This is a genomic window from Calyptranema fuscum S582, from assembly GCF_055793305.1.
Genome location: NZ_JBSLYH010000008.1, coordinates 1 through 57,671 on the forward strand (window position 1 = coordinate 1; position 57,671 = coordinate 57,671).

A 57,671-nucleotide genomic window follows, 5' to 3' on the forward strand; every position below is an offset into this window, starting at 1 on the left:
CGCGCGTCCCATTGCTATGGTCATTTCATATCCCCGTTAATATTGCGTCAAATCCTTACACTAAATTATGTAGTCAGCAATTGTTCGGTTAATACGTGAGGCTGAGTCGAAAGTAAAACTTTCATTAATGGGATCGTACAGTGAAATACGCACTTTAACGTGGTATCGTCGAATAGGTATTTTTACTCACCCATATAGCCCGTTAACGCTTAGAAATGCTGGCGATCGCAGAATGTAAGGATTCAATGTTTCTATATGATAAGGAGAGATGAAAAATTTTACAATCCGATACGTAACTTCTCAGGGTTTTGTTTTCTGCGAAATTGGGGAACTGGCTATATCTAATCAGCCTTAGAGCGACAATTTTGCCTTAAAAAGTTGTGCAATCTGGTCTGCTAAAGATGAGATGCCTCGATCTGAGCAACCTGTTTACGAATTTCTAATTTTGCCACAGAAAATTGGTTAAGCCTTAACTGGTAACTGATTTCCAGGCTTGTCAACTCATGTCTGGCATTTTGTAAGAGTTGCTCAATTTGAAGATATTCATCAGAATTCATCAGCTCAAATCGTTTTGCTTTACGCTGAAGGTCATTTTTGAGTTCGACATCAAAGGCGATCGCATAGTCAATTTGCCCCAGTAAATGGCTTAATTCAGCTTGCAAGTTAGAAATTTCTTTTTCTTGTTGCAGCATCAGGTATCGGGCATTGGCGATCGCCTCGGGATATTCATGCAATTCCATACAGGCTGTCGGTAAGGATCACACATTAATTAAAACTCGGAAGTTTATTTTTGGAAGCGCGGCTCTGCCGCGCTTCCAAAAATAAATCTTCGGTTTTATGAAATCCACATCCTGAGCATTAACAGTTGAATTAGATTCGGTTGAGTCTCGAATGTGCTGGTAATGGGTTCCCAACCCATACTCTCCCGGCTCCAGGTGCATAGCACTATAGCCTAGTCCCTCCGGTTTTCGCCCAAAAATCATAGGGGCGTACCTCGATTCTCTATATTCACTGGGTAGGCATCTTACTGAGGATCGGGGATTCAATCCAAACCAAATTCTTTTGAGACGGATGGCGATCGCCCCCATCTATCGCCTACCCAGAGTGGCTATACCAACGATCCAATTCGTAACGGGGATCAAATTTTTCAAAAAATGCAGAATCTCTCAGTTTTTCTGCGTCTAACCCCTTGCAAACGGATACCTACAGTCGGACACTGGATGTGGGAGTAATTGGCTAGTTAAAGAAGCAGTTAAGAGGTCATTGTGAAAAGAGTATTAGCGATTATTTTGGGTGGGGGTGCTGGCACCCGTCTTTATCCCTTGACCAAGCTCCGTGCTAAGCCTGCTGTGCCACTAGCCGGGAAGTATCGACTCATTGATATTCCAGTGAGTAATTGTATTAATTCAGATATTTACAAGATTTATGTATTAACGCAGTTTAATTCTGCTTCTCTTAACCGCCACATCTCCCGCACCTATAGTTTTTCAGGATTCCACGAAGGGTTTGTCGAGATTCTAGCGGCTCAACAAACGCCGGAAAATCCCAACTGGTTTCAGGGAACTGCCGATGCTGTGCGTCAGTATGTCTGGTTGTTACAAGAATGGGATGCAGACGAGTTCTTAATCCTGTCCGGCGACCATCTCTATCGCATGGACTATAGTGATTTTATTCAACGGCACCGTGAGACCAACGCCGATATCACGATTTCCGTCATCCCTATGGATGAGAAGCGTGCTTCAGACTTTGGTTTGATGAAAATCGATGACAACGGGCGGGTAATTGATTTCAGCGAGAAACCCAAAGGGGATGCGTTGAAACAAATGCAGGTGGATACCTCGACTCTGGGGTTATCGCCAGAAGAAGCCAAGCAAAATCCCTATATCGCTTCAATGGGGATTTATGTGTTTAAGCGAGATGTCTTGATTGACTTGCTGAGAAAGCATCCAGAGCATACTGACTTTGGTAAAGAAATTATTCCTGCATCCTCTAAGGATTACAGCATTCAAGCGTATCTGTTTGATGGCTATTGGGCAGATATCGGAACCATCGAAGCATTCTATGAAGCCAACCTGGCACTGACCCAGCAGCCTCAACCGCCCTTTAGCTTTTACGACGACAAAGCGCCAATCTATACCAGAGGGCGATCGCTCCCGCCCAGCAAGATTTTGGATTGCAAAATTGCCCAAGCCATGATTGGGGAAGGCTGCATTTTAAAGAGCTGCACGATCGATCATTCGGTTTTAGGAATTCGGACTCGCATTGAATCCGGATGCACAATCCAGGATTCCTTGATCATGGGAGCCGACTATTACCAACCCTTTGTCGAACGTCGCAGTAACGCCAATATCAGCAAGATTCCCATTGGCATTGGAGAAAACACAACGATCCGGCGAGCCATCATTGATAAAAATGCCTGCATTGGTTCGGATGTCAAAATCATCAACAAAGACAATGTTGAAGAAGCCTCACGGGAAGACGAAGGCTTTTATATTCGCAATGGCATCGTGGTCGTTTTGAAAAATGCAACGATCGCAGATGGCGTAATTATCTAGAGTTTTTGAATACCTAGATCATCCATTAGACCTCTGGCGAATTAAGGTTTTGAAATTAGTTTGGGCGGGGGCTTCGCCCCCACCCAAACTAATCTGCAAGAGATCTATTAAACATAAAAGCCTAAAAGCCTAAAAGCCTATGCTGACCGCGTTGCGGTCAGCATAGGCTTTTTATGGAGTGTTTGGTTCGGGTAAGTCTTATAGCGGTGTGCAAGCTCTTGTGTGGGAGCCGCACTCCACATGACTCCCATACAATCACCGTTTCAGCTCAAAGGGTGGGAAAAAACAGGTTCAAATAAGCCGACAAAAGCGCATTGCCATAAAACGTGGCAAGCACAGCACCCAATGCTAAAAATGGACCGAAGGGCATCGGCTGCCGCCGACTCAGCAACCCCAAAGCGATCGCCCCACCTCCCACAAATGCGCCCAAAGCACAGGCTAAAAACCCTGCTAACAATAGGTTTTGCCAACCCAACCAGGCACCCATCATGGCAGCCAGTTTGGCATCGCCGCCCCCCATCGCCGTTTGTCCGAACACCAGTGAACCCAATAAGGAAATCGCATCCAATAACCAGATGCCAATCACCGCTCCTACAATTCCGGTCATCAGGTAACTGGCAACCCCCGAAAGTTGATGGCTGACCGACCATCCGGCGATCGCCTGAAACCCTAGCCCCACCACTAAACCCGACTGAGTTAGCGGATTGGGTAGCGTCATCGTATCTAAATCAATGAGCGAGAGGGCTAACAGCCAACTAAAAAATGCCCAATAGCCCACAGCCGGTAACGGCATCTGAAATGACCAGAACGCTAACACAAACAATAATCCCGTCGCCGCTTCGACTAAGGGATAGCGCACTGAAATTGGATTGCGACAAAAGCGACAACGACCCCGCAGCCACAGCCATCCTAAAACAGGGACATTGTCATAGCTTTTGAGGGGACGAAGACACTTGGGGCAACGCGAGGGTGGATACAACAGCGATAGCTTTGCCGGGAGCCGATAGATGACCACGTTCAAAAAGCTACCGATCGAGGCACCGACCAGGAAAACAACAAAGGTATTGATGGCTGAAACAAGCAGTTCCATTGCACGTTAGGGAATGCGATCGCAAAAATAGTGTCCCCTTGTTATATCCCATCCCACTAGAATTCCCGCAAGGCATTGCTTAAACCAGCGATGAAATGGGTGTGGGTGCCGCACTTCGCCCGTAGTACTGGTGAGACGGAAGATCCTATCCGTGCGCCTTGCTCTAGCCAGAAAAAATGGTGTCATCGCCTCTACTTAAGAGCTGAACTCCTTGCCTCATACACTCTGGAGCTAACACGGTTCAAAACCCATCCAAGATCGCTGTATAGTAGTAAGCTGTTTCAATAATTTCCGAGATTCTTTACTTTAGATTAAGAAATTCCAGGCTCCGAATTCGTTCTTTCCGGGTTGCTTCCTCAAGGAAGTTGAACATTTCCACACTATGGCTCTGACTTATAGTTCGCCAATTGCTCAACAAGCGACTCGCACCGTTGGGCGCAAATACCAATCCTTAATTGTCATGCTGATGGTGACATTAGCGTTAATCGGAGGGATCGGCAGTCGTCTAGCGTATCTGCAATTAGTTCAGGGTGAAAGAAATCGTCAACTTGCAGACAACAACCGAATTCGGCTGATTCCTAGACCCCCAGAGCGAGGCAAAATTCTTGACCGAGACGGCAGAATTTTAGCTGGAAACCGCCTGTCTTACGCGGTGTTCCTCTGGCCGATCGCCAACGAACAGGCAGAATGGACACCCATTGCCCAACGCCTCTCAGAAATTCTTAAAATTCCTGCCGCCGATATTCAAGCCCGTCTGGAGCAAGCAGGCTATTATTCTCCCTCTTTGGTGCGGATTGCTCGGGGGCTAAGCCCGTCTCAACTGACTGCCCTAGCAGAATTTAGCCAAGAGCTAAAAGGGGTACAAGTTCAGGCAGAAGCCGTGCGCAATTATCCCAATGGGGATCTGGCAGCGCATGTCCTTGGCTATACGGGTGAACTCAATCAAGAAGATTTGGCAGAACTGGAAGCTCAGGGCTATCGCATGGGCGATGTGGTCGGGCAAATGGGTGCAGAATCTGCGTTTGAATCACAATTGCGAGGAGAATGGGGCGGGCAACAAGTTGAAGTCGATGGCATGGGGCGAGTGCTGCGGGTCTTGGGAGAAAAGCCCTCTAAGGCAGGGCACGATATCACGTTGACCATCGATTTGGAGTTGCAAAAAGCAGCCGAACGGGCGCTAGGAAATCGCAAAGGGGCGATCGTGGCGATCGATCCGAGAAATGGGGCAGTTCTAGCGATGGCAAGCCGTCCAGCGTTTGACCCCAACTTATTTTCAACCAATATTACAGATGCCCAATGGCATCAACTCCAAAGTTTAGAGTTTCCGTTTGTCAATCGGGCACTTCAGGGGTACCCGCCTGCCAGTACGTTTAAGATTGTGACAACAACTGCGGCGATAGAATCTGGCAGTTTTTCTCCGAATACAGTGCTGCAAACCTATCCCTATGTGGATGTTGGTGGACATCAGTTTTGGGATTGGAACCGAGCTGGATTTGGACCATTAGACTTTACGGGGGCAATGGCCTGGAGCAGCGACACATTTTTCTATCAAACGGCTCTGCGCATGGGTGAGATCCCGCTGATTGAGTGGACTCGGCGCTATGGGTTTGGTAGCAAAACTGGAATCGAAATCTCGGCAGAAGAGGCGAAAGGTCTGGTGCCTGACGAAGACTGGAAAGCGACCGAGCTTGAAGAACCCTGGTATGTCGGCGATACCGTCAATATGTCGATCGGGCAGGGGTATTTGCAAACGTCACCGTTGCAAGTTGCTGTGATGTTTGCGATCGCCGCCAATGGGGGCGATCGCGTTCAACCTCATTTACTTAAAAGTAATGAGGAGGCACGCAACTGGCGACAGTCGATGAATATGCAACCCAGTACGATCGAAATTTTGCAACGAGGGTTACGCAAAGTCATCACCTCTGGCACAGGCAAATCACTCAATGTCCCCAGTTTGCCTGACATCTCAGGGAAAAGCGGCACAGCAGAAGACCCACCCCGACCCACGCATACCTGGTTTGGGGCATATGGACCGACTGATAATCCTGAAATTGTCGTCGTCGCCTTCGGTGAAAATTCTGGGGGTGGAGGTGGCTCCGTTGCTGCGCCGATGGTACGGCAAGTGCTAGAGGCTTATTTTAATGGGGTACAGCCTACAACGGAAGCCAAACCTGAGTCCGTCGTTTCAGATTAGTCCACAGGCGAACGAGAGGGTAGTGTTGCATACACGAAATCTTGCAACATGGGGGTTTGGGGGCTACGCCCCCAAGAGGGGGTAAAACCCCCTCCACCCCCTCTAAAACTTTTAAGTTGGTGTAGTAGTGGTATTTATGTAATGATTTTTTGTTGCGCGGGCGTTGCCCGCGCAACAAAAAATCATTACTTTTTTTAGGATTACTAACAAGAGAGCCGCGCAGAGCACGGCTCTCTCGCTTTAACTCGGACTCCATGCCCGTGAGAATAGTTATAAATTGGTTGAAATTGCCTGCACTGGGCAGGTGGGAATGCATTGTTCGCAAACCACACACCGCGATCGCGTAAAGGTTAACTTAAAGGTTTGTGGATCGAGACTCAACGCTTCGGTAGGGCAAATTCCGGTACATAAGCCGCAGTGAACACACACGTCCTCATCGATCAAAATTTCACGACTGGCAGTCGAAATGCCGATATCTTGCGATCGCAACCAATCGAGGGCGGCATCAAGTTGATCGATATCGCCAGACAATTCCACTACCAATGTGCCAATTTGGTTGGGCGCGACCTGTGCCCGAATAATATTAGCTGCAACATTAAAATCTTTCGCCAGGCGATACGTAACGGGCATTTGCACCGAGCGTTTGGGAAACGTGAGAGTGACGCGCTTTTTCACAAAAGTTAGGGGTGAGGGGTGAGAAGTGTGATTAGACTAGTAATCATGCACTGTATCGAAGCACTTGGGTTATACCGTTTCTGTAGGAAGATGCGTTGAGTTGAAAGGGGGGATGAAGGGGGCGTTGCCCCCTTCGTGGGGGTTTACCCCCACACCCCCTGCTAAAACGTTGCAGCTTCATATTGGATTGGTATTACATACAGGTCATTGTAGAAATATTGCCTCCCATTAAGCTAACGATTGATTATGACTGGACGTTCTCCTGACGCTAACTCTCCTATCTCAGACCCAACATCAGAAAAAACGATCGCCACTCAAGTTAGAAATTTGCTGATTGTATTGGTTGCGATCGCATTGAGCACGGCTGTCTTTTTTGGATTGCGAACTGAAGCCACAGGAGGGTCTCTACAAGCGCTTGCTGCCTCTGCAACCCCTCTGGAAATTGCCCTTAAGAATAATAAACCGTCGCTGATGGAATTTTATGCCGATTGGTGTACCTCTTGTCAGGCAATGGCAAAAGATATGACCACGTTGCAAGAAGAGTTTGGCGATCGCGTTAACTTTGTCATGCTCAACGTTGACAATTCCAAATGGCTTCCCGAACTCATGCACTATCAGGTCGATGGCATTCCTCATTTTGTCTTTCTCGACCAGACCGGAGATGCGATCGCCAGCACCCTGGGCGAACAACCCAAACTCGTCATGGCAGCCAATCTAGAAGCCCTGCTAGTCGGCGATGCTTTACCCTATGCCCAATCGAAAGGTAAGGTTTCTAACTTCGAAGCCGCTGTTGTGCCCAAAGCCAGCAACGATGATCCCCGCAGTCACGGCAGCCAGGTAGTTAATTAGGAGGTAAGGAACCTGGTTTCAGGAAGCGCACGGCGTGCGCTTCCTAAAACCAGAACGATAGTGCTTTACGACTGGATCAGTTGCGGGACTTGAGGGAGCCACGCTCAATGAGACTCTTTCAATATCCTGTACTTCACACCAGTGAGAATAGCTATAAGCCAGCCAGACCCTTAGGAATGGGAATCAAATAACTCCAATGATTTATTGTACGGGCGAACGGCCGTTCGCCCCTCCAAACGATTTAATGGTCATCTGATTTAATCCACGATCCTTACCGTTCCGGATACGTGCCGATGCGTTTCAATAGTTTTAAGACAACATCGGCATCTTGTGCCAGTGGTGCCCGCATCAAATAATTTTCTAAATCCCGACTGGCGTCCTGCCATTTCCCTAACTGATAGAGCAGCAAACCGCGATCGCGCACTTCCATCAATGTATGGGGAAACAGTAAGAGAATTCGTTCAATTGCAGCCAGCGATCGCGGTAAATCGCCTTGATTGAGATAAATAATTTTCAAATTTCCTAACATGCGTGCCAGGAAATGTTTGGGACTCACTGCCTCCAAAAACTGTGGCTCCAGAGGAACCGATCGCCCATAAATTTGGTTGAGTTTTTCCTGACAGTCTTGCAAAAACAAAACATCTCCCTGGTTAAACGGATCGACAAACACTTCCATGTCATCCTGGGCAGGGCGAATCAAAAAGTGACCCGGAAACCCGATTCCCACCATCGGAAAATCGATCCGTTGAGCAATTTCTAAATACACCAAAGAGAGTGTAATCGGAATGCCAATCCGCCGTTCAATCACTTGATTCAGGTAACTATTACGGGGGTCGTAATAGTCGTCTGTATTACCAGAAAACCCCAAATCATGATAGAGATACTGATTAATAGTATTGATCACTCGCAACGGATAATGCTCTACAGGCAAGCGTTCCATCACATCCGTCGCCATGGTATCGAGAGCGTTTAAGTATTCATCTGGATCTAACTCTGAATACTCTTCTTGGGCAAGATACAGAGCTGCTCTTGCCAGATTGATCTGGGCATCGGGCTGATGAATCTCTTGATAAAAGTGTTGCCGTGCGATAGAAAAATCCATGTTCAATGAACAGTTTTAAGGCGGCTAAGTAACCAGTCTAATCGGGCTTGAGCTAACTCTAAATTGATATTTAAATTGGGATTGAGATCATCTTCAGACTCATCTTTTGTCGCCATGTGCTGATTTTTTTCATACCCTAAACGACCGACCGTTTTTCGCAAACGATCAGACAAAAAGACAGCCAGAGACTTATAAAAATGAGAGGAAAAAGCAATATCTTGAGATAGTTTAATTGCCAATTGTGACCGAGGGATCGACCAAACGAGAGAATCTTCAACAGCCCGAACGGTTGCAGCAGGTGGACGAGAGTCAATAAAAGAAATCTCTCCAACCACTTCACCATGCCCCAAACGGGCAATTTCTGTATTGCCAACGGACTCTACGTAAACCGCCAGGGTTCCTTCCAGAATGATGTACAACGCATCAATAGGCTCCCCTTCTGAAATCAGAGCCGTGCCCGCCGAAACTTTGCTGCTTCTGCCGACATGAATCAGCCACTCAAAATCGCGATCGCTAATTTCTGCCAAAATATACAATGCTTTTTTCATAACCATACGTGTCTTCTCCTGACGATGATGAAGTTGTATTCACGTTGAAATCAGTGAATCCCAATTCCTATCAATCTGGGCAAAATCGACAGTGGCAGAAAAAAAGCTGCTATCAGATGGATTGAATTGGGATGAAATATATCTATAGCAGCCGAAGAGTTGGTCAGAACAGGGGCGCGGAGGCTATGCCCCCGGACAGGGGTTCCACCCCTGCACCCCGCCCTAATAAACCATTCAATTGCTATATCTTTAGGATCACAAATTAAATAACGCTTGGAAATTTATTTTTCTAGCGCGGCGACGCCGCGCTAGAAAAATAAAGCTTCGGTTTTATTAAATCCGCGATCATTCACGATCATTACTGGAGCACCTAGCCCAAGGTTTCTACTCCAGGTTTAAATCCGGGCTTGAATGGGTAGGGTTGACCTGCACATTCATACCTCAAACCAGCACCGCCAACCAAGATGAAGTTCCCATTATTCCTCATAATCTGCACCCGATCCATAGTGCCAAGCATCGAGCCAGCGAAATAGAAAATAACGCTGAGAGGGCGATAAACCTTTGAACCACGGTTTGAAGAACTGACCGATTGCATTAAGCACGGTGTAAACGCCTAGATTAACATAGTGAACCAGCCATTCCAAAAGCGCCGGAATGCCAACCTGAGGAATAATTTTAACGACGAGTAGAGGATACGTGATCGAGGTTTTGGCTAAAGTGATGAACAACGCCGGAAACTGAACGATGTCTTGCAGAAAGGGCTTAAGAACGGGGTCGCCCAATGTGGACATAACGTGAAAGACGCTGGAAAGTAACTGGTTGATCTGGTCGGGTGCTACGGTTTGACTAATCCCGACGCTCATCGCTCGTTGGAACAACCAGGTGACCGAAAGGTTGGGTTGGTAGGGTTGCAGCCAATATAAGGCAGTGCGATCGAGTTGATCGGTTTCCAGGGCAGCGTGGATGCCTTGCGTTAAACGGTTGAGATGGCGCAGCATCGCGCCAAAGCCGCCAAAACTCAATGGAGATTGGTTGCCACTGCTATCTCCAATCGCCAGAACCCGATCCCAGGGCGATCGCAAAGGACTGTTGCGATAACACGGGAAAAACCCAAACAAAGCGCGTTTAAACTGCAATTGCTCGATCTCAGCTCCCTGGTATTGGGGCAAGAGCTGAAAATAGTCAGCGAACAACGTTTCTAGACTGGGGCGATCGGGATGAGCATCGAGATAGGTAAACAGGTATGTGGTTCTACCCTCTCTCGCCGGAAATGCTTCCCAAAAGTATTGACATTGATTGGTTAGTGGCGTGAAAGACGCAAATAAATCCCCCGTTTCGTTAGCCGGAAATCCTTCAGCGCAGGTGCCTACCACCAGGCAAACCGCATCCGGTTTTTGTCCTTGCCGAGCTTGACGGGCGATCGCCGAAAAATGACCCATGACATCTAACACCAGTCTGGCGCTAAAGTCTTCACCGGCTTTCACGCTGACGCCATTGGGATGCACCGTCACCGACTCAAATGCTATGTTTTCAAACAGGTGTCCGCCTGCCTTAAGAAACTTAGTTTTTAACGTTTCTAACAAAAAGACCGGATCAACCCCCACATTTAAGACATCTCTGACCGAAACCTCTACGCCTTTATGAAAGCTGATGCGAGCCGGGTTGTATTCGGTGGCGATCGCCTGTTCCACCTCTGCATCTGATAGCAAATCCAGTTCGCGAAATACCCGTAGCTCTTTACGAGAAATATTCCATTCCTGCTCTCGCCCGCGTAAGGCTCCTCGTTCGATCAGGGCTACTCGCCAGCCCCGTTGTGCCAGGGCTGCGCCAATAAAAATACCCAGGGTACCTCCGCAGATCACCACATCCCATTGCACTTCTGACAATGGAGTCGGATCGTCATGCACCACAGTGGGCACCGGAACAGTGCCCTCTCGATAGGACTGCCACAGCTGATCGGCGCGGCGCAACCCCGCTAAAACATCTCCGGGAAGGGAGGAAAGAATCTGTTCAACAACCGTCATGGCGATCGCGGGGAAATAGGGGTTCTCCTTTGATCCTATTACCCGATCCTGGTTTTGCGCGCCTTTTAGTCTGGCAAAATTATGTTGATCGAGCTTCGCGCCTGGCTAGAAACAGATTATTGTTTGCAAGCCATGCAAAGCATGGCTTGCAAACAATAATCTGTACTTGACTCGATTTAATAGGACGCTCCTCGATATTTGCGAATTATGTTGGGTGGCGCGTCTGTCGGAGTGGATGGCTCACCCGCCGGGGGATGAGGGGGCGGAGGCGGTGAAGCAGATGAAAGTGTCGGTGCGATCGCCGTCGGAGGATCTGCTTTTTTAGCCAAAGTCGTAGTTTTGGGGGTTAACGGATTGGATGAAGCCCCGGTGCGATGGGTAGACAGATCGCCACTACCATTGCCATTGCCGTTGCCATTGCTATTAAAGGATGAAGCGATCGCGTCTGAATCAGGCAGGTCTTGCAGAAACACCATTGCTTTTGCCCTCCCAGTCCTATTCGCGGCAGTGTCATGGGACGAGGCGATCGCAGATTGCCCCGACCGGCGAGTTTCAAGCTCTCGTTTCATGGATAGTAAAACCGAGACCAGTGCCCCGTTGTCTAACGCATGGTCATCCAAAATCTTTAAGACAAGACTCACCCGCGAAGACACACTACTCACCAAATTGTCGAGTTGGAATCCGGGAAACAAATCCATCGCCCCCTGGTTCATCGCCCATTGTCGTTCCGGCGGCGAAATTTCTTTTTGGGCAGCATTCACCAAAATCACTTTAATACCGGGGTGATGCTCACGGCACCACCGGCAAAAAGCATAGGGATTGAAATTATTAATGCGAATATCAACCAGTAGGAGATTGGGTAGCGTTAAGCCTGCGGCTTTCAGTTGATTCAGGTTGTCAGCCAGATCGGCTTCTGGTGATTCCCAAATCACTGAAATTTGCTGCGATCGCAAAACTGCCTGCCAAATCAACCCTTGCAATCTTGTAGGTTGAATCATCAAGACCAGTTTCTGAGAGTCAGCCATCGGTCTAGAGCAACAAAGAATAGTAAGTGATTAAAGAATAGGTAGTGGCATTCATATAATGATTTTTTTGTGCTGAAGGCGTCGCCCACGCCACAACCAATCATTACTTTTTCAGAACTACCAAAACATAAAACAAAACACCCTGTCGGCGATTGGAAGATGCCCCAATCTCAAGCGAAACGTTTCTTCTACGTCCGGATTGGAGATTAGATAAGCCCCAGGTCTATTTGAGAAGAATTTAATGGCTCCGACACAAAATCCGTCAGAATCAGGTTCATCCATCTGCACGAGTTTTAGGGATGAAATTATCAGCTAAATCTTCGGTTTCACTAGCAAATTCATACCCGGATTTAGCACTGCTCAACCCAAAGGTTTAGCTTACTCAACTTTAAGAAACTAAGTTTTGCGCCCAAAGCTTTGTCAGCTAAATCTTGAGAAAAAGCACCAATTAAATTTCGCTCAAGACTAAAAATATCTGGTAGATGCTGACTTCTTATATCTCAGAATAACTCTAAATCAAACCGATGGATGTTCACTACGATCAATCACAAAATCTGGAACGTAGGATTCAGTGGCTTTTCTGATACCCATTTAAATTGAGGATGTGACGGATGCAGTAAGGATTTGGCAATGCCAAATCCCTACTGAAATTAATGTGCCTAAAAATCTATTTAATTTGATATGAGTTCAAAGAATAGTACATGAAGTACAGGTTATTGTGTGAGAGCCTCGCTCCGGGAGGCTCTGCAATAACTTGATAACTTTTTTGGAAGAGTGCACTCTTCCAAAAAAGTTGTGGGTTTTAATTCTGTAAAGATCTCAAATTTATCTCGGGATGGGGGTGGCTCACTGAGGCGAACCACTCCCATTTGCTTTTTCAGAGATTAGTCTAGAATTGAGCCGTTGGGGGCAAGTAACCCAATGCTTTTTTGACGCTTCATAGATATTTATTCCCCATGGCTGAATTCCGTTTGTTGGTGCAAAAATATCGGAAAGAATTGTTCATTGTTGGCGGTGCAGGGTTAGCCGCCTTGATGATGGGCGCAATGGTCGCGGCAGTGCGGCAAGCGTCGCCGTCGCTATGGGGGAGCAATGATGCATCTCAGCAGATTCCTTCAGAACTCAATTTGAGTGGAGATGCCACATCGGCAGTGCTGCCCCTGGTTGCCCTATCTCCCGCCGAAAGAGCGGCACAATTGCAGAGTCTTGCCAAGTCCAATCCGTCCATAGATCAGCGGCGGGCACGGTATCTATTGGCAGTTGATTTGATTCAACAAAATCGCGGGGGTTCGGCAATTCCATTGCTGGAAGGTTTAGAACAGGAGTATCCGATTCTAGCCGCTCAAATTCTTGCTAAACGGGCACAAGCCTATGCAGCTATGGGTGATACGGCAAAGGCAGACGCCACCTGGAAAATGTTGATAGAGCAGTATCCCAACAATCCTGAAACGGCTGAGGCGCTGTTCACCTTAGGGAAAACCAATCCGCAGTACTGGGATCAGGCGATCGCTCAATTTCCTGCCCATCCCCGCAGCATTGAGATTGCCCAAACCCGTTTGCAACAAGACCCCAACCAACTGTCTCTGCTCCTGGTGCTGGCGCGATATGGCTTATATTTGCCTGACATTGGTTCCGTTCTCGATCGCCTGATGAATGAGTATGGCACCCAGCTTCAACCCGACGACTGGCAAGCGATCGCCTTTGGTTATTGGGAATTGGGACGCTATGGCAGTGCCGGTTATGCCTATGGTAAAGCCCCCAAAACGCCGTTAAATCTCTATCGCACGGGTCGTGGCGCACAACTGGGCGAACGCTATACGGATGCCGTTAATGCTTATAAAGAATTAGTCCAAACCTTTCCCGAAGCCGAGGAAACATCTCTGGGACTGCTGCGGCTATCGCGACTGGTCAATTCTCCCGAAACGGCGATCGCCTATGCCGATCAGATTATCCAACGATTCCCTGAGAATGCTGGAGAAGCCTTAGTAGAACGAGCCACTCAGCTCGATAAGCTCAACAGTCCGCAATCGGCATCGCAGGCGCGGCAATCGGTTTTAACCCAATACAGCCACTCAAATGCAGCCGCGGAGTTGCGCTGGACATTGGCAGAACAACGGTTTCAAGCCGGAGATATTCAAGCCGCCTGGGAACTGGCACGCCAAATCGTCAAAGACAATCCCGATAGTGAGTTGGCTCCGGAAGCTGCCTTTTGGATTGGCAAGTGGGCAAATCAACTAGGGCAGACCCAAGCCGCCCAACAGGCGTTTGAGTATGTGTTGAGCCAATACCCGGATTCTTATTACGCATGGCGGTCTGCCGTCTACCTGGGCTGGGACGTGGGTGATTTTACAACTGTGCGGAATAAAATTCCCACTGTGCTCCAGGTCAGCGATCGCCCCCACCTGCCAGCGGGTTCAGAGACCCTGAAAGAACTCTATGTATTGGGACAAGATCGGGATGCCTGGAGTCTCTGGCAGATCGAGTTCACAACGCGAATGCAGCCGACGGTGCCAGAACAGTTTACTGATGGTGTGTTGCGGCTGGGGGTAAGCGATAATCTGGATGGCATTTTTATGCTGTCGAGTCTATCGCAACGCACCAAACCAGAAGATCTGACAGAATATGATGCTCTCAAACAACAGGTGTCCTACTGGCGATCGCTCTATCCTATGCCATATCTAGCGCAGATCGAAACCTGGTCACAACAACGGCAGATCAATCCGCTTCTGGTCACAGCACTGATCCGTCAGGAGTCTCGATTTGAACCCAAAATCGTATCGGTGGCGGGTGCAACCGGGTTAATGCAGGTTATGCCAGGAACCGCCGACTGGATTTCGCAACAATCAGACCTGACCGACTACAACCTGAATAATCCCAACGACAATATCAAGCTGGGAACCTGGTACCTCGACTATACACACTCGGAGTATGCCAACAACTCCCTATTTGCGGTCGCCAGTTACAACGCAGGTCCCGGCAATGTTGCCGACTGGATTAGCCAATATGGCTTTACCGATCCCGATGTTTTCGTCGAGCAAATTCCTTTTTCGGAAACCAAAGGCTATGTTGAGTCCGTGTTTGAAAACTATTGGAATTATCTGCGGCTATATAACCCCGACGTGTCACAACAGTTAGCCCAACATTCCGCCAAACACAGCGCCCTGGTCAGCACCACACCTTAGGGATCTGCGGTGTAATAAAATCCCAGTTTTGCTGTGGCACGGCGGAGCCGTGCCACAGCAAAACTGGGATTTTATAGGATTGCTAGTCCCTGAATGTTTAAAATCACACAGGATCACGTTTCCAACACTCCTTGAGACCTCCGAGGTTTGCAAACCTCGGGGGTCTGACGTTTCGTAGGCACACCGCTACATTTGAGTGTTAACGAAACGACCACCTTTAGGGTTTCATTCTTCAACGGGCAGGATTTCCGGTGGAATGATGGGCGGGATTTCTAGGGGAATGCTACCCAAGATGCCTTTGCGAAAATCGTTTAGCAGATGGCGAGCCGTGCGTTCGACATCGCCTTGATAAGACTGGTGCGCTAAATTTTCCAGATAGCTTTCGCCCGTCAGATCCAAGGGATCGAGGCTATAACGCGATCGCACAATCTCTAACGACACCAGCTTGGCAGATTGGTGATGCAATTGCTTCAACTGTTCGATTAAGGCAGCCGCAACGCGTTGATTATCATAGGACGCTTCCCCAATGTCATCGCAGATGGCGAGTTTGATCGCCGCGTCCTGGTCGATCAACTTAGAGGGCAGCACACCGGGGGCATCCAGCAATTCCAACTGGTCAGAAATCCGAATCCATCTGAGCTGACGAGTGATCCCGGCACGACGGGCACTATCGACCACACGACGGTTGAGCAACCGATTAATTAACGCAGACTTGCCCACGTTCGGAAACCCGATCACCACAGCTCGCACGGGACGAGGTAACATCCCGCGATCGCGACGGCGACGATTCATTGCTTCACCTGCCGCTTTAGCAGCTTCAGCCAGGGGCGTAATTCCCTTGCCGAGATTGGCATTGGTAAAAAACGGTTGGTCGCCCTGCGCCTGAAACCAGGTCGTCCATGCTGCTTGTACAGCCAGCGGGATCATGTCCATGCGGTTGAGCACCAAAATTCTTTCTTTGCTGCCAATCCACTTGGCGACCTGGGGATGATGAGTCGAAAAGGGGATGCGAGCGTCCCGCACTTCCAAAATCACATCGACTTTTTTGAGTTGTTCGACCAGCGCCTTCTCTGCTTTGGCGATGTGACCGGGATACCACTGAATTTGAGGAGTTGTCATAAAAAATTTCGGTAAGGCTTGGCGCTGGAAGGAACGATAGTTAGGATTTGGGAGCGGTGCTAGTACCGCTCCCAAATCCTGATGAGTCTTTCGAACCATTCCGAATTGCTATATACGGTAAACCACATTGGGCAGTCAAGATTTAAACTGATAGGATGAAACATTGAAATTGTATTTTTGTTAAGTCCAGTTCAATTAGGCTGCTTATGACCCCGGTACTTTCAACGGCAACGACGGCTATGGCGACTGCGTCCACTGCGCCCACAATCGCTCCAGAGAAGTCCAGTCAAACGACTCGCAAGCCCTATCCTAATTTCAAAATTATTGTCCTCAACGACGATTTCAACACATTCCAGCATGTCGCGGAATGCTTGATGAAATACATTCCCTTGATGACAAGCGATCGCGCCTGGGATTTGACTCACCAGATCCACAACGAAGGGCAGGCGATCGTCTGGATTGGTCCGCAAGAGCAGGCAGAGCTGTATCATACCCAACTTAGCCGCGCAGGGCTAACGATGGCACCTTTAGAAGCCGCATAAACGTTTTCCGTTGCCAGCAGAGATCATCCCTTCTGTTCGCAATCACCCACCCACCTTGCAAACCTATGAACCCTTCTTCAGGCAGAATCGTTTGGAATCATTCAACCCACCTTCCGGGACTCATTCCTGTGCTGGAGAAGTTGGCTCAAAAGTCAGGCATTCAGACCATTACCCCCGCCGTCATCGGGCACACTCGCGCTAATGCGCCCCACCTGAAGCTCAAGATTTCGGTGCCTGTGCGAGGTGGGTTTAAGCTCATCGCCCGCAAAGGGAAAACCTTTCAAGAAGTCTTTATCATCACCAGCTTGCCACAAGAAGAATTAGAAATGGCGATCGCCCAATTGTTGTAAGGCGATCGCATCTAACCCTAAACCCTGGTTTCGGCTCCGCTCAACCTGCTCACGCCCTGAGCGAAGTCGAAGGGCAATCAAACAGGTCAAGTCTCTGAAGGAAATCGCCTTAGCAATAGCTGATGGATGGGGCCGCGTTGCGCCCCCATCCATCAGCTATTGGAATCAAAGTAATTCCTTCTGCTCGATTCGGCGAAAATCGCGTTCCACTTCATACCACAGCGATTTGTTATGCGGATCAGTTCGCAATGCCTTCTTTAAGTACAACCGCGCTTTATCTGGCTGATTTTCGTTGACCAATTGCCGCCCCCATCGTTGATAGGTAATCGCTTGCCACTGACGCACCTCAATGTCATTGGGCATCCGCTGAGCTAACCCTTCGACAAGAGCGATCGCCCTGGGAAACCGATGATCGCGCAAAAACTGTTGCAATTGCTCGTAGGCACCCTGCTTCAGTTGCTGATCAGTCTGCGACAGATCAGGGGGGCGTGTCGGCGTTGCCGGGGAAGGAGTTGGCGATGCCGGAGGCGTCGGCTTGCGCGTCACTTTCACCCCTGGCGGCGAACCGGGCGATCGATAGGATGCCGAACTAGACGAGGATGCCGAGGGTTTCGGCTGTCTCACATCCGCTGACGGCTTCGAGGACGATGCCTCTGTTGCAGAAGAGGGCTGCACTTTAGCCATTAACTGCTTGTAGGCTTCGGTGAGCTGGATAAATTTTTCCTTTGCCCGTTGCTGATTTTCTGGGTTGACGTCGGGATGATACTCTCTCGCCAACCGACGATATGCCGTCTTAATCTCCTCGTGAGATGCTCCCGTCCTTAACCCTAGTAATCGATAGCAGTCGGCAAGATTCATTGCTGTAAAAAGATGGCAGAACTAGAACATAATCCTGCCATCAGAAAGATAGATTTAGCAAATTTACCCAAATGGAGATGACAGACAATCTCTATGGAGTAGTTTCTACCACCCGATCGATCAATCCATATTCTCTCGCTTCGTCCGCCGACATAAAATAGTCACGGTCGGTATCTTTCTCTATCTGCTCAACGGGTTTACCCGTATGCTTTGCCATCAGTTCGTTTAGTTCTTTACGAACGCGCAAAATTTGCCGAGCTTCGATTTCAATATCCGTGGCTTGCCGACGACCCGTTCCACCTAGCGGTTGGTGGATCATAATCCGTGCGTGGGGCAACGCCAGCCGTTTTCCTTTGCTGCCGGCTGCCAATAAAAAGGCACCCATTGATGCTGCCAACCCAACACAGATCGTACAGACATCTGCTTTGATGTGCTGCATTGTATCGTAAATCGCCATGCCAGCCGTGACCGAGCCACCGGGCGAGTTGATGTACATATAGATGGGTTTAGACTGATCTTCTGAATCCAGGTAAAGCAACGCTGCAATGATAGAGTTTGCCAGCGAGTCAGTCACTTCTTGACCCAAAAAGATGATCCGCTCTTGATTTAAACGAGTGTAGATATCAATCCAGCGCTCATAAGAGCTACCCGGAAGACGATACGGAACACTGGGGATACCGATAGGCATAGTCTTTAAAAGGATGAAGGATGGAGGATAAAGGCGATTGACTTACGTTAAGGCTGGCACAGGGGTTGGCAGCTCTCTGGTGCTTTCGAGAACGCGATCGATCACCCCATAGTCTTTGGCTTCTTGTGGAGTCAGATAAAGCATTCGATCGGTGTCTTTAGCCAGCTTTTCAGGCGTCTGACCTGTATTTTTTGCCAGAATATCCAGCATGGTTGTTTTATTCAACAACACTTCCTTTGCCCGAATCTGAATGTCAGTCGCTTGACCCTGTGCGCCTGTGCGGTGCTGGTTCAACACGATCGTGGCGTGAGGTAGGCTAGCCCGACATCCTTTGGTGCCAGAAGACAGGATCATGGCAGCTGTTCCCATTGCCTGACCGATACAAATGGTGTGAACTGGCGGCTTGATAAAGTTAATGGTGTCGCAGATAGCGAAGGCTTCGGTTTCATAGCCGATCGCATCACCGTCATACCAGGACGTGCCAGTTGAGTTGATGTAAAAATAGATTGGCTTCTCTGGATCGTCAAACTGTAGATAGAGCAACTGGGCAATAATCAACTCAGTTACGTCTATGCCCACGCGCCGCTTAATGTCGTCTGATGAGAATAAGGGCATCCCCAGATAAACGATCCGCTCCTTCAGCAATAACGAAGGCAGATCCGGTGGAGGAGTGCGATAGTAAGCATCTCCGTAATATGGAGCTTGAACAGCGGTAATCGGTGAACTCATTGCAGTTGCTTTGCAGTTGCCTTTAAGGATTGGGCTATTTCATACCATAGTAGCGTGTTCATGAAAACACGAGGGTGACTTTCGGGACAATGGTGGACAACATCAACTTTTTCAACTCGTTTTTGGCTGGAAGCGAAGCAATATAGCCATAATTGAGTTGGGTTACGCTGATTTTAATGTACACACTAAATGTTGCACGATCGTGGGTTGGGGACTACGCCCCCGGAGAGGTGAAAGTCCCTCCACCCCCTGCAAAACTTTTGATTTGCTGTACTAGTTTTGGCTAACTTTCGGAAGTATGGGGGAGTGCCGGTGTATTGAATCTTTAATCTCTCTGATCTCCCTCGTTCTATGTGGCAAGTGGCGTGTTCCCCTAAAGATCGTGGATTAAATGAACCCGAAGATTTAATGATTTTTCACTATTTACCAAGAATTATCTAACAAATGCTTCGCCTCTACGATTCGCTGGTATAAGCTTTTCTAGAAATCGCCTAACCTGAATCTTACCTGTTGCAACCTTTCACCTCTTTAAATCTTCCATCCCTACCCTCTTCCCTGTCCCTGTTCAAGGAGCGTCTGAAATCATGAAAGTCGGTCTGCAAGCTGCTCTCAGTGATGCCAATTTGGATGCAAATCAGCCATCCAGTCAACGGCAGTTGGCAATTTCAATTTCTGCGATCGCCGAGGCAATGAACCGTACTGCCCCGCTGAACCTGTGTCTGATTTTGGATCACAGCGGTTCGATGAATGGACGCCCCTTAGAAACCGTCAAGCAGGCAGCCCATCGGATTATGGATAGCCTATCTCCAGGCGATCGCATTTCCATCGTGATGTTTGACCACAAGGCAAAAGTGCTGGTGCCCAACCAGGTCATCGAAAACTCTGCCGGGATCAAAGTCGAACTCAACAAAATCAAAGCCAGCGGTGGCACGGCGATCGATGAAGGGATGCGAGTGGGCATCGAAGAAATGGCAAAAGGCAAACAAGATACCATTTCTCAGGCATTTTTGTTGACCGATGGCGAAAACGAGCATGGCGATAACGATCGCTGTCTCAAATTGGCAGAACTTGCCGCTAACTACAATATGACCCTGACCACGTTGGGGTTTGGCGACCATTGGAACCAGGATATTTTAGAAAAAATTGCCGATGCTGGCGGGGGCACCTTATCCTACATCCAGTCGCCCGAAGAAGCGGTGGGTGAATTTAGCCGCTTGTTTAGCCGCATTCAAACCGTCAGTCTCACCAATGCCCATCTGCTGATGAAGCTCGATCCTAGAGTCCGTTTAGCCGAACTCAAACCGATCGCCCAGGTTGTCCCCGAAACGATTGAACTATCGGTGGCGCAAGAGAGTAGTCAGTATGTGGTGCGCCTGGGCGATTTGATGATCGATACGCCCAGAGTGGTCATTGCCAATTTGTATGCCAATCAGTTTCCTGAAGGCATTCATACGATCGCGCAACTTCAGGTGCGTTACGATGACCCGGCGCTAAAGCAAGAAAAATTATTGTCTGAGTTCATTACGGTTGAAGCCAATGTTCTAAACGCATTTCAGCCCGATGTTAACCCGCAAGTTCAGCAGCAAGTGCTGGCACTGGCAAAATATCGTCAAACTCAAATTGCTGAAGCCAAGTTGCAAGTGGGCGATCGCGCTGGGGCAGCAACCATGCTGCAATCGGCAGCAAAAACCGCTCTCCAAATGGGCGATCAGAATGCAGCCACCGTCTTGCAAGACAACGCCACCCGTTTGCAATCGGGCGAAGATCTATCAGAAGCCGATCGCAAGAAAACCCGCATCGCGTCCAAAACCATTCTTCAGTAAAGCCGATCCAGACGGTTGATTTTTTCTGCCCTTCGGGCAGAAGAAATCAACCGTCCCATCGCGTTTCGGATGGAGTCTCAGTAAAATACTGCAAAATCAGATCGCCAAAGTTGCTCGTGAAGCCAGAGGTTTCATGGGCAACTTTGATCAGGATGAATGGCGATCGCCGTCAAACAAACACCCTATTTCACCACTCGCCAGGTAACAAACGCCGCCAGCCCGATATAGCTAAATACCGCAATCCAATCTAACCACACCGACGGAATCGCTGAAAGTGGGTTATCCATTGATCTACCCCAGGTCGCAATCACAGCAGCATTACCTTACCATCCCAGCAGGACTTTTTGAGAGCACGACGAGCGGACAAGCCAGTTCTGTGCTTTTCTATACAGCCGATCGCCTTGATCGTCACGGTTTAATCAATCATAAGACTTCACTCAGCAGGCTGGAACAATCAACGCATGGAAACGCTAAAAGTCATCATCATTGGGGCGGGAATGGGTGGTTTGACCGCAGGCATCGCTTTGCGTCAGGCAGGGTATGAGGTTGAAATTTACGATCGCGTCAGCGAACTGCGTCCCGCCGGGGCTGCGATTTCGCTCTGGTCAAATGGGGTCAAAGTCCTTAACCGATTGGGCTTGGGTCAATCAATCGCCCAAATTGGCGGGCAGATGCAACGGATGGCATATTATCGCTCGACCGGGGAGTTACTCACCGACTTCAGCCTATCTCCCTTAATTGAGCAGGTGGGGCAATGTCCCTATCCTGTGGCTCGAACTGATTTGCAACAGATGTTGCTGAACGCATTTGGTGCAGACAACGTCCAACTCAACTCAAAATGTGTGGCAGTCGAACAAGATGGCAAAAGTGCTACGGCAGTGTTTGAAGACGGACGAAAAGCAACAGGAGATCTGGTAATTGGGGCAGACGGAACCCACTCGATCATTCGCCAATATGTCGTAGGACATCCGGTTGAACGGCGTTATGTCGGGTATATCAATTGGAATGGTCTGGTGCCTGCCAGTGCCGATCTGGCTCCCCTGACCAGTTGGGTGTTGTATGTCGGTAACTATCAACGCGCATCAATGATGCCCGTGGCAGGAGAACGGTTTTATTTCTTTTTTGATGTGCCTCTGCCCAAAGGAACGGTGAGTCAGCCCGAACAGTATCGCGAAGAACTGGCAGGTTTCTTTAAAGGATGGGCAACGCCAGTACAGAATTTGATTCAGCAGATTAATCCGTTCAAAACCAACCGCATTGAGATTCATGATGTAGAACCGCTAGACACCTTGGTTCGCGATCGCATTGTCTTGTTAGGCGATGCCGGACACAGCACCTCACCGGATTTGGGACAGGGAGGCTGTCAGGCACTCGAAGATGCCTGGGTGCTGACCAACTATTTGTTAACCACCAATGTCAGTGTTGCAGACGCCCTGAAGCGTTATGAAGCAGCCCGCAAAGATCGCACTGCCGATATTGTGCTAAAGGCGAGAAAGCGATCGGATATGACCCACGGCACAGATCCAGAAAAGACTCAGAAATGGTATGAAGAACTGAAGCAAGAAGACGGCAGCAATATCATGTCGGCGATCGCTCAAACCATCCTGGCGGGCCCTTTGCATTAAACCTCTTGGGATGAGTTGGGGCGGGGGCTTTGCCCCCGCCCTAACTAACCCCGATCTTAAGATATGCCCATGATGTGACTATCGTTTCGGATCTGCGTTTGCACAAACCTCTATGGGAAAACTCACAACCCACGTCCTCGATACGGTTCATGGATGTCCGGCAGCAAATTTGGCGATCGCCCTCTGGTCAATCGATCCCCAGTCTGGGCAAAAAACAATTATCAAAACCCTGACTACCAACGCCGACGGACGCACCGACGTTCCCGTCCTCAGCGATCGCGAACTCAAGACGGGGACGTATGAACTGGTCTTTGCCGTCGGAGCATACTTTGCCCAAACACAACTCGACCTCCCCGATCCGCCCTTCCTCAACCACGTTCCCATCCAATTCAGCATTGCCGACGTCACCGCCCATTACCACGTTCCCCTGCTAACCTCACCGTGGGCATACAGCACCTATCGGGGAAGCTAGAAATCAGGCATTGCTGGGTTTTGAGGACGAATTGGACGATGACACCGAGGAATAGAAATTAAATAACTTCGATGATTTGTTGTACGGGCGAACGGCCGTTCGCTCCTTCAAACTATGCAATATTCGATCTTATTTAAGCCCCGATCCAAGGTGTCACCGTCCATCCCCATTCCGCTCAAAACGTCACCCATCTACCCCTCTATCCCCCAGTCCCATGCCAACCTTACTTGTTAAAAATATCCATACGTTAGTAACAATGGACGCAGATCGACGCGAGCTGCGCAATGCTGCTCTTTTCGTTCGTGATAACGTCATTGAATCCGTCGGAATAACGTCAGAACTACCGCAAACCGCAGACGAAATTTTAGACTTACAGGGACGCCATGTTGTGCTTCCTGGATTAATCAATACACACCATCACTTTTACCAAAACTTGACCCGTGTAATCCCGGCAGCACAAAACTGTGACTTATTTAATTGGCTCAAAACGTTGTACCCAATTTGGGCAAATCTCACGGCAGAGGGGGTATATGTCAGTGCCCAGATGGCAGCAGCAGAGCTGATTTTATCGGGTTGCACGACGGCAAGCGATCACCTTTATCTCTACCCCAACGACTGCACATTGGATGATGAGATCCGGGCAATGCAAGACATCGGCATGCGATTTCATGCCAGTCGCGGCAGTATGAGTGTCGGTGAAAGTCAGGGTGGGTTGCCACCCGATGCACTGGTGGAACAAGAAGCCGATATTTTACAAGATTCTCAACGGCTGATTGAGCAGTACCACAACAGCGATCGCCATGCGATGTTGCGCATGACCCTGGCTCCCTGTTCTCCGTTTTCGGTCTCTCCAGACTTAATGCGTGAGTCGGCAGCTATGGCGCGTTCATATCCGGGGGTACGGTTGCATACCCATCTGGCAGAAAATCAATCCGATGTCACCTATAGCCTGCAAAACTTTGGCATGATTCCGGGTGACTATGCCGAATCGGTGGGATGGGTAGGCAACGATGTCTGGCACGCCCATTGCGTGCAATTGAGTGATGCTTCAATTGTGAAATTTGGCAAAACCGGAACGGGGGTGGCTCACTGTCCCTGTAGCAATATGCGCCTTGCCAGTGGCATTGCCCCCATCCGCAAAATGCTCAATCATGGCGTTCCTGTGGGGCTGGGTGTGGATGGCTCAGCGTCGAATGATACGGGCAATTTACTGGCGGAAGCCCGCACAGCATTTCTACTGGCGCGGGTACGAGAGTGCGATGCCAGTGCGATGACGGCACGGGATGTGTTGGAGTTAGCCACGCTGGGGGGTGCCAAGGTCTTAGGACGAGACGATGTTGGTTCTCTAGCACCAGGAATGTCAGCCGATTTTATTGCGGTGAATGTCGATCGCCCTGCCTTTGCTGGCGCGCATCACGACATAGTAGCAGCCCTAATTTTTTGTCAGGTCGATGCGGTCGATTACAGCTTTATTAACGGTAAAAAGATCGTTGATCGGGGACAGTTGACGACGCTAGAGTTACCTCGATTGGTCGAACGACACAACAAACTGGCGCTACAAATGGTGAATCAATAATGGCTTATGCGATCGCTCAACTGAATGCGATGAGTCAAGAAGAATGGGTTGCCGTGTTGGGAGCTGTGTTTGAACAAACGCCTGCGATCGCCCACCAAACCTGGCACCGCCGTCCCTACGACAGCCTTACGGATCTGCATGACGCCATGGTGGCAGCAGTCAAAGGACTTAGCGACGAGGAACAACTGGCACTGATTCGTGCCCATCCTGACCTGGGCAGCAAAGCCAAAATGGCAGATGCCTCCGTGCAAGAGCAAGCGGGCGCTGGGTTAGATCGGCTAACGCCCGAGGAGTATGCGCGATTTAGCCACCTCAACCAGACCTATCAAGCAAAATTCCAGTTTCCCTTTATCATGGCTGTCCGCCAGCAAACCAAAACCAGCATTCTCGACGCTTTTGAGCAACGACTCCAGCACTCGGTTGAAACAGAACGGCAACACGCTCTCACAGAAATTGCGAAAATTGCCCGGTTTCGGTTGTTGGATCTGATTGAACCCGTTTAGGATTACCCATTCAATAAACCTGTCAGTCTGTTTGAGAGAGCGGCGGCTTCGCCGCCGCTCTCTCAAACAGATGCTATAGACCTGAGGACAAACGCAGGGAGTTTGATCATGCTCATTCGCAGTGCTACCGAGGCAGATGTTCCAACGCTGGCAGAGCTTTATACCGATTCGATTTGGGCGATCGCCCATGAAAAGTATTCTGATCTACAAGTGCAAACCTGGGCAGCGTTCCCATCCCAAACAGAGTCTTTCAAAACGTTCATCCTATCCGCCCACACCTTCATTGCCGCAGACACCGATGAGATTTTAGGATTCTCTGGCATTGCCACCGATGGGCATGTCACAGCACTCTATGTGAAGGGCGATCGCCAGCGACAAGGTATTGGCTCTTTTTTACTGACAACAGTATTGGAGTACAGTCAAACACACGGCATTTCAAGACTGTATTCCGAAGCCAGCGAATTTAGCAAACCGTTATTCGAGAAATTTGGCTTTACGATCTACGCCACCGAAGATGTGGCAAGAAACGGCGTCATCTTTCACCGCTATCTGATGGAAAAACCACTCCCGGTTTAGGGTCGGAGTAGCAGCAACACGGAAGTAAAAGGGGGTATGAGAGCCGCGCTCCGCGCGGCTCTCATACCCATAATCTATCCAGCCACAAAACGCTGGAGAGAGTCTTGATGTGAGCTAAAACCATTGTCCACCCCGAAATCGCGATCGCAGAAAGATGACTCGCATCATTGTTTGTGCGATCGCAAAGATGGCAACCCAGACCAGACTGTAATGCAGCCAAAACACATCTAAGGGCATGGCACGATCCATGCCAGGTAAGCCAATTGTCTTAAACAGAAGGGCGATAAACAGTGCTTCCCAGATACCCGCTACCAGTTGAAAGGCAGCAGGCCAGTCTCTATCCCAGCGAAACCGTTGCAGGTAAATGTACAGACAATCCCACCCGATGCCAAACAGGGCGACATACCCCAGTACCCAAAAGAAAATCGCATGGGAGCCGGGACCGCTATAGGTTAGGGCAAAAGGAATCGTTATCCCCACGCCTACTGTAGCCAGAAGCAGGAGGCGAGATTGCCAGCGACCAAATAAAGTGGGTGTCATCGCTACGGTAGGCAGCCCCGCCGCTATTGACGTGCGCCGTTGCTAGAAGGATTGCAAGAAGGGCTACTGCAACTTCAAGACTGCCATAAAGGCTTCCTGGGGCACATCGACCGTCCCGATCGACTTCAGCCGTTTCTTCCCTTTGGCTTGTTTCTGCAATAGTTTTTTCTTCCGGCTAATATCCCCGCCATAGCATTTTGCCAACACGTCTTTACGCAATGCTGGAATGCTCTCACTGGCAACGATGCGACTGCCGATCGACGCCTGGATGGGAATCTTAAACTGGTGTCGAGGAATCAATTCCTTCAGTTTTTCTACCAGGGCTTTACCTACGTAGTAAGCTTTATCGCGATGGACAATGGTTGCCAGCGGATCGACCCGATCGTTGTTGATCAACACATCGAGTTTCACCAGTGGATTTTCGCGATAGCCGATCAGGTGATATTCCATGCTGGCATAGCCTCGCGATCGCGACTTCATCTGATCAAAAAAGTCAGTCACCACTTCTGCCAGCGGAATCTCATACATCAGCGTTGTCCGCCCCTGGGTGAGATATTTCATATCTTTGAACACCCCCCGGCGGGTCTGACTGAGATCCATCAATGCCCCGACAAACTCCTCCGGCGTGATCATATCGATCTGCACATAGGGTTCTTCAATGCTTTCACGATATTGCGGGTCAGGCAAATGGCTGGGGTTGTCGATGTAAAGCTCTTCTCCATCAATCAGCTTGACTTTATAAATTACCGACGGGGCAGTCGTAATCAGATCCAGGTTATATTCCCGTTCCAGCCGTTCTTGCACAATTTCCATATGCAATAAGCCCAAAAACCCGCAACGGAAACCAAACCCCATAGCGCTAGAGGTTTCTGGTTCATATTGCAACGCCGCATCATTGAGGCGGAGCTTCTCCAGGGCTTCCCGCAAATCTTCAAACTGATCGGAGTCCGTCGGAAACAGACCACAGAACACCATGGGTTTTGCTTCGGTATAACCCGGCAGCGGTTCTGTAGCCGGTGATTTTGCCAGGGTAATCGTATCTCCAACTCTGGCATCTTCAACGGATTTAATTGCAGCCGCGATATAACCCACTTCCCCCGCGTGCAACTCGTTTACCTGAATCTGATTGGGCGACAGCACACCAAGTTCATCAATTTCATATTCCTTGCCCGACACCATCAAGCGAACGCGATCGCCCTTCTTCACCGTGCCATCCATCACCCGGAAATAGACAATCACCCCTCGATAGCTGTCGTAATAGCTATCAAAAATCAGGGCACGCAACGGTTTCTCGATCGTATCTTGAGGCGCAGGCACCAGATAGACAATCGATTCTAAAATTTCGTCGATGCCGATCCCTTCTTTTGCCGATGCCAAAATGGCACCGCTACAGTCCAACCCAATAATTTCTTCGATCTCACCTTTAACCCGTTCCGGGTCAGCACCGGGCAGATCAATTTTGTTGAGAACAGGGATGATCTCCAGGTTATTTTCCAGCGCCAGATACACATTTGCCAGCGTTTGCGCTTCTACCCCCTGCGACGCATCCACCACCAGCAGCGCCCCTTCACAGGCAGCCAGCGATCGCGACACTTCATAGGAAAAGTCCACATGACCGGGCGTATCGATCAGGTTTAAGACATACTGTTCGCCATCTTTGGCGGTGTAGTTCATCCGCGCCGCCTGGAGCTTGATGGTGATGCCTCGCTCTCGTTCCAGATCCATTGAGTCGAGGAACTGCTCTTTCATATCGCGAGCGTTAACCGTCCCTGTCACTTGCAACAAGCGATCGGCCAGGGTGGATTTGCCATGATCAATATGGGCAATGATAGAAAAATTACGAATGCGAGAGACAGGAGCGTCAGTCATAAATCCAGAACTAACCAGACCAAAGTTTTAAAGAAATGTATCAATTTACCCGTACCCGTACCCGCCTCAGGGATTTGCAAGCCAATACTATCCCTGTCTATTGGGTGTGTCAGGCGATCGCCATAACCTACCCCGGCATTTTATCCCAGGCATTTTATGGTGAGGCAACTCCCTTACCCCAGGCGACAACACCGAGTATGAAACCGATGGTTTTATAGTCAGCATCATGCCGTTATCAAGCAATGTCAATGACCTGATCAGGAGTTAGATAGGTTGCCGTTCTGCAAAAGCAAGGAGCAACAGGGTTACCCGAACAATAATTTTAGGCGATCTTAAGATATTGTAATCGTTTCGTAGTTGACCCGGAAAACTCTTGCCCCACGTCGGCGATGACGATACCCTTTTAACCAACCCTGGCGCAATGACCGACACGTTTTGTTAACTTTCCTTGACGTCCGCTCACCAAATTTATGCAGGCTGGGAAACCTAAACATACAATTGTATTGATGCCAATTGTGTTGCTACGTCTTGATCCTGACGTTTGAGGTCGTCCTAACAACGTCATGATTGTTTACGGGTAGACTCCATCAAAAATTTTGCACCGGGTGCAGGGGTCACCCCTTGCGAGGGAGCTCAGTCCTACCCCGATGTCGCAAAATGTAGAATCTGCAACACTGGTGCAGTAACGCCGCACCAGTAAAACTAAGGAATGGGAATTAAATAACTCCGATGATTTGTTGTACGGGCGAACAGCCGTTCGCCCCTCCAAACCATTCAATATTCGATCTTATTTAATCCATGATCCTAAACATCCGGGGTTTATTAGACCGCTTGCGGATAAGTTTGGGCGGGGGCAAAGCCCCCACCCAAACTAGCCTAAAAAACTTAATGTGCAAGAGGTCTATTGATGAATGGACGATCCTGCATCTCTTTATTCAAGTTAACAATTTAGCCCTTCCAGAAAAGATTTGTGAGAGGATCGGGATTGCCCTCGGGTGTAATTGTAAAACTGTAGAGCTGCGACGTCTGGTATTTGTTCACTGTTGCTCAATTGATAACGCTTAGTATTGCTATGAATGAACCCCTTGCTCATCCAGAGTTTCTTGTCGAAGAGGCTCCCGCCTCAGAAGATAAAGTCAGCCTTGCCATTCAAATGGATGCAGATCTGTTAGAGCAGATCAAACATTTGACCAACGACCCCAGCAAGGTAATTGAGGTTGCGGTTCGTCAGTGGTTAAGAACAGGGTCTCGGCGAGATGATGAGTTAACTCGGAGTCTACGACGCAATCCGCCCGTCCCACCCCGAGGTGAGTGGAACGATTAATTTAACTTCACAATTTGGGCACCGGACGCGATCGCTCTATTTGCTAGTTATAAGTTAGATTAGAGCGGGGAATTCTAGAATTGGCATCAGGCTTAGGATATTATTCTTTAGCCAAGTGCCTAACCGCAGCATCTACCTGTCCTGGCTGAGGCGAGTGTTTGAGAAAGGCGCTCATTTTGTATAACCGTAGTTTGCAGTTCCATGCGAATGACTCCGTCTAGCGATCCTCCACTTTTAACTGAACCTGTAGACTTGGCAGCTTCTCAAAAACTGGGTGGCGATTTGTCAACTCAACATTCAAATCTGGTTTTTACACAAGATAGAACCGGCCGATTTTTATCTTTCTCCTGGTCTAGCGCCGCTGACTACGACCTCCAACCCAGTCAGATCATCGGTCAACGCATCGGTGACCTGACGTGTCAAGCCATTGTCCCCGTTGCTGTTGAACCGTACCTGAATCGAATTCAACAGGTTCTGGATTATCAGACTGGCGATCGCTTCAACTATCCTTTCCAATGCAATGACCAATGCCTGGTTTTTGAACTGAGCGTTAGCCCTATCCTGGTGCCCCGAGGGCTTGCCGATAGCGTCGTGGTCATCGCCAGACCGCTCTATCCTTGCTCTGATCTTCAAGCCCAAGAACTCGTCAAAACGCTTACCGCTCCCCTCTATCCTTCCAATACCAGCCAATACCAAAAATCGTTAACCCAAGTTGCCTGGGATATTCGCCGCACCCTCAACCTGGAAACTATTTGGCAGCGCACCGTCGAAGGACTGGGCGAATCTTTAGAAGTGAGCCGTTGCCTGATCTGCCAATACTCTCCCAATCATCCTTACGCCAAAGTAGTCGCCGAATATCGGCAACCGGCTTTTGAGTCGATGCTAGGGCTAGAGTTAGAAATTGACCCCGAAACCTACCTCAAGCAATCACTCTCGTTACTAGAACCCGTCACGCTTACAGTTACCAATACCGATGACCAGCAGCAATATGCGCTCCTGGCGGTTCCTACCTGTTACAAAGATCAGCCCAATGGTGTGATCATCTTGCACCAGTTTGATCGATCGCGGGTGTGGAACCAGGCAGAAATCGGGCTGATCCAGGAATTGGCTGATCAGGTGGGCACAGGGGTTGCCCATGCCACGTTGTTTGCCGAAAGCCAGAATATGGCAACCGAGTTGCAACGTGCCAACGACAACTTGATGCAGCAACATAAAGATCTGGAAGAGGCGCGACGTCAGGCAGAAGAAGCTTCCCGTCTGAAGAGTGAATTTCTAGCCAATACGTCGCACGAACTGCGTACGCCCCTGAACGGCATGATCGGCTTTTTGAAGCTGATTATGGATGGCATGGCAGATGACCCGGTCGAGCAAGACGAGTTTATCCAAGAAGCCTATCGATCGGCAGTGCATTTGCTCAGCATCATCAACGATATTTTGGATATCGCTAAAATTGAAGCCGGAAAAATGTTGCTGGAGCTTGATCCAGTTAAATTAGATGATCTGCTGAGTGATGTGGAAAACTTTACCAGCACCCTGGCACAGCAGAAAAGTTTGAGCTTTGAAATTCTTACGCCTGCAACCCGTGATGAAGTCATTCTCTGCGGCAACTATCAGCGATTGCTGCAAGTCATGCTGAACCTGGTCGGAAATGCCATTAAGTTTACCCACGAAGGCGGCATCACAATTAGTGCAGAAGTCATTCCCAAAAAGGTGATGGTGCAAAACCAGGAACTTCCAGGGCTGGTAAAAATTAGCGTAGCCGATACAGGCATTGGCGTTTCGTTAGAAAAACAAGACAAACTCTTCCAATCGTTTAGCCAGGTGGATGGCTCTCGCACCCGGCAATATGGTGGCACTGGCTTAGGTCTAGCGATCTCTCAAAAGCTGGTCGAAGCCATGGGTGGAATCGTCAACTTTTACAGCATGGGCGAAGGGTTGGGGTCTACAGTCACGTTTACCATCCCGTTGTACCAAGATCCCGTTATGGTTGCCGTCGAACCAGACGTCTCCGATTTGCTGATTTAGGTAAGTGTCTTTTTAGACTCACAGATACAGCAGTAGAGGGGTTGATCAGGACAAGGGTCGTGTGAGACCCCGCGCTCTGCGTGGGGTCTCACACAACCTCCTGATTGAACCGTCCCAACGGTTGCTATAAATTAACGCGGCATTGTGTTTGAGGGAGCGGCGGCTGCGCCGTCGCTCCCTCAAAATATTAGAGTCCTAGAATTGGTAAAATGCCGGGACTCTTAACGACTACGGATTGATGACAGTGCTATAGACTGGGAAGGCTGTTATTTCTACTGCTTCCATGTCTAGCGATCGCATCATCAAAGATATCTATACTGACGGAGCCTGCTCTGGTAATCCAGGACCGGGGGGCTGGGGCACGGTGGTATATTTCAGCGATGGCTCAGTGCATGAGTTGGGTGGGGCAGATCCCGCCACCACCAATAACCGCATGGAAATGCAAGCCTCTGTAGCCGCCCTACAGTATTTCAAAGAATCTGGGCAGCAGCAGCCCATTAATCTTTATACCGACAGTGAATATTTAAAGAACGGAATTACCAAATGGATTCATGGTTGGAAGAAGAAGGATTGGAAAACGGCTGCCGGAAAGCCCGTACTCAACCAGGACTTGTGGCAAGCGATCGATCGCCTCAACAGTCGCCTTGTCAGCTGGCAATATGTCCGGGGTCATGCGGGCAATGAAGGAAATGAACGCTGTGATGCGATCGCCCGTGCCTTTTCATTGGGCAGAAAGCCGACGCTTCGCCAGGCCAGTCCCATGCTCTCTCTACCCACGCCAACAGTTGATCCCGAATTGCTATCAGATAACACCGACACGCCAGAAGCAAGAGCGATACAATCCAATTTCAGTCGCGATCGTCTTGAACCCGAGCCTGACATGATGGAAACCACCAATCATTCTGCTATCGATGTCCTCGATGAGGTGCCCCGTGAAGTTAGGGTTGCCCAACTTCGCAATATGGTTGAAACGCTCCACGTTGCAGATGAAGTCGCCAGCCAGGGATATCTGATTACCAGTTCTGAACTGGCAGACCTGATGGATATCAATGCGAGTGCCGTGACCAGTCGCGGAGATAACTGGGTGTGGCGCAATTGGGTTGTGTCGCGGGTGCGCCGAGAAGGCAACCAGATTCTCTGGCAACTCGAACGCGTCGATTAGTTGAGTTAGCAGGATGCTCCGACGGAGCATCCTGCTAACTCAGCACACTAACGTGGGCAGGGTTGACGCGCCAGAGTTGCTCCAAGCAATTGGCAGGCATGGTGAGATATAACACGTCTCCCACATCCAACGTAAAGTCCAATAAATCCCAGCCATGAATCATCTGACGGCTGGTTTCCAGATAAAGCGGCACAAAATCAGCATCCATAGCGGCTTCCCTCACCCGTCTGCCATAAAAAGGATGCCCACTGGTGATGATGGTTGCCAGTGCTACCCACAAACTATTGGCCGTCATGCCATTGCCTAAAATCCGCCCGCCCAGCGCCGCTGCCGCAAACGAAGGTGCCGCTAACTCAATGGGACTGAGGACAGCTTCAAATTCAAACACCTGTTGCGCCAAGGGCGCAAATTGAGCATCCTGGCTGCGCACGATAACGGGGAGTTTGGCAGCCATGCCCTTTGCCGTCAGAGCAATTTCAAGATTGGCAACATCACTACTGGTGACACACAGTAACGCAGACGCCTGATGAATATGGGCAGTGTTGAGAATATCAGGAATGCTGGCATCTCCCTGAATAACAGGAATTTTCAGGTTATGAACGGCACTAAGAAATCGATTGTTGGGATCTGCCTCAATCACGACCACTTCACAGCCATGATCATGGAGTTGATGGACAATTTTGACGCCAATGCCCCCCAAGCCGCAGACAATAAAATGTTGCCGTTGAGGGACTTGATTGGTGCGCCACAGTTGCTTGATGCGAGTTCCCAAAATCAAATCATTGAGCAGAGCATAACAAATACCCACGACCCCGGCACCGACCAGCATCATCACCACCGTAAACACTTTGACGCTGGCAGGGGCTTGTTCTGCCACTCCTTCGTTGCCCCCTGCGCCGGTAATCATGCCCACCGAAAAATAGAGCGAATCGACCACTGACACTTTTTGATCAATCACTACATAGGTCAATGTGGCAATGAAGATGATGACCATCAATGCCAGCAGGACAGCGATCGTCGGTTGAATATGTTGGTGCAACTGACGCAGACGTGTGACCCAACTGGCGAACTGTTTCTTTAAGGATCGCTGGACATTTTGAAATTTGGGTTGGGTTGCAATAATCAGGCGATCGCCCACTTGTAACCGTTGTCCGCGTGCCACTGCCGAGATCAAATCCATATGGTTGCTGGCAGGCAGGTAGTAGATCAACATTCGCCCCCGGTCATCCCATAAATCAGATAGCGATCGCCCCAGCCAGGGATGATCTTCATCCACATATTCCTCATGGATCGGCCAGGTTTGCTGAAACAACCGCAACTGCCCGATCGCTCGATTGCCCAACGCGGCAAAGGTAAATACGGGTGCCGATAACGATGCCACACTCATACTGAAATGATCGGGCAACACACTATCAAGGCGATCGCCCAGACTCGAATTAAACAGTCGATTGATAATCCGAATTTTAGGATTGAGCACCCGCGCCTGCGTCAACACTGCCAGATTCAACGCATCATCGTTACTGGTCAGTACCAGCGTATTCGCCTCTCTCACCCCCGCCGCCAACAGCGTTTCAGCTGCTTTCAAATCTCCGATCACAACATCCGCATCGCCACCCGCGATGGGTCTAGCATTGATGCCGACAACCCGCGCCCCCTGCTGTCGTAGCAAAGAAAAGATCTTATATCCGGTCCGACCTAAACCACAGACAATGATCCTGGGTTTCATACATCATGCCTATATTTAAACCCCCATCTTCAAACACAGATGAATTCAGAACTGTAGCCCAGAAAACGGTGTAACAATTGTTTGGGTTTACATCGAGATGATGGCAGCAGGCAAAGCCTGCTGCCATCATCTCGACACAGTTGCGAAGTATTTCAAAACGCGGGTTCATCCGGATAAAGTCGCTGAGAGCAGGGAATACTAAAAATGATCTCCAGTTGGTAATGCCCCATGCGTCGTCGCACTCTTGCTCAAGGAACGATCCGCCCAAAAATCAGCACGATGCCCCGCCAGAAAACTGAGGCGGCAGCATTTCTTGATATCTACAAGCTGGTGATTGAGAAGAAACGCTTGAAAGAAGAATTGGAAAGCATTGAAGCCCGCCGCGAACAAATTCAACAACGGATTTTGGTGCTCGATCAGCAAGTGGCAGGTCTGGAAGGCAATGTGAAAAAAATGCGCGAAGACGGCGAACCTGCGGCGGATGTGCCCCGGCGTCTTGCCTCACCGAAACCCACGTCAGACACCTTCGACACATTATTTTTGGAATACTAGTGTTGCAAACACGAAATTTTGCTGGGGGTTTGGGGGCTACGCCCCCAAGAGGGGGTTTTACCCCCTCCACCCCCTCTAAAGCTTTTAAGTTGGTGTACTAGACCCAATCAAGTAGTCCTAGCATTGTGATGATTTTTTGTTGTGTGCCGCGCTCCGCGCGGCACACAACAAAAAATCTGTAGCTTATGCAATTGAAAATTGCTGTAATTTCAATCTCAAAAACACTCTAAGGTGTCTCGTGTGGCTCGGCGAGTGACGGGATTGGTTCCCCTAGCCACCTCACAAAGCATATCTTGCACGTCTTGCCGCAGCAGCACATCGGTAAAATCGGCACCATCGATCGTGGCACCATCAAATTTGGCATTAAAGGCGAACGCCCCTTCTAAAATGGCGTTGGTTAAGTTGGCATGAACCAAACGAGCCGTATCTAAGGTGGCGTAGCTGAGGTTTGCCGAACTGAAATTAGTATTTTCTAAATTTGCACCAAAAAAGCTAACCCCCTGGATGTCAGCATTGCTGAAGTTGCTATTGCGCAGGTTAGCTTTGGTGAAGCTGGCATCCGTCAGGACTTTGCCAGAAAAATCGGCGTTTGCCAGAAATTCTTTGTTGTAATCTTCTGCCCAGGCGGTTGTATGAGGCAGCGGTGCGATCGCCCCCACTATCGTCAAGCCGCACACCAGGAGCATGAGAATCGCGAACTTCTGTGCCATTGAGGTTTGTGCCATGGGGGTGAGATGCGGTTGACTGCCCTGAGGATGAACACCCTCTCTACGCCCCGAGAAATAGAGGGTTTGCACAGTCCACAAGCGAACCCTGCCCGCCTGTGCCAACGCGTGCGCCAATAACTGCCAGAAAGACGATCGTAGCCTGCAAATCATGCGAACTGAGGTGATGAAACTCAAGTGGACAAGGGGAGTAATGCCTATCCTGATACTACCTGAATGTGTTTGCCATCCTCCGCAGTAGACCCCCGATTGCAGCTAAACTTCAATTACATGTTGTAAATTTCGACTTCATGGGTGAAAAACGTCCGTCTAAGCGTCGTTCATCGTCATCGATTTCCCATCCATCGGCGCAACACCATCTAGAGGTGGGTCATCTAGCCGAACGACTGGTTGAGCAGTGGTTGGTAAACCAGGGATGGCAGATTTTACACCGTCGCTGGCATTGTCGCTGGGGAGAACTCGATTTGGTCGCGTATGCTCCCGCGATCGCCCTTAATCCGCAAGCCCAACGCGATCGCCCAATTCGCTTACAACCCTCATTAATTTTTGTGGAAGTCAAAGCTCGCAGTCGGGGCAATTGGGATAGTGACGGACGCTTGTCGATTACACCCCAAAAGCAAACCAAGCTGTGGCAGGCAGCAGAGTTGTTTCTGTCCAGCTTTCCTCAATGGGCAGAGCATCCCTGTCGGTTTGATGTGGCTCTGGTCTATTGCCAACCGTTAACCGCCAGTTCTCCGTTAACCACTAGTTCCCCGTCAGATAACCCTGAACCAGTGTCGCAGACGGCTGTGCGATCGCCCCTACCGAGTCACACCATCAACCCGCCAAGCCAGCGCCCCCCATTTTCTACTATAGAAATGGGGCAACCCGTGATTATGTGCGGCTATCGGCTGACGTTGCAAGATTATATTCCAGGTGCATTGGAGCAATCGTAAGGGCGACTGATTCAGGAGCAAGGGTGGGGTCGTCTACCCAGGTGTGTCCGAATTGTTCTGCCCCTACAACCCAGCTTACGACCCCAGGCAAATGCCCAGTCCGCGTGCCGTTTTAACCAGGGTGCCATTGGGATCAACCATACTGTAGTTGGCGATCGCTTCCACAATCGGCACACTGACCACCTGCCGATCTTGCCACGTCACCATACGATCAAACTGACCGGCGGCAATCAGATCGACCGCAGCCACACCAAAGGCACTGGCAATCAAGCGATCTAACGGTGAAGGAATGCCGCCCCGTTGGACATGTCCCAACACGGTGACCCGTGTTTCCGCACCACTACAGGCAGAAATTTGATCGGCTAAGTATTGCCCAATCCCCCCCAGACGGCACTGCCCCAATGAATTCGTATTCATCACAGGGTCACCCGTCTCGGTGCGCACCGCTTCTGCCACCACCACGACCGAGAAATTTTTTCCCTGATCCTGGCGTTCTTTTAACTTCTCGCAAATATTAGCGATGGTATAAGGAATTTCTGGGATCAAGATCACATCCGCGCCACCCGCGATCCCGGCACTCATGGCAATGTGTCCGGCATCCCGCCCCATCACCTCTAAGACCATGACGCGACTGTGGCTGGCAGCAGTAAAGTGAAGCCGATCCAACGCTTCAGCCGCAATATTCACAGCCGTATCGAAGCCAATGGATCGCTCAGTAATGCCGATGTCATTATCAATCGTTTTAGGAATACCTACCAGATTCCAGCCACCCTGCTGTGCCAGTCGGCGCAAAATTGCCAGACTCCCGTCACCGCCAATGCCAATGAGGGCACTCAAACCCAATTCGTGATAACCCTGGATAATGTCTTCTGAGCGATCGCACACCGTTCCATCGGGCATGGGAAAGGCAAACGGGTCGCCTTTGTTGGTGGTGCCCAAGATCGTTCCCCCCACGGTTAGAAGGGGGTCTACAGAAGGAATGTCAAACGGTACGAACTCTGGAGGTTGGTTCATCAACCCCTGGGTGGCGCGGCAGATCCCCAAAACTTCCCAGCCATAATGACCCACCGCCCGGTAAACAACTGCCCGAATCGCGGCATTTAATCCGGCACAATCTCCACCGCTGGTGAGAATGCCGATGCGCTTATGTTCTCCCATAATATTTGTCAGTGATTCTGCTTAATCCCTGGAATTGAATCGCTACTCAGATTAGCAGTTGCAGACGATGAGACCGAACCATTGCTGACTTTTCTTAACTGTTTTTTGTAGTAGTGCAAACATTAATACCAATTTGGATGAAGAGCACGACAGATCTCTTACGGGCTTGGCAATGCCAAGCCCCTCCTGAACTTCGATGTGCCCAAACATTCTTTAAATTGGTATAAACATTGCACCATCGGGACTTGAAGGCTGCACCCTCAAGATCTCAAGATCTACCGTAGACACACCAATCTAGTACACCAACTTAAAAGTTTTAGAGGGGGTGGAGGGGTTAAAGCATCTGTGATCTGATGGGCTAAAAGAATGGGCTGAGAGAAATGGTGAGGTTGGAGATGTCATCTACAACACAGACAATCGGGCTGAGGGCTTCTCATTTCTGTAGTTGATCTAAAGTTAAATCCCGTTCTGGCAATGCCTTCCTAAGATAGGAAATAGAGGCTAATAGCGATCGCCTGATTATGGGGCTGCTGCTGGGGTAACTCATCGCGCCAAATCGAAACATCACTACAACCCAAACGGGAAGAGAGGAACGATATGGACGACATGGAGCAAGTACTCGCTCATAAATTTGCCTTAGATCGCGACTGCACGACTTTATCCCGGCATATATTGCAACAGCTTCAAAGTTTTTCGCCAGAGGCACAAGATTTAAGTGCGCTGATGAGCCGCGTTGCCCTTGCCGCCAAATTTATTGCTCGCCGTTTGACCCGTGCAGGGTTAGTCGAAGATGCCCTGGGGTTCACCGGACGCACCAACGTCCAGGGTGAAGCAGTGAAAAAAATGGATATTTATGCCAACCAGGTGTTCATTTCCGTATTCGAGCAAAGTGGGTTAGTCTGCCGTCTTGCTTCGGAAGAGATGGAGAAACCCTACTACATTCCAGAAAACTGCCCGGTAGGTCGCTACACGCTGTTGTATGACCCGATCGACGGATCATCCAATCTCGACACCAATCTCAACGTGGGTGCTATTTTTGCCATTCGTCGCCAGGAAGGTGAGGATCTGGATGGCACTGCCCAAGACTTGCTGCAAAGTGGACGGAAGCAAATTGCAGCAGGATACATTTTATTTGGTCCTAGCACAATGCTGGTGTATTCCATCGGCACAGGGGTTCATGCCTTTACGCTCGATCCCAGCCTGGGTGAGTTCATTCTCTCTAGCGAAAATATTCGCGTCCCAGAGCATGGTCCCATTTACAGCGTCAATGAAGGGAATTTCTGGCAATGGGATGAGTCGCTGCGCGATTACATTCGTTATGTTCATCGACATGAAGGTTACACAGCCCGCTATGGTGGGGCGCTAGTGGGAGACTTCCACCGGATTTTATTCCAGGGTGGCGTGTTCCTCTATCCCGGCACGGTCAAAAAACCAGAGGGTAAATTGCGACTGCTGTATGAATCTGCGCCTCTCGCCTTTTTGATTGAGCAGGCAGGTGGCAGAGCCAGTACCGGCACCCAAGATATTTTGGATGTCGTTCCCGACCAGTTGCACATGCGCACCCCGTTGGTGATTGGCAGTGTCGAGGATGTGGCGCTAGTGGAATCTTTCATTCAAGAACGCAAACGCGAACAGCAAGAAGCCGAAATTTTTGCCTCGCAATCACAGAGTTAGGAGTTGATTTGCCCATGGCTATCAATCATTTGCTAGAAATTAAGCAGTACGGTCAAAGTATCTGGATGGATAATTTGACGCGCGATCTGATCCAATCGGGAGACCTGAAACGGTTAATTGAAGAACAGGGCATTTCGGGGTTGACGTCAAATCCAGCCATTTTTGAAAAGGCGATCGCGGGCAATGCCACCTACGATGCGGCGATCGAAGCCGGAATTCGGGCGGGGCAACCCACCGAAGCGATTTACGAATCGTTGATTTTTGAAGATATTCGCAATGCCTGCGATTTATTCCGTCCCGTTTACGAAGCCAGCAAGGGCTTAGATGGCTTTGTCAGTATTGAGGTGCCACCCACGATCGCCCGTGACACAGAATCAACCATCCGTGAGGTGAAACGATATCACCAGGCGATCGCCCGTGATAATGTCATGATCAAAATTCCGGGTACTGCCGAAGGTCTACCGGCGGTCGAAGCTGCGATCGCCGAGGGCATCAGCGTCAACGTCACCCTGTTGTTCTCGGTTCAGAGTTATATCGACGCCGCCTGGGCATACATTCGGGGCTTAGAAAGCCGAGTTGCCAAAGGCGAAGACATCAGTCACATTTCATCAGTTGCCAGTTTTTTCCTGAGCCGCATCGATTCTAAGATCGACGACCTGATCGACACCAAACTTAAGGAGATCGATCGGATTGAGAAACGAGCCAAACTCGAAGCCGTCAAAGGGAAAGTGGCGATCGCCAATGCCAAACTTGCCTATCAGGAATACAAAAAGATCATTAATTCTGACCGCTGGCAAGCCCTCGCGGCTAAAGGGGCAAACGTCCAACGGCTGCTGTGGGCAAGCACTAGCACCAAAAACCCCACTTACAACGATGTCATGTACGTCGATGAGTTAGTAGGCAAAGATACAGTCAACACGCTTCCACCCGCTACAATTCAAGCCTGTGCCGACCATTGTGATGTGGGCGATCGCGTTGAAAGCAATATAGATAATGCCTACCATCTGATCGAAAATCTCACCGATCCCGATATCAACATTGACTTGTCTGAGGTGATGGACGCCCTGCTTGCCGAAGGCATAGACAAATTCATTCAACCCTTCAACTCCCTGATGACGTCTCTTCAGGGCAAGGTTAACGTCCTCAGTCCAGTTAGCTAATGGCGATTAGCAGTTCTTACACGCGTCCTTAGAAATCGGTAGAGACGCGATGCATCGCGTCTCTACCCCAATCCCGACAGCTGACCTTAAGAGGCGACGAACCCGTCTCTATCTTTGACCCAGCACCGCATCCCCGATTCTTATCCCCAATCTCTAACCCCTGATTCTCCAGCCTATGATCTCCCTGCTCGAAAACCCTCTCCGCGTAGGTCTCCAACAAGACCGCATCCCCGAACCTCAAATTTTGGTGATCTTTGGCGCATCCGGTGATCTGACTCAGCGCAAACTCGTTCCAGCGCTTTACCAAATGAAGCTAGAACGCAAACTCCCTCCCGAACTGACGATTGTAGGAGTTGCGCGCCGAGATTGGAGTACCGATTTCTTCAGACAACACATGCGCGAAGGGATTGAAAACTATGGCGGCGGTCTGCGGCAAGAAGAAATTTGGAACGACTTTGCCAAAGGCTTATTCTACTGTTCGGGGGATATTGACAACCCCGAAAGCTACCAAAAACTAAAAACGTTTCTGAGTGAACTGGATACTCTACGCGGCACGCGAGGCAATCGCGTATTTTACCTTTCGGTTGCTCCCCGTTATTTTGCCGAAGCAACCCAACAATTGGGCAACGCAGGCATGCTGCAAGATTCCCGCAAACAACGTCTGGTGATTGAGAAACCCTTTGGTAAAGACCTGAGTTCGGCACAAATGTTGAACCATGTGGTGCGGCAGGTTTGCAAAGAAGAGCAACTCTATCGCATTGACCACTATTTGGGTAAAGAAACCGTACAAAACCTGTTGGTATTCCGGTTTGCTAATGCGATTTTTGAACCTCTGTGGAACCGCCAGTTTGTCGATCATGTCCAGATTACAGTGGCTGAAACCGTTGGTCTAGAAGGACGCGCCGGTTACTATGAAACTGCTGGCGCACTGCGAGATATGGTGCAAAACCACATCATGCAGTTGTTTTGCTTGACGGCAATGGAACCCCCCAACGCGCTAGATGCCGACAGCATTCGCAATGAAAAAGTGAAAGTGTTACAGGCAACCCACCTGGCAGATATTGAAACTATCGAACTTTCAGCAACCCGTGGACAATATACCAACGGCTGGATGGGGGGCAAAGAAGTACCTGCTTATCGGCAAGAAGACGGAGCCAACGCTGGCTCAACAACCCCCACCTACGCAGCACTGAAGCTTTATATCGACAACTGGCGCTGGAAAGGCGTGCCCTTCTACATGCGCACCGGCAAACGCATGCCGAAAAAGGTAACGGAGATCGCCATCCAGTTCAAAGAAGTACCCTTTTTAATGTTTCAGTCAGCCGCAAAGCAGGCAAATCCCAACACGCTGGCAATGCGCATTCAGCCCGATGAAGGGATTTCACTGCGATTTGAGGTCAAAACACCGGGTGCATCGCTACGGACTCGTTCGGTAGATATGGATTTCCGCTATGATGCGGCATTTGGTCAGGCAAATACAGACGCCTACAGTCGTTTGTTGGTTGACTGTATGTTGGGGGATCAAACGCTGTTTACCCGAGGGGATGAAGTCGAAGCCTCCTGGCGCATTCTGACCCCTCTATTAGAAGTATGGGATGCTCCGGCACCCCCAGAGACGATTCCCCTCTATGAAGCCGGTGCCTGGGGACCCGTCGAATCTGAACTCCTACTGAACCGAGATGGTCGTAAATGGAGGAGGTTGTAAACAGGAAAATCCCTAGGGTTTGGGGTTTATGGGTTAAGCTCTCCGTTAAACATGCCACTCCAACCTAAACCTCAGACCGCCAAATACTCTGTGAGTCTTCATCTGCTCTTATTCTGATTCGGGTTTAACACAACCCTTAATATTCAAAGCACTTCTACCCTTTCTTCGTGATCCCTTCAATCTTAGGATCACAAATTCATTAAAACCCGGACGTTTATTTTTGAAAGCGCGGCTCCGCCCCGCTTTCAAAAATAAATCCTCGGTTTTATTAAATCCACGATTCTTACAGTCCTAACCCTGACCCTCTAATCTCTACCCTCAATCTATGAACACCCCACTTGTTGCACTGCAAAAACCTAAAGATATTTCTCTCAGTGAAATTGAAGCTGAATTGAGCCAGATCTGGCTGAGTCAGGCGGGAGGCACTGCCAGTCCGGCGGCGACCCGTGCGACCACCTTTAGCATGGTGGTTTATGAGCCCGAAGAATTTCAACAATTGCTGGCAGCGTTAGGGTTTTACAGTGGTCCGATTGATGGCATTCATGGACCACAGACCAAGATGGCAGTCAAAGAAGCCCAGAAAGCATATGGGTTAAGAATTACAGGACGAGTCGATCCAGAAACGCTGGCAAAGCTAAGAGAAGAATATGGAAAGCAGCCTGCGGAACGAACTAAATTTTCGAATATGAATATTCGGGGGTTTAGCGTCAGTGATGCGATCGCCGCTCAAAATCCCTGTCGGATCATCACCCTCTGCCCCATCTTAGGAGAAGAAGATACAGGCGTAACCGCTCAAGTTTCTGCCTACTGTCCTATTCAAAAAGGCGGCACAAGTAGCAGTCTGATTTGTTGTGAATACATCACCTTGCGCGGTACCAAATCAGCCCTACAACGCGTGGGTGATCTGGTGGTGGGGCTAATGATTTCTGACTTACCTAAATTTGTCTGGTGGAAAGCCACCCCCAACCCCGAACAGGGATTATTCAAAAAATTGGCAGAAAACTGTCACTGCGTCATTCTAGACTCGTGCTACTTCAGCGATCCAGAGTCCGAATTTCTCAAGATGCAGGCGTTAGTCGATGACGAAACCTACGTAGCAGACCTCAACTGGCATCGCCTTTCACCCTGGCAAGAGCTGGCAGCAGCTGCCTTTGACCCGCCTGAACGCCGAGCATCTTTAGTCGATCTTGATCAGATTACGATTGACTATGAAAAAGGAAACGCAGCCCAGGCACTGATGTTTTTGGGATGGATTGCCAGTCGATTGGGCTGGGAACCTGTGTCGTATACCCTGACAGGGGGCGACTACGAGCTCAGACACATTCAATTTAATGGTCCCAAACAAAATTTAATTCAGGCAGAACTGGCAGCAATCCCGGTTGCAGATGCGGGTGAAATTGTCGGTGACTTGATTGGGTTGAGCCTGACCTCGACCAATCCCAATGCCAACTGCGCCACCATTCTCTGTTCTGAAACCACAGGTTGTATGCGGATGGAGTCGGGTGGCAATGCTCAGTTTAGCCGCACCGAACAGGTCACCGCATTGCCTGACCAAAAAGCAGAATTTCTCATGGGGCAACAACTCCAGCGATGGGGGCGCGATGTGTTGTATGAAGAAAGCCTTGCTGTTACCGCACAAATTCTAAAATTGCGATCGCATTAGATCCATCTCTCTTAGATCCATCTCTCTTCAGGGTGAGAGCTTCGCTGTGCGCGGATCTCAGATAACAACTGCTATCCATTCAAACGCGAGACGCGATCGGATACTAAATAACCGCCGGAATTGCGATCGCAATTCCGGCGGTTATTTTTCTATCGGACGCTACCGTATTCCATCTTGAGAATCACGCTGTGCAGTTTATTCAGTACAGGAACGGTGTTGTGGGGCGCGGGACGCCCCACAACACCGTACACAATCACCCGGCACAGCGCTATAGATCTGTTGTTAATGTTTGGGAAAGGCGCGCGGAGCGCGCCTTTCCCAAACATTAACAACAGATTTGAAACACTACCCAGCATCTCTTGTTAGAGTGAGTCCAGGTAATCCAGATCCCTCTCAGCTTGCACGTATGACAACTCTTTGGCGAAACGCGATCAGCGCCCCTCAAACTTATTTTTTAGTCGCTGGCGTTGCCCTGGGATATGCCTGCTTCATTGGGTTACTACGACCCCGTCCGGTGGTCTTGGGAGTGGGTGGTGCGATCGCTCTCGGCACCCTGGCTACCTGGTTCCATGGCTTTCGACCTCAACCCCTGTCAGCCGATGCCCAGACCAACTTGCTAGAACGACAACATTTTATGAGCCGTCTAGCACAATTGGAAACAAACATTCCCAATTTGCCGCAAGCCCAATGGAGTGAAACCCGGCAATGGGCAGAACAAAGTCAACTCTTTGCCGAACGCATTGCCCAGCAGGAACCCACCTTGATCCCCGATCTATTAGAAGCCCTGCATACCGTCTTAGACTTATCGGGGCAAGTGGCAGAGGCACTTCAGGTGATCGGACAAATCCAGACCTCCACCTACCGAGAACTGGCGCAGCGAAGTCTTCAGGCAAGTTGCGATCGCCTGCAACAAACCTATACCCAATTGCAAGCACTTCAAGATCAAGTATCTCTGGCTAGCCTCGATCGAAGGACGGCGGATGCGAGTCTGCCCAGTCGGTTACAACTGTTGATTGCAGAAAACAAAACCATTCTGCAAACCCCACCCCATTCTTCCACCTGATGACACAGCTTATGAACGTATTTCTGCGCAAACTCCGACTGCGGTTTCCTCACTGGTTAATGCTGGGGTTTTGTCTGGTGGTGCTGTGGAGTTGTGCTGGCGATATTCCCTCGATCGATTCGTTTGAACAGGCAGACAAAGTGCTGCAAGAAACCATCTTGCCGGATATTGAAGTCGAGAATAATCCCGTACCCGACCAAGTTGCTGCCCGCTATAGCGTTGACCAAATTGCGGAACCATTGCCCCAGCTGGCAGATTTCCCGCTGTATGCAGCTCAGCCCAGCACCGACCCCAACACGGTCTATATCGAAATTTTTGCCTCTTCCGAAAAAGCCAACGCTGAGAAACAAGATGAACGCTGGCTGGTGGATGTGGCAGATGCATTTAACCAGCGGCAGCAAAAAACCAGTTCTGGGCAGGTGATCCAGGTGGGGGTGCGAAATGTGGCATCGGGTCTGGCAATCCCGTTACTCACCAGTGGAACGGCTCAACCTGCGGGTTATACACCGGCGAATGGACTCTGGCTGAAAATGCTTCAGACCCAAAACATTGAACCGATTGCCGTTGCCCCGTCGCTCGTGCCCAATGAGGCAGGGTTTGTGGTGCAGGGTGCGGTCTATCAGGAATTAGGCAATGGCGGTGCCGTTTCGTTTGAGCAATTACTCAATGCCATTTTAGCCGGCAAGCTCAAGGTCGGCTATCCCAATCCCTACGCCAGTTCAACAGCATTGAACTTGCTCTATACCTTGTTGTGGAAAGGGGCAGGTCATGATCAGGATGGACAATCGCTTACTGTAGCAGAGCTGCAATCACCGCAGGTCAATTCTTTATTTGAAACCTTTCAAAATCAGGTGTTAGTCACGACTCGGACAACGCTGGATTTGAAAGAGATTTTCATTCGCGATGCCCAAAAGCTTCAGGCATTTCCGCTGGAATACCAGAGCTACGCCACGTTAAAACAGATTCCGGGATTCGAACAAACGAACTTCATCCCCTTCGGCGTGCCTCACGACAGTCCCCTGGTCGGGTTTGACTGGAATACACCTGCCCAACAAGAAGCCTTGAAAGCCTTTGCCACCTTTGCCACCTCGTCAGACATGCAACAATTGGCAACCCAACAAGGGTTTGAGTCAACCGACTATCTCAAGCAAAAGCAGTTTCCACCGTTGCCCGAAGGTGCGGTGCTACAAGAGGCACAGTCGTTTTGGAAGCAGCGCAAAGATAGTGGGCGAACGGTCTATATGTCGGTCGTCATTGACACGAGCGGCTCAATGGAAGGCGATCGCCTCAAATCCGTGCAACAGGGATTGCGCCTCGCCAGTAAGACTATTAATGCCGGAAACTATGTCGGGTTAGTCACCTTTGGCGATCGCCCCGTGAAGCGGCTGGCATTGGCTCCTTACAATACCTTGCAACAGCAACGTTTACTGGCAGCAGTGGATGACCTCGTTGCCGATGGTGCGACGGCAATGTATGACGGTATGGCAGTTGCTTTAGCTGAGTTAATGGAACAACGTAAAGCCAATCCGAATGGACGGTTTTATCTTTTACTGCTCTCTGATGGCGAAACCAATCAGGGGCATACCTTCGACCAGGTGAAAGACGTTATGGCATACAGCGAGGTGCGGTTTTACCCGATCGCCTATGGTGAGGTCAATCAGTCGGAATTACAAGCGATCGCCAGTTTGCGCGAATCCACCGTTCAACAAGGCAACCCCGAAAACGTTCAAACCCTACTCAAAGACCTCTTCCAAACCAACCTCTAATCCCCCATGTCCTCTCTTAACCAACGTCTGCTCAAAACGCTTGGACTCAGTTGGCTACTCTTGCTGGTATCGGGATTAATTATCCACTGGGTCTTTGCCATTCCCACCCAGGTTGTGCTGATCGATCGCAGCTATTGCCCTGATCCCCAATGGCAGCAGGTGATGCAACAGTATGAAGACGTATACCAGCAGCATCAACAAAATCGTCTGCATATCACTAACGTTGTTTTCTTCAGCGATCTGGGTGAAGAAGCGATGACTACCCCCCCAGTACCCGAAACGCTACGCACCATGCCCCGCTATGGTCGATCGGAACCGCAACGGCAACAGCAGTTAAAAACGCAGTATCCCGACGCGGTGGTATTGACCTGTCCGTAAAGGGTGGAGCAGGCGATCGCACTATTGCACCTCAGTCCCTCGACAAAATAGATATCGCAATTGAGTGGATGGTTATGATAGTGGGGGTGTGGGGGCTGCACCCCCATGCAGGGGTTCCACCCCTGCACCCCGTTCAACCAGACTCTCGGTTGCTATAGCATGATTACAATCTCGATGATTACAAAATATAGGTCACCGGATAATTGGGATGCTCTGGATTAGGAATTAGCCGTTGATTCTTGCAATCCACCAGTAAATCTAGTTTTTCCAGCACCACCTGCCCGATCAAGACTTCATCCCCGGTTACCAGAGCATCTTCAATCGTTCGACGCCCTTCCCATGCAATCACGATAGGTCCCGTCACACCTACAAATTCTTCTCGCCCGTCCGCATATCGAGCAAGTTGCTGACCCACAATCCGTAAACCCAGATTTTGCACAATCGCATTCGGCAAAACAAGATAGACGGCACCCGTGTCAACTAAGGCAACTGCGTCATATGTTCGTAGAAGTCGAGGAGCCAGTAATCCACGATTAACAAGTTCTTCGTCCACAGCATTGGTGAGTTGGATAGTTGTGCGAACAGCACCCATATTGGTATCCATAGCCTTGAGAATGGTTGGGATTAACGCAGTCTGTTGTATTTAGACAGTAACATTTCTGAGATTTTGCAATTGGAGCCTATCCCAGCTGTGATGAAATCCGTTGATTTTGCCCACTATTGACGCGCAACATCGAGTTTCCGGATAGGCTTTAAGTGTGAACTTGCTAGCGACGGGAAGTAACCTGTGGTTCCTTTAAACGACGAAAATCCCACCCGTATTACGCCTTACGTAACCTATATCCTGATTGCGCTGAATGTTCTGGTCTTCTTATACGAACTGACGCTATCCCCTGAAGGGCTTAACCGCTTCTTTCAGATGTGGGCAGTGGTGCCCAAAGAACTAACGCTGAGCTTTAACAGTCCATTTTCTCCAGAAACATTACGAGAATGGTTGACCCTGATTACCTCGCAATTTCTCCATGCCGGATTACTCCATGTGGGCGGTAATATGCTCTATCTGTGGGTTTTTGGCAATAATGTCGAGGAAGAATTGGGACGGGTCAAGTTCATCTTCTTTTATCTTGCCTGTGGCATCCTGGCAGCCTTAGCCCAATGGTTTTTTGGGCATTTGTCTACGATTCCCTCCTTAGGGGCAAGTGGGGCGATCGCTGGAGTCATGGGTGCTTATATCATCCGCTATCCGCAAGTCCGAATTTTAACCCTGATCCCCTTGGGCTTTTTCTTCACAACCTTTCGCATTCCCGCAATTTTCTTTTTAGGATTTTGGTTTGTTCAACAAGCTCTATATGGGTTGCTGAGCCTCAACGTTCAAGCCAATGTGGGCATGGAAGCCGGTGGGATCGCTTACTGGGCGCATGCAGGCGGCTTTGTCTTTGGCATTGTCCTGGGTCCATTGCTGGGATTGTTTCCTGGCAAATCGACACCGGATCGCTATTAACACCGTTTCTATAGCCGTCCCAAATCAGGTGTAAGATCAGCGGTTTGTGAGAGGCGCATCCCTTTGGGATGCGCCTCTCACAAACCCAAGCGCTACAGAAGAGTTGATTTTCGTGTCTAAGGACAAGTTCTCTGTGTACGGTTTCTTAAATCTCGATAAACCCGTAGGGTTCACCTCTCACGATTGTGTGGCTAAGGTGCGGCGATCGTTAAATATCAGGCAGGTTGGGCATGGAGGCACCCTCGATCCGGCCGCAACGGGGGTCTTGCCCATTGCCATCGGTAAAGCGACCCGCCTGTTGCAATACTTACCGCAGGGCAAGGCTTATCAGGCAACCGTTCGCTTTGGGGTGCAGACAACGACGGATGATTTAGAGGGTGAAATTTTGCGATCGCAAGCAGCCCCAACTCTAACCCTGGAACAGATCACAGATGTTTTAGACCAGTTTTTGGGCAGCATTCAACAAATTCCCCCCAGCTATAGTGCGATTCAGGTACAGGGCAAACGGTTGTATGACCTGGCCCGTGCCGGAAAGGCGGTAGACGTGCCAATCCGCACCGTAGAGGTTCATCGTATTGACGTGCTGGATTGGCGACCGGGAGACTTTCCCGAACTGGATTTGGCGATCGCCTGTGGACCAGGAACTTATATTCGGGCGATCGCCCGTGACCTGGGCGACTTGATGTTAACGGGTGGCACCCTGGCAGCTCTGCGTCGGACTGAAAGTTGTGGCTTTACCCTACCTCACAGCCTTACCTTAGAAGCATTGTCAGATCAGGTTGCTGCCCAAACATTTCAACCCATTGCTCCTGAAATAGGATTGGCACATATGCCCAGTCTGGTGCTAGATGCCGCGATCGCCCGTCGCTGGTGTCAAGGGCAAAAGGTTGCTCAAACGGCTTTAAACCAGCCTTTAGAACCAGGTACATATCGCATTCACAACGAGCTAGAAAAATTTTTAGGCATGGGTCAGGTTCTGCAAACTCCTGACGGCTTCCTGCTCGCACCTCGATTAGTCTTCGCAGTCGATCCGCTTTAGGATCACAGGACAATTGAAGGGAGCGATGGCTGCGCCGTCGCTCCCTCCAAAAAAATTAGGTTTGAATCTGAAGCGTTGACGTTTGGGGTCTGAAAGACCCCAAACGTCAACGCTTCTCAGCTCTTTCAAGACCCTAAGGCTGAGGCCTGGCTATTGTCCATCGCCACAATGACCACCGTAATATTGTCTCGTCCACCCCGATCTTTGGCGGCATTTACCAGCGCCGCTGCTGCTTTATCACAGGCACGAATTGACTTGAGGTGGGCAGCAATCAAATGATCCGACAATTCTTCAGTCAAACCATCGCTGCACAACAACAGGCGATCGTTCGATTGAATATCGAGTGGATGCACGTCAATCTGACGCAAATCTTCTCGACCCAAACATTTTGAAAGAATATGTCGCCAGGGATGACTACGTGCCTGATCGGCAGTCAAGTCACCCACTTTCATCGCCCGTGCAACCCAGGTATGGTCTTCCGTAATCTGGTCAAGCTTGGCACCCCGCAGTCGGTATAGCCGAGAATCACCAACATGCGTGTACCAGGGTTCATTTTTCCTAAAAATAATGACTACTGCCGTTGTCCCCATATCTGAGCGTTCGGGGTGTTTGGCTTGGTCGAGCAAAATTGACTGATTTGCCTTCAAAAATGCAGTTTCCAGAAGCTGTCTGGAAGATTCAGAAGAATCCCAGTTTTCGTCCAGATAGACTTTAATGGCTTGGGTCGCAATGCGGCTGGCTTCTTGCCCACCAGCATGCCCTCCCATCCCGTCCGCTACGATGAAAAAACGTCCATCCGGGTCGATATAATATGCATCTTGATTAACAGATCGTACGAGTCCCGGATCTGTGAGACCCGTGAAGAAGCATTTCATATCGTGACCGTGTACATCAAAACTAGCTATGAACTAAAACATACGCTCAAACCGATCGAGCCGCATCAGCAGACGAATCAACGCGATCGCAGCGATCGCCGCCGCAACAGCTGATGCCACTGCCAACCAAACATAATGGTTGACTAACAAGATGGTGGCAGATAGCGTAAATGCTCCCACCAACAACGTGTAATTAGTCCCCATATTAACGCTACTTAGGCGACGTAAGACCCTATCTGTTTCGGTAGAGCGTACTCGAATTCTTAAATCGCCACGCTCTAACTTATCAATCGTATCTTCAATTCGGCGCGGTAAGCCTAATGCCGTACTACTCATTTGCGCCGCCTGACGACCTAATTCCGACAAAAGACCACTATTATTTGTTTCTGAAAGATTGCCATTAGACATAATTTGCATTGCAAATGGTTTTGCAACCTCCATAAAGTTAAATTCTGGATCTAATCCTTTACCCACCCCTTCTAACGTAGAAAAAGCTCGCATGACAAACGTAAACGTTGCCGGAAACCGAAACGGTTGGTCATACGCAACTTCATATAGATCATCACTAATGGCGCTCACCGATTGGTTTTCAAACGGTTTGTCCATAAAATGATCCAGCATGTATTGGATGGAGCGCCGCACCGGCCCCATATCGTCTACCTGAGCCAATGCGCCCAATGCTACTAACGAAGTCATCACGCGATCGGCATCTTTTTGGGCAATGCCAAAAAAAGTATCTAACAACCGTTCTCGCGTAACTGGTTGTACCTGACCCATCATGCCAAAGTCATAAAAAATTAACTCGCCCCCATCTGGGCTAACAGCAATATTTCCTGGATGTGGATCGGCATGAAAAAAGCCATCGTTCAATAATTGCTGGAGATAGGCTCTGGCACCCAGTTGAGCCAGATTTTTTCGGTCTAACCCAGCCGCTTCGATCGCTTCGTAATGGCTGATTTTGATCCCCGGCAAATATTCCAGCGTCAAAGCCCGAGGGGAAGCATACCGCCAATACACACGCGGCACTTTCACCCAGTCTTCACGACGAAAATTGCGTCGGAAGGTATCGGCGTTTTTACCTTCATTTAAATAGTCGATTTCGAGCCACAGGATGCGGCAGCATTCCTCATAAATCCCCAACCAGTCTCGACCTCGACCCCAGTCTGGGTGGTTTTGGAAGTAGCGGGCAATGCCTTTGAGAATTGCCAGATCAATCTCAAATAATTTCTTGAGACCGGGGCGTTGCACTTTCACCACAACCTCTTCGCCAGAGTGCAACTGCGCCCGATGCACTTGTCCTAAACTGGCAGCAGCGAGAGGAATTGGGTCAAAGCTGCGGTATAGATCCGGAATCGTTCTGCCAAAGTCTTGTTTGATAATGATTTCAACTTGTTCATAATCAAACGCAGGCACCTTGTCTTGCAGTTTTGACAGTTCTTCAACAAATTCGACTGGAAATAAATCCGCACGGGTTGAAAACAGCTGTCCGACTTTAATAAAGGTGGGACCTAAGTCGAGCAAGGTTTCTCGAATCCAGATGGCTAAAGCACGACGACGGATTGCTTGTTTTTCATCGGTTTTGCCGCCTCGATATGTCCAGTTTTTGTTATAAGACCACTGCGCTGCCAACAACTTCAACACGAACGCCCAGATGTCGATAAAGCGACGCTGGCGAGAATAGCTTTGACGATTCCAGCGGTAGGCTTTGCTGCTGTAAGACTGAATCACTTCTTCTTTAGCAGATTGTTGCGACGCCTTAATGTAATCAAATCCATTACGGCTGTCGGAGTTGAGATGTGCAGAAGCTGCGAGGCCATCTCGTCTCGCATCTGATTTAGATAGGGAGGGATCATCCGGAAGAACAGCCACTCGAATCCTTAAATAATGTCAGGGATCAATCCTAAAGGGGCAAACGGGAAGGGAAACTCATCCGTACTCAATTATACGGAGCGACTTCGATATCGCTGCAACTCTGCTCGCAGGTGGGCTGTTTCTGCTCGCAGCTCATCGATAGTGGCTTGCAAATCGTCTCCCTGAGCAGGGCTCCAGCTAGAAGTAGCTGCCCCTGACTGCCCTTGAGCAGCCATGTTTTCCTGGTTTTTAGCGCGTTCTAGCACGTCTTCAGTAAATTGTCTGAGACGCTCTCTTTGTTCTGCATCAAATTTACCTAAATCGCTTAAAGCGTTGGTAAATGTGCTCTCAACTTGCTCACCTATGGCTTCGGCAAATGCTCTGCCCACAAAGAAGGCATGAATTAGGGGATTACTCATAGGAAAACTCATGAAGAAAAATTACATGTCTCCTCATGAGGAATTATAGCTTGCTTGTCCGGTGAATGCCGTCCTCTAATGGCTGATCTATGGGGAATAGGTTTCAGAAGCTGGGGCTAGGGGTTAGTCAGGGAGCGTAGGATGGGTTAGGTTAGCGATAGGGATGAGTATTTGAGGGAATGCGATCTTCTAGGAATCGCCTTAGCTCATCATGAGCCCTCTCACAAAATTAAGGTTTTCAGATGGGTTTGGGCGGGGGCAAAGCCCCCGCCCAAACCCATCTGAAAGAGATCTAAATACAGATCTATATAAACTAAATTCCAGGACTATGGCTTTTTATCGTCGTCTGACAGATTGGTTAGAAACTCGTTGGGTACTGCCTGCCTACAGCGGTTGGCTAATAGTGGGGTTAGCGCTGTTCTTTTTTGGTGCCGCTACTAACACAATGGCTGGCTGGCTTTATGTCATCAGTGGTGTGATGTTGGCATTGGTGGCGATCGCCGCTGTATTGCCAGAGCGATCGCTGCGAGGAATTCGGGTCACGCGTTACCCGGTCGAACCTGTCAGTGCGGGTGAGCCGTTGCAAATTGGGTTGGCACTAGAAAATCAAACCCGTCAGGCTAAAACATTACTAGCCATACAGGATAGTTTGCCGGAAACCTTAGGTGCACCGGCTCGCGTTGCGATCGAAACAATTCCGGCGGGGGGATGCTATCGCTGGTTATACGAATGTCCTACTCGCCAGCGGGGTATCTATCATTGGCAATCCATACAACTGAGAACGGCTGCCCCTTTGGGGTTATTTTGGTGTCGTCGCCTCCAGGAGGTCAGTGCCAAAGCAGTGGTTTATCCGACCATTTTGCCGTTAAGCCGCTGTCCGTTAATTGATGAAATCGGTCGAGAAACCAATACCCGAGTCCAGAGTGCTTATCGGGCACAGGGGGCAACGGAAGGAGTCACGCGTACGCTGCGTCCCTATCGGTGGGGTGATCCAACGCGGTTAGTGCACTGGCGAACCAGTGCCCGCTATGGCGAGTTGCGGGTGCGAGAGCTGGAAATCTTTACAGGGGGGCAAGAGTTAGCCATTTGTCTGGATAATGCTTCGACATGGAACCCGGATAATTTTGAGCAGGCAGTGAGTGCGGCAGCGTCGTTTTATTTTTATGCGCTCCACCAAACGTTACAGGCGAGCGTCTGGACAGCTCGTACCGGACTGTTGAAAGGCGATCGCCTGGTATTGGAAGCACTAGCCGCAACCCAACCTCAAGAAGCAGGGCAAAGCAGTCCTCCCGCTAATGTGCCGCTAGTCTGGCTCAGCCAAAATCCAGATAGTCTGGCTAACTTACCCTCTGGCAGTCGTTGGGTGCTGTGGTCAGCTCCATCGTTAACCGCCAACTCAAACAGTCAGCCTTCGGCTATGCAAAGTCACTGCCCCGGTATTACAGTTCATCCAGATGACACCCTTCAACTTCAGTTGCAGGCATCGTTGAGGTAAATTTGCAGCCCATGGTGGACGATGACATTCCCATTGAGTTTTGGCAGGGTGTCGAGCAGTTTAATCAGCAGCAATTTTATGATTGCCATGACACGCTCGAAGCCTTGTGGATGGAGGCAATGCAGCCCGACAAAACGTTTTATCAAGGAATTTTGCAAATTGCCGTTGCCCTTTATCATTTGGGTAATTGCAATTGGCGCGGTGCCGTCACGCTTTTAGGGGAAGGTGTGCATCGCCTACGGTACTACCAACCGATCTATGCAGATATTGATGTTGCTCTATTGATTGAGCAAAGCACTGAACTGTTAGCGATCTTGCAAGAGCAAGGAGCCGAGCAGGTTACAGACCTGGCGCAACAATTGCAGCAGTCTATTGGTCAGAATGATCTGGAACCAGGATCAAGTCTACAACTGCCCAAAATTCAGCGATGCAGAGCTATTTAACAAAACTGAGATTTTGGAACAAAGTCTGCCAATGGGGTAACTCTTAGTAAAAACGCTATGAATCGTGTCTTTGCGATCAACCAAATGCCATAAATTTGATATAAAACATAAAATCTGTCAGGAGCCATCCAATCTTGTAAGGGCGTGGCATTTGGGCAAGAATTTTCGAGGTGAACCAAGGATTTTTTACCAAATGCTGCGCCCCTACGCTAAGGCAACACAAACTGGGTTGGAAACAGAGTTTTGCAACATGGGGCGTAGGGGCTGTACCCCCATGCAGGGGTTCCACTCTTGCACCCCGTTGTCAAACGTTTAATTGCATCTACAAAGCAACAAATAAGTTTCATAAACTGTCCGGATATGAGGGGCAGAGAAGTTGAAATCATGATCCAGCCCTTGATCTGAAACACCTATAAGATCACAGATTAAATAAGACCCGGACGTTTATTTTTAGAATTGCGGCGTCGCTGCGATTCCAAAAATAAATCTTCAGGTTTATCAAATCCACAATCTATAAACTGGTTGGGCATGAAAATTGAAATCGGTTCAGGTAGATGCGCCCATCGAGCGGCGATCGCCACTCCAAATCGCCATTCCAGATCCTGACTCGATTGAGAGGACTTTAAGTTTCCGGTAATGTCCTAAAAGTTGGGTAAACTACGCTCATGCGGTTTGTTTGAACAACGAAAGCACAGGTTAGAATCGTAATCCAAGACCTTAAATACCGATACGAATCGGGTTGGTGGTTAAGTCTATGTTATTTCTTATGAAAATGTGTCGTACGTTTGGGCGGCAAGTGGGCAAGAGTCTGATTCCTGTTGCCACTATGGTTGTGGCGATCGCGCTCCCGACTCCCATTGCACCTGCGATCGCCCAGACGGTGACCAGTGGGCAACCCCTGACCCTACGGTCTGATATTCAAGAAGCCAATGCTGTCACAGGCGTTATCACCGCTCGCGGTAACGTTCAGATCAACTACCCCGCCCGTAATATTCAAGCAACCTCCATCCAGGCGCAATATTACAGCCGCGAACGACGCATTGTCCTGAGTGGCAATGTCTATGTCTTGCAAGATGGCAATAGCTTACGGGGTGAAACAATTACTTACTTAATTGATGAAGGACGGTTTGTTGCCACACCGGACACAAACGCTCAGGTCGAGTCTATTTATATTGTTCAAGATCCCAATGCCCCTCTCACCCCTACAGGCGCACCTGTAGCCGGAACGGGTGATGAGTCTACCTACAACCCCAAACCCGAATTTAAAACTCCTCTAAGTCCCGATACACCTTAGAAAGATCGCTTCGTGGCTAGATCGAGTCCGCTTTTGAGTGAGTGCCGCGCAAAGCGCGGCACTCACTCAAACTTTCACAGCAGCATTAAGCCATGCTTGAATTCTGTTTAAGCTGCTATTAGATAATTACAGCTTATGTTTGAGGAAGGGATCAATTTTTGGATGCGACCGCCTCTGATAAGATCAAAACCACCCCTTCCTAGTTTGTGGCATTGAGAGTGAGCTTTTGAAAATTGTCCTGGAAAACATTCATAAGTCTTACAAGCGTCGTGTAGTCGTCAATCGCGTCAACATCTCAGTCTCACGAGGAGAGGTTGTCGGTCTTCTGGGACCCAATGGCGCTGGTAAAACCACTACCTTCTATATCGCTACGGGCTTAGAAAAACCTGATCAAGGCAAAGTCTGGTTGGATGATGATGAAATCACACATTTAACCATGTCTGAGCGTGCCCGCATGGGCATTGGCTACCTTGCCCAAGAACCCAGTATCTTTCGCCATCTGAGTGTGCGAGAAAATATTCTTTTGGTACTTCAGCAAACCCACATTCCGCGCTATGAACACGCAGATCGGTTGCATGAACTGCTGAAGGAATTTCGCCTGGAGAAAGTTGCTTCTACCTTAGGAATTAAGGTGTCTGGGGGAGAACGCCGCCGCACGGAACTGGCTAGAGCACTGGCGTCAGGTGCCGAAGGTCCTAAATTTCTTTTGTTAGATGAACCTTTCTCTGGGGTTGACCCCATAGCCGTTGCCGAAATCCAGGCGATCGTTGCTCGTCTCCGCGATCGCCAGATGGGAATTTTAATTACCGATCACAACGTCCGCGAAACCCTTGCCATTACCGATCGTGCCTACATCATGCGAGATGGGCAGATCCTGGCAACCGGAAGCCCCGAAGAGCTATACAGCAATCCCCTGGTACGGCAATATTACTTAGGTGACACGTTCCAACCTTAAAGCCCCAAATAATTTTTCTCACGCATAATGACCGAGAGAACACCCGTTCACCCCCCCAGCCATGATGCAAGCTCTGCAACTCGACTACTTTAAGTAAAGACCATGAACTCCGGATTCTCTCAGTCTTCTAAATCCCGATTTGACCCCTGGTTTTGGGTGCCGCGCTTGTCGGTCATGGATCGTTACATTGCCACAGAACTAACTCTGCCATTTCTGTTTGGCGTTGGCGCATTTTCATCGATTGGGGTTTCGGTAGGGGCGGTGTTTGA

Annotated in this window: 53 protein-coding genes (1 of these 53 running past the window's edge); 32 read left to right on the plus strand and 21 right to left on the minus strand. The window is 49.5% G+C overall.

The annotated features are described in order from the left end of the window. Window positions 1–395: 395 nt before the first annotated feature. Window positions 396–740 carry a hypothetical protein gene (locus ACR6Z4_RS07460; protein ID WP_479716614.1) on the minus strand — a complete coding sequence of 115 codons (345 nt, stop codon included), beginning with the start codon at window positions 738–740 and terminating at the stop codon, window positions 396–398. Window positions 741–1,265: 525 nt separating this feature from the next. Between ACR6Z4_RS07460 and ACR6Z4_RS07465 the strand changes: the two genes are divergently transcribed. Further along, window positions 1,266–2,555: a glucose-1-phosphate adenylyltransferase gene (locus tag ACR6Z4_RS07465; protein ID WP_479716615.1), complete on the plus strand. Its 1,290-nt coding sequence runs from the start codon at window positions 1,266–1,268 to the stop codon at window positions 2,553–2,555. A gap of 268 nt (window positions 2,556–2,823) precedes the next feature. On the opposite strand, the gene ACR6Z4_RS07470 is transcribed toward ACR6Z4_RS07465, so the two are convergent. Next, on the minus strand, window positions 2,824–3,645 hold the full coding sequence (locus ACR6Z4_RS07470) for a prepilin peptidase (protein WP_479716616.1): 822 nt from the start codon (window positions 3,643–3,645) through the stop codon (window positions 2,824–2,826). 382 nt (window positions 3,646–4,027) lie between these two features. Between ACR6Z4_RS07470 and mrdA the strand changes: the two genes are divergently transcribed. Continuing rightward, window positions 4,028–5,839, plus strand: a complete 1,812-nt coding sequence (gene mrdA, locus ACR6Z4_RS07475; protein ID WP_479716617.1) for a penicillin-binding protein 2 — start codon at window positions 4,028–4,030, stop codon at window positions 5,837–5,839. Window positions 5,840–6,109: 270 nt separating this feature from the next. Here the strand turns inward: mrdA and ACR6Z4_RS07480 are convergent, their stop codons facing one another. Beyond that, entirely contained in the window at window positions 6,110–6,514 is a 405-nt protein-coding gene (locus ACR6Z4_RS07480; RefSeq protein ID WP_479716618.1) for an NIL domain-containing protein, read from the minus strand. A gap of 246 nt (window positions 6,515–6,760) precedes the next feature. On the opposite strand from ACR6Z4_RS07480, the gene ACR6Z4_RS07485 reads away from it, so the two are divergent. After that, on the plus strand, window positions 6,761–7,363 hold the full coding sequence (locus ACR6Z4_RS07485) for a thioredoxin family protein (RefSeq protein WP_479716619.1): 603 nt from the start codon (window positions 6,761–6,763) through the stop codon (window positions 7,361–7,363). Between the two features lie 271 nt (window positions 7,364–7,634). On the opposite strand, the gene ACR6Z4_RS07490 is transcribed toward ACR6Z4_RS07485, so the two are convergent. From ACR6Z4_RS07490 to ACR6Z4_RS07505, 4 genes are all read right to left on the minus strand, one after another. Continuing rightward, window positions 7,635–8,465, minus strand: a complete 831-nt coding sequence (locus tag ACR6Z4_RS07490; protein ID WP_479716620.1) for a SirB1 family protein — start codon at window positions 8,463–8,465, stop codon at window positions 7,635–7,637. Window positions 8,466–8,467: 2 nt separating this feature from the next. Then, window positions 8,468–9,019, minus strand: coding sequence for a cyclic nucleotide-binding domain-containing protein (locus ACR6Z4_RS07495; RefSeq protein ID WP_479716621.1), 552 nt, complete (start codon window positions 9,017–9,019; stop codon window positions 8,468–8,470). Between the two features lie 470 nt (window positions 9,020–9,489). Beyond that, the gene (locus tag ACR6Z4_RS07500; RefSeq protein ID WP_479716622.1) at window positions 9,490–11,037 is read right to left on the minus strand and encodes an FAD-dependent oxidoreductase; all 1,548 of its coding nucleotides are present in this window, start codon (window positions 11,035–11,037) and stop codon (window positions 9,490–9,492) included. A gap of 176 nt (window positions 11,038–11,213) precedes the next feature. Further along, on the minus strand, window positions 11,214–12,062 hold the full coding sequence (locus tag ACR6Z4_RS07505) for a response regulator (protein WP_479716623.1): 849 nt from the start codon (window positions 12,060–12,062) through the stop codon (window positions 11,214–11,216). 956 nt (window positions 12,063–13,018) lie between these two features. Here ACR6Z4_RS07505 and ACR6Z4_RS07510 point away from each other — a divergent pair. Next, complete coding sequence (locus ACR6Z4_RS07510) at window positions 13,019–15,244, plus strand: lytic transglycosylase domain-containing protein (RefSeq protein ID WP_479716624.1); 2,226 nt, start codon at window positions 13,019–13,021, stop codon at window positions 15,242–15,244. Window positions 15,245–15,469: 225 nt separating this feature from the next. Here the strand turns inward: ACR6Z4_RS07510 and ylqF are convergent, their stop codons facing one another. After that, on the minus strand, window positions 15,470–16,363 hold the full coding sequence (gene ylqF, locus ACR6Z4_RS07515) for a ribosome biogenesis GTPase YlqF (RefSeq protein ID WP_479716625.1): 894 nt from the start codon (window positions 16,361–16,363) through the stop codon (window positions 15,470–15,472). A 206-nt stretch (window positions 16,364–16,569) separates the two neighbouring features. Here ylqF and clpS point away from each other — a divergent pair, with 206 nt between their 5' ends. Both clpS and ACR6Z4_RS07525 read left to right on the plus strand, forming a co-directional pair. Further along, complete coding sequence (clpS, locus tag ACR6Z4_RS07520) at window positions 16,570–16,905, plus strand: ATP-dependent Clp protease adapter ClpS (RefSeq protein WP_479716626.1); 336 nt, start codon at window positions 16,570–16,572, stop codon at window positions 16,903–16,905. A gap of 65 nt (window positions 16,906–16,970) precedes the next feature. Further along, on the plus strand, window positions 16,971–17,255 hold the full coding sequence (locus tag ACR6Z4_RS07525; protein ID WP_479716627.1) for a DUF2103 domain-containing protein: 285 nt from the start codon (window positions 16,971–16,973) through the stop codon (window positions 17,253–17,255). A 165-nt stretch (window positions 17,256–17,420) separates the two neighbouring features. Here the strand turns inward: ACR6Z4_RS07525 and ACR6Z4_RS07530 are convergent, their stop codons facing one another. The 3 genes from ACR6Z4_RS07530 to ACR6Z4_RS07540 form a co-directional block, all read right to left on the minus strand. Next, the gene (locus ACR6Z4_RS07530) at window positions 17,421–18,113 is read right to left on the minus strand and encodes a J domain-containing protein (RefSeq protein WP_479716628.1); all 693 of its coding nucleotides are present in this window, start codon (window positions 18,111–18,113) and stop codon (window positions 17,421–17,423) included. A 91-nt stretch (window positions 18,114–18,204) separates the two neighbouring features. After that, window positions 18,205–18,801 carry an ATP-dependent Clp protease proteolytic subunit gene (locus ACR6Z4_RS07535; protein WP_479716629.1) on the minus strand — a complete coding sequence of 199 codons (597 nt, stop codon included), beginning with the start codon at window positions 18,799–18,801 and terminating at the stop codon, window positions 18,205–18,207. 42 nt (window positions 18,802–18,843) lie between these two features. Beyond that, complete coding sequence (locus ACR6Z4_RS07540) at window positions 18,844–19,530, minus strand: ATP-dependent Clp protease proteolytic subunit (protein WP_479716630.1); 687 nt, start codon at window positions 19,528–19,530, stop codon at window positions 18,844–18,846. Between the two features lie 584 nt (window positions 19,531–20,114). On the opposite strand from ACR6Z4_RS07540, the gene ACR6Z4_RS07545 reads away from it, so the two are divergent. From ACR6Z4_RS07545 to ACR6Z4_RS07570, 6 genes are all read left to right on the plus strand, one after another. Continuing rightward, window positions 20,115–21,353, plus strand: coding sequence for a vWA domain-containing protein (locus ACR6Z4_RS07545; protein WP_479716631.1), 1,239 nt, complete (start codon window positions 20,115–20,117; stop codon window positions 21,351–21,353). 461 nt (window positions 21,354–21,814) lie between these two features. After that, window positions 21,815–22,978: an FAD-dependent urate hydroxylase HpxO gene (hpxO, locus tag ACR6Z4_RS07550; RefSeq protein WP_479716632.1), complete on the plus strand. Its 1,164-nt coding sequence runs from the start codon at window positions 21,815–21,817 to the stop codon at window positions 22,976–22,978. 112 nt (window positions 22,979–23,090) lie between these two features. Then, window positions 23,091–23,450: a hydroxyisourate hydrolase gene (gene uraH / locus ACR6Z4_RS07555; protein WP_479716633.1), complete on the plus strand. Its 360-nt coding sequence runs from the start codon at window positions 23,091–23,093 to the stop codon at window positions 23,448–23,450. Between the two features lie 214 nt (window positions 23,451–23,664). Further along, on the plus strand, window positions 23,665–25,026 hold the full coding sequence (locus tag ACR6Z4_RS07560; protein ID WP_479716634.1) for an 8-oxoguanine deaminase: 1,362 nt from the start codon (window positions 23,665–23,667) through the stop codon (window positions 25,024–25,026). Further along, window positions 25,026–25,529 (plus strand): 2-oxo-4-hydroxy-4-carboxy-5-ureidoimidazoline decarboxylase, encoded by a 504-nt coding sequence (uraD, locus tag ACR6Z4_RS07565; RefSeq protein ID WP_479716635.1) that lies wholly within the window; start codon window positions 25,026–25,028, stop codon window positions 25,527–25,529. Before ACR6Z4_RS07560 ends, uraD begins: the two co-directional genes overlap by 1 nt. Before the next feature lie 108 nt (window positions 25,530–25,637). Continuing rightward, entirely contained in the window at window positions 25,638–26,105 is a 468-nt protein-coding gene (locus ACR6Z4_RS07570) for an N-acetyltransferase family protein (RefSeq protein WP_479716636.1), read from the plus strand. 114 nt (window positions 26,106–26,219) lie between these two features. Here the strand turns inward: ACR6Z4_RS07570 and ACR6Z4_RS07575 are convergent, their stop codons facing one another. Together ACR6Z4_RS07575 and lepA are read right to left on the minus strand one after the other, a co-directional pair. Then, window positions 26,220–26,645, minus strand: a complete 426-nt coding sequence (locus ACR6Z4_RS07575) for a hypothetical protein (RefSeq protein WP_479716637.1) — start codon at window positions 26,643–26,645, stop codon at window positions 26,220–26,222. A 63-nt stretch (window positions 26,646–26,708) separates the two neighbouring features. Continuing rightward, on the minus strand, window positions 26,709–28,514 hold the full coding sequence (gene lepA, locus ACR6Z4_RS07580; RefSeq protein ID WP_479716638.1) for a translation elongation factor 4: 1,806 nt from the start codon (window positions 28,512–28,514) through the stop codon (window positions 26,709–26,711). Between the two features lie 35 nt (window positions 28,515–28,549). Here lepA and ACR6Z4_RS07585 point away from each other — a divergent pair, with 35 nt between their 5' ends. The 4 genes from ACR6Z4_RS07585 to rnhA all read left to right on the plus strand — a co-directional run bounded on the left by ACR6Z4_RS07585 (window position 28,550) and on the right by rnhA (window position 33,025). Then, entirely contained in the window at window positions 28,550–28,732 is a 183-nt protein-coding gene (locus ACR6Z4_RS07585) for a hypothetical protein (protein ID WP_479716639.1), read from the plus strand. Window positions 28,733–29,586: 854 nt separating this feature from the next. Continuing rightward, window positions 29,587–29,838, plus strand: a complete 252-nt coding sequence (locus tag ACR6Z4_RS07590) for a hypothetical protein (protein WP_479716775.1) — start codon at window positions 29,587–29,589, stop codon at window positions 29,836–29,838. Window positions 29,839–30,039: 201 nt separating this feature from the next. Further along, on the plus strand, window positions 30,040–31,863 hold the full coding sequence (locus tag ACR6Z4_RS07595; RefSeq protein WP_479716640.1) for a sensor histidine kinase: 1,824 nt from the start codon (window positions 30,040–30,042) through the stop codon (window positions 31,861–31,863). A gap of 283 nt (window positions 31,864–32,146) precedes the next feature. Then, the gene (rnhA, locus tag ACR6Z4_RS07600; RefSeq protein ID WP_479716641.1) at window positions 32,147–33,025 is read left to right on the plus strand and encodes a ribonuclease HI; all 879 of its coding nucleotides are present in this window, start codon (window positions 32,147–32,149) and stop codon (window positions 33,023–33,025) included. Between the two features lie 34 nt (window positions 33,026–33,059). Here the strand turns inward: rnhA and ACR6Z4_RS07605 are convergent, their stop codons facing one another. Beyond that, entirely contained in the window at window positions 33,060–34,751 is a 1,692-nt protein-coding gene (locus ACR6Z4_RS07605) for a potassium channel family protein (RefSeq protein WP_479716642.1), read from the minus strand. Window positions 34,752–34,979: 228 nt separating this feature from the next. Here ACR6Z4_RS07605 and ACR6Z4_RS07610 point away from each other — a divergent pair, with 228 nt between their 5' ends. Beyond that, window positions 34,980–35,303 carry a hypothetical protein gene (locus ACR6Z4_RS07610; protein WP_479716643.1) on the plus strand — a complete coding sequence of 108 codons (324 nt, stop codon included), beginning with the start codon at window positions 34,980–34,982 and terminating at the stop codon, window positions 35,301–35,303. A gap of 215 nt (window positions 35,304–35,518) precedes the next feature. On the opposite strand, the gene ACR6Z4_RS07615 is transcribed toward ACR6Z4_RS07610, so the two are convergent. Continuing rightward, complete coding sequence (locus tag ACR6Z4_RS07615) at window positions 35,519–35,989, minus strand: pentapeptide repeat-containing protein (RefSeq protein ID WP_479716767.1); 471 nt, start codon at window positions 35,987–35,989, stop codon at window positions 35,519–35,521. 329 nt (window positions 35,990–36,318) lie between these two features. Here ACR6Z4_RS07615 and ACR6Z4_RS07620 point away from each other — a divergent pair, with 329 nt between their 5' ends. Continuing rightward, a complete protein-coding gene (locus ACR6Z4_RS07620; protein WP_479716644.1) occupies window positions 36,319–36,963 on the plus strand; it encodes a YraN family protein in 645 nt (214 codons plus the stop codon). Between the two features lie 75 nt (window positions 36,964–37,038). Here ACR6Z4_RS07620 and ACR6Z4_RS07625 read toward each other — a convergent pair whose 3' ends face one another. Further along, window positions 37,039–38,121, minus strand: coding sequence for an ATP-dependent 6-phosphofructokinase (locus tag ACR6Z4_RS07625; protein ID WP_479716645.1), 1,083 nt, complete (start codon window positions 38,119–38,121; stop codon window positions 37,039–37,041). A gap of 482 nt (window positions 38,122–38,603) precedes the next feature. Next, window positions 38,604–38,729, minus strand: a complete 126-nt coding sequence (locus ACR6Z4_RS07630) for a hypothetical protein (RefSeq protein WP_479716646.1) — start codon at window positions 38,727–38,729, stop codon at window positions 38,604–38,606. Between ACR6Z4_RS07630 and fbp the strand changes: the two genes are divergently transcribed. The 7 genes from fbp (at window position 38,719) to ACR6Z4_RS07665 (ending at window position 47,530) form a co-directional block, all read left to right on the plus strand. Continuing rightward, the gene (gene fbp, locus ACR6Z4_RS07635; protein WP_479716647.1) at window positions 38,719–39,795 is read left to right on the plus strand and encodes a class 1 fructose-bisphosphatase; all 1,077 of its coding nucleotides are present in this window, start codon (window positions 38,719–38,721) and stop codon (window positions 39,793–39,795) included. The genes ACR6Z4_RS07630 and fbp overlap by 11 nt on opposite strands. Before the next feature lie 14 nt (window positions 39,796–39,809). Next, window positions 39,810–40,955 (plus strand): transaldolase, encoded by a 1,146-nt coding sequence (gene tal / locus ACR6Z4_RS07640; protein WP_479716648.1) that lies wholly within the window; start codon window positions 39,810–39,812, stop codon window positions 40,953–40,955. Between the two features lie 175 nt (window positions 40,956–41,130). Then, window positions 41,131–42,660 carry a glucose-6-phosphate dehydrogenase gene (gene zwf / locus ACR6Z4_RS07645; protein ID WP_479716649.1) on the plus strand — a complete coding sequence of 510 codons (1,530 nt, stop codon included), beginning with the start codon at window positions 41,131–41,133 and terminating at the stop codon, window positions 42,658–42,660. A gap of 325 nt (window positions 42,661–42,985) precedes the next feature. Continuing rightward, complete coding sequence (gene opcA / locus ACR6Z4_RS07650; RefSeq protein WP_479716650.1) at window positions 42,986–44,323, plus strand: glucose-6-phosphate dehydrogenase assembly protein OpcA; 1,338 nt, start codon at window positions 42,986–42,988, stop codon at window positions 44,321–44,323. A gap of 406 nt (window positions 44,324–44,729) precedes the next feature. Continuing rightward, window positions 44,730–45,386, plus strand: coding sequence for a hypothetical protein (locus tag ACR6Z4_RS07655; RefSeq protein WP_479716651.1), 657 nt, complete (start codon window positions 44,730–44,732; stop codon window positions 45,384–45,386). 11 nt (window positions 45,387–45,397) lie between these two features. Beyond that, complete coding sequence (locus ACR6Z4_RS07660; RefSeq protein WP_479716652.1) at window positions 45,398–47,152, plus strand: VWA domain-containing protein; 1,755 nt, start codon at window positions 45,398–45,400, stop codon at window positions 47,150–47,152. Window positions 47,153–47,158: 6 nt separating this feature from the next. Then, entirely contained in the window at window positions 47,159–47,530 is a 372-nt protein-coding gene (locus ACR6Z4_RS07665; RefSeq protein ID WP_479716653.1) for a hypothetical protein, read from the plus strand. Window positions 47,531–47,708: 178 nt separating this feature from the next. On the opposite strand, the gene ACR6Z4_RS07670 is transcribed toward ACR6Z4_RS07665, so the two are convergent. Continuing rightward, window positions 47,709–48,134: a clan AA aspartic protease gene (locus ACR6Z4_RS07670; protein WP_479716654.1), complete on the minus strand. Its 426-nt coding sequence runs from the start codon at window positions 48,132–48,134 to the stop codon at window positions 47,709–47,711. A 183-nt stretch (window positions 48,135–48,317) separates the two neighbouring features. Here ACR6Z4_RS07670 and ACR6Z4_RS07675 point away from each other — a divergent pair, with 183 nt between their 5' ends. Both ACR6Z4_RS07675 and truB read left to right on the plus strand, forming a co-directional pair. Beyond that, a complete protein-coding gene (locus ACR6Z4_RS07675) occupies window positions 48,318–49,031 on the plus strand; it encodes a rhomboid family intramembrane serine protease (RefSeq protein ID WP_479716655.1) in 714 nt (237 codons plus the stop codon). Between the two features lie 133 nt (window positions 49,032–49,164). Next, window positions 49,165–50,070 carry a tRNA pseudouridine(55) synthase TruB gene (truB, locus tag ACR6Z4_RS07680; RefSeq protein ID WP_479716656.1) on the plus strand — a complete coding sequence of 302 codons (906 nt, stop codon included), beginning with the start codon at window positions 49,165–49,167 and terminating at the stop codon, window positions 50,068–50,070. A 125-nt stretch (window positions 50,071–50,195) separates the two neighbouring features. Here truB and ACR6Z4_RS07685 read toward each other — a convergent pair whose 3' ends face one another. The 3 genes from ACR6Z4_RS07685 to ACR6Z4_RS07695 all read right to left on the minus strand — a co-directional run bounded on the left by ACR6Z4_RS07685 (window position 50,196) and on the right by ACR6Z4_RS07695 (window position 53,215). After that, the gene (locus tag ACR6Z4_RS07685; protein ID WP_479716657.1) at window positions 50,196–50,945 is read right to left on the minus strand and encodes a Stp1/IreP family PP2C-type Ser/Thr phosphatase; all 750 of its coding nucleotides are present in this window, start codon (window positions 50,943–50,945) and stop codon (window positions 50,196–50,198) included. A gap of 33 nt (window positions 50,946–50,978) precedes the next feature. Beyond that, window positions 50,979–52,706, minus strand: coding sequence for an ABC1 kinase family protein (locus ACR6Z4_RS07690; RefSeq protein WP_479716768.1), 1,728 nt, complete (start codon window positions 52,704–52,706; stop codon window positions 50,979–50,981). Between the two features lie 179 nt (window positions 52,707–52,885). Further along, complete coding sequence (locus ACR6Z4_RS07695; protein ID WP_479716658.1) at window positions 52,886–53,215, minus strand: DUF6825 family protein; 330 nt, start codon at window positions 53,213–53,215, stop codon at window positions 52,886–52,888. Window positions 53,216–53,543: 328 nt separating this feature from the next. Here ACR6Z4_RS07695 and ACR6Z4_RS07700 point away from each other — a divergent pair, with 328 nt between their 5' ends. The 5 genes from ACR6Z4_RS07700 to ACR6Z4_RS07720 form a co-directional block, all read left to right on the plus strand. Continuing rightward, a complete protein-coding gene (locus tag ACR6Z4_RS07700; RefSeq protein ID WP_479716659.1) occupies window positions 53,544–54,710 on the plus strand; it encodes a DUF58 domain-containing protein in 1,167 nt (388 codons plus the stop codon). 11 nt (window positions 54,711–54,721) lie between these two features. Continuing rightward, window positions 54,722–55,153 carry a DUF309 domain-containing protein gene (locus ACR6Z4_RS07705; RefSeq protein ID WP_479716660.1) on the plus strand — a complete coding sequence of 144 codons (432 nt, stop codon included), beginning with the start codon at window positions 54,722–54,724 and terminating at the stop codon, window positions 55,151–55,153. Window positions 55,154–55,979: 826 nt separating this feature from the next. Further along, on the plus strand, window positions 55,980–56,447 hold the full coding sequence (locus tag ACR6Z4_RS07710; protein WP_479716769.1) for an LptA/OstA family protein: 468 nt from the start codon (window positions 55,980–55,982) through the stop codon (window positions 56,445–56,447). 226 nt (window positions 56,448–56,673) lie between these two features. Further along, entirely contained in the window at window positions 56,674–57,402 is a 729-nt protein-coding gene (gene lptB, locus ACR6Z4_RS07715) for an LPS export ABC transporter ATP-binding protein (protein ID WP_479716661.1), read from the plus strand. Between the two features lie 102 nt (window positions 57,403–57,504). Then, window positions 57,505–57,671: the 5' portion of an LptF/LptG family permease gene (locus ACR6Z4_RS07720; protein WP_479716662.1), read on the plus strand. The gene runs 1,018 nt beyond the window's last position; 167 of the gene's 1,185 nt are visible here — the first part of the coding sequence; it begins with the start codon at window positions 57,505–57,507; its stop codon lies beyond the right edge, outside the window.

Excerpts from the sequence above, each read along its gene's own strand:
- fbp (WP_479716647.1), top strand. The coding sequence starts at position 38,719 with ATGGACGACATGGAGCAAGTACTCGCTCATAAATTTGCCTTAGATCGC.
- ACR6Z4_RS07660 (WP_479716652.1), top strand. The coding sequence starts at position 45,398 with ATGAACGTATTTCTGCGCAAACTCCGACTGCGGTTTCCTCACTGGTTA.
- lepA (WP_479716638.1), bottom strand. The coding sequence starts at position 28,514 with ATGACTGACGCTCCTGTCTCTCGCATTCGTAATTTTTCTATCATTGCC.
- ACR6Z4_RS07485 (WP_479716619.1), top strand. The coding sequence starts at position 6,761 with ATGACTGGACGTTCTCCTGACGCTAACTCTCCTATCTCAGACCCAACA.
- ACR6Z4_RS07585 (WP_479716639.1), top strand. The coding sequence starts at position 28,550 with ATGTATCAATTTACCCGTACCCGTACCCGCCTCAGGGATTTGCAAGCC.
- ACR6Z4_RS07610 (WP_479716643.1), top strand. The coding sequence starts at position 34,980 with ATGCGTCGTCGCACTCTTGCTCAAGGAACGATCCGCCCAAAAATCAGC.
- uraH (WP_479716633.1), top strand. The coding sequence starts at position 23,091 with ATGGGAAAACTCACAACCCACGTCCTCGATACGGTTCATGGATGTCCG.
- ACR6Z4_RS07495 (WP_479716621.1), bottom strand. The coding sequence starts at position 9,019 with ATGGTTATGAAAAAAGCATTGTATATTTTGGCAGAAATTAGCGATCGC.
- ACR6Z4_RS07630 (WP_479716646.1), bottom strand. The coding sequence starts at position 38,729 with ATGTCGTCCATATCGTTCCTCTCTTCCCGTTTGGGTTGTAGTGATGTT.
- ACR6Z4_RS07710 (WP_479716769.1), top strand. The coding sequence starts at position 55,980 with ATGGTTGTGGCGATCGCGCTCCCGACTCCCATTGCACCTGCGATCGCC.
- ACR6Z4_RS07490 (WP_479716620.1), bottom strand. The coding sequence starts at position 8,465 with ATGGATTTTTCTATCGCACGGCAACACTTTTATCAAGAGATTCATCAG.
- ACR6Z4_RS07545 (WP_479716631.1), top strand. The coding sequence starts at position 20,115 with ATGAAAGTCGGTCTGCAAGCTGCTCTCAGTGATGCCAATTTGGATGCA.
- ACR6Z4_RS07470 (WP_479716616.1), bottom strand. The coding sequence starts at position 3,645 with ATGGAACTGCTTGTTTCAGCCATCAATACCTTTGTTGTTTTCCTGGTC.
- tal (WP_479716648.1), top strand. The coding sequence starts at position 39,810 with ATGGCTATCAATCATTTGCTAGAAATTAAGCAGTACGGTCAAAGTATC.
- ACR6Z4_RS07605 (WP_479716642.1), bottom strand. The coding sequence starts at position 34,751 with ATGAAACCCAGGATCATTGTCTGTGGTTTAGGTCGGACCGGATATAAG.
- ACR6Z4_RS07570 (WP_479716636.1), top strand. The coding sequence starts at position 25,638 with ATGCTCATTCGCAGTGCTACCGAGGCAGATGTTCCAACGCTGGCAGAG.
- ylqF (WP_479716625.1), bottom strand. The coding sequence starts at position 16,363 with ATGACAACTCCTCAAATTCAGTGGTATCCCGGTCACATCGCCAAAGCA.
- ACR6Z4_RS07695 (WP_479716658.1), bottom strand. The coding sequence starts at position 53,215 with ATGAGTAATCCCCTAATTCATGCCTTCTTTGTGGGCAGAGCATTTGCC.
- uraD (WP_479716635.1), top strand. The coding sequence starts at position 25,026 with ATGGCTTATGCGATCGCTCAACTGAATGCGATGAGTCAAGAAGAATGG.
- ACR6Z4_RS07595 (WP_479716640.1), top strand. The coding sequence starts at position 30,040 with ATGCGAATGACTCCGTCTAGCGATCCTCCACTTTTAACTGAACCTGTA.
- ACR6Z4_RS07530 (WP_479716628.1), bottom strand. The coding sequence starts at position 18,113 with ATGAATCTTGCCGACTGCTATCGATTACTAGGGTTAAGGACGGGAGCA.
- ACR6Z4_RS07665 (WP_479716653.1), top strand. The coding sequence starts at position 47,159 with ATGTCCTCTCTTAACCAACGTCTGCTCAAAACGCTTGGACTCAGTTGG.
- clpS (WP_479716626.1), top strand. The coding sequence starts at position 16,570 with ATGACCCCGGTACTTTCAACGGCAACGACGGCTATGGCGACTGCGTCC.
- ACR6Z4_RS07510 (WP_479716624.1), top strand. The coding sequence starts at position 13,019 with ATGGCTGAATTCCGTTTGTTGGTGCAAAAATATCGGAAAGAATTGTTC.
- ACR6Z4_RS07705 (WP_479716660.1), top strand. The coding sequence starts at position 54,722 with ATGGTGGACGATGACATTCCCATTGAGTTTTGGCAGGGTGTCGAGCAG.
- hpxO (WP_479716632.1), top strand. The coding sequence starts at position 21,815 with ATGGAAACGCTAAAAGTCATCATCATTGGGGCGGGAATGGGTGGTTTG.
- ACR6Z4_RS07560 (WP_479716634.1), top strand. The coding sequence starts at position 23,665 with ATGCCAACCTTACTTGTTAAAAATATCCATACGTTAGTAACAATGGAC.
- zwf (WP_479716649.1), top strand. The coding sequence starts at position 41,131 with ATGATCTCCCTGCTCGAAAACCCTCTCCGCGTAGGTCTCCAACAAGAC.
- ACR6Z4_RS07500 (WP_479716622.1), bottom strand. The coding sequence starts at position 11,037 with ATGACGGTTGTTGAACAGATTCTTTCCTCCCTTCCCGGAGATGTTTTA.
- ACR6Z4_RS07575 (WP_479716637.1), bottom strand. The coding sequence starts at position 26,645 with ATGACACCCACTTTATTTGGTCGCTGGCAATCTCGCCTCCTGCTTCTG.
- ACR6Z4_RS07525 (WP_479716627.1), top strand. The coding sequence starts at position 16,971 with ATGAACCCTTCTTCAGGCAGAATCGTTTGGAATCATTCAACCCACCTT.
- ACR6Z4_RS07685 (WP_479716657.1), bottom strand. The coding sequence starts at position 50,945 with ATGAAATGCTTCTTCACGGGTCTCACAGATCCGGGACTCGTACGATCT.
- ACR6Z4_RS07590 (WP_479716775.1), top strand. The coding sequence starts at position 29,587 with ATGAATGAACCCCTTGCTCATCCAGAGTTTCTTGTCGAAGAGGCTCCC.
- ACR6Z4_RS07625 (WP_479716645.1), bottom strand. The coding sequence starts at position 38,121 with ATGGGAGAACATAAGCGCATCGGCATTCTCACCAGCGGTGGAGATTGT.
- ACR6Z4_RS07620 (WP_479716644.1), top strand. The coding sequence starts at position 36,319 with ATGGGTGAAAAACGTCCGTCTAAGCGTCGTTCATCGTCATCGATTTCC.
- ACR6Z4_RS07670 (WP_479716654.1), bottom strand. The coding sequence starts at position 48,134 with ATGGATACCAATATGGGTGCTGTTCGCACAACTATCCAACTCACCAAT.
- ACR6Z4_RS07700 (WP_479716659.1), top strand. The coding sequence starts at position 53,544 with ATGGCTTTTTATCGTCGTCTGACAGATTGGTTAGAAACTCGTTGGGTA.
- opcA (WP_479716650.1), top strand. The coding sequence starts at position 42,986 with ATGAACACCCCACTTGTTGCACTGCAAAAACCTAAAGATATTTCTCTC.
- ACR6Z4_RS07460 (WP_479716614.1), bottom strand. The coding sequence starts at position 740 with ATGGAATTGCATGAATATCCCGAGGCGATCGCCAATGCCCGATACCTG.
- ACR6Z4_RS07615 (WP_479716767.1), bottom strand. The coding sequence starts at position 35,989 with ATGCTCCTGGTGTGCGGCTTGACGATAGTGGGGGCGATCGCACCGCTG.
- ACR6Z4_RS07535 (WP_479716629.1), bottom strand. The coding sequence starts at position 18,801 with ATGCCTATCGGTATCCCCAGTGTTCCGTATCGTCTTCCGGGTAGCTCT.
- rnhA (WP_479716641.1), top strand. The coding sequence starts at position 32,147 with ATGTCTAGCGATCGCATCATCAAAGATATCTATACTGACGGAGCCTGC.
- ACR6Z4_RS07505 (WP_479716623.1), bottom strand. The coding sequence starts at position 12,062 with ATGGCTGACTCTCAGAAACTGGTCTTGATGATTCAACCTACAAGATTG.
- ACR6Z4_RS07540 (WP_479716630.1), bottom strand. The coding sequence starts at position 19,530 with ATGAGTTCACCGATTACCGCTGTTCAAGCTCCATATTACGGAGATGCT.
- ACR6Z4_RS07655 (WP_479716651.1), top strand. The coding sequence starts at position 44,730 with ATGACAACTCTTTGGCGAAACGCGATCAGCGCCCCTCAAACTTATTTT.
- mrdA (WP_479716617.1), top strand. The coding sequence starts at position 4,028 with ATGGCTCTGACTTATAGTTCGCCAATTGCTCAACAAGCGACTCGCACC.